Origin of the sequence: Brevibacillus invocatus, assembly GCF_003710915.1 — a bacterium.
Taxonomy (GTDB): Bacteria; Bacillota; Bacilli; order Brevibacillales; family Brevibacillaceae; genus Brevibacillus; species Brevibacillus invocatus.
Window position 1 is genome coordinate 1 of record NZ_RHHR01000026.1, and the last position, 55,787, is coordinate 55,787.

Sequence of the window (55,787 nt, forward strand, 5' to 3'; positions counted from 1 at the left end):
TTCACTCTCTTTCCGTTGTCCGGATCAACTGGAAATTGTCTGAAGAAGAGCTTCTAACAATGATTATACGAGGAGAGTTGACATGATGGAGCTTTCACTCGTTCTTTCATTTTTGGCTGTCTCAATCCTGCTCACCCTCGCTCCCGGACCTGATATCCTGTTCGTTATCGCGCAAAGCATGTCCAATGGGCGAAAAGCTGGGATCATGACCGCTCTTGGGCTGGCTAACGGCGTAATCGTGCATACATTGGCCGCTGCGCTTGGCATTACAGCTGTCCTCTACAATTCCGCTTTTGCTTTCCAGCTCATGAAGTACGCCGGTGCAATCTACCTGCTGTATTTGGCATACCAGGCAGTTCGCGAGGGGGGAAGTCCAATGACGTCCGCTGAACCCGTCAGGCAATCCAGCTTGAAGCTGTATCGAACAGGCGTGCTCATGAACATTTTGAACCCTAAGGTTTCTTTGTTCTTTCTCGCCTTCCTGCCTCAGTTCATCACTCCTGGGTCTGGTCATGAACCAGCCCAAATGATGATTCTTGGCGTCATTTTCATGCTTCAGGCTTTACTCGTGTTTTCGATTGTCGCTGTCTTTGCCGGACTATTCGGCCAAAAACTGTTCGGTCTCCCACAGATCGGGAAGTATGTGAACTATGGAAAAGCCCTCTTGTATGCGGCGATCGGCATTCGCCTCGCCCTGGCAGAAAAATAATCCGCTTACCAGCCCCAAATTGCCCTTACTCAGGTAATATGTCCAGACCGCTCCTGCCGTGCTGAATATGATAAACCATGCACAGTGGGAGGTGTCATCAGTGAAATCGGCCAAGTCTAAAAAACGAAATCGCTATTCTCGCCCAAATCACTCTTCTTCACACAACGTACGCGGGAAAAGAGCAAGGAAGCTAGACCATCCTCGCTGGCTTCGCGTCAATGTTCGGGCTCCTAAAGTACTTGTGACTGCCCCAGCGCCTGAGCTTACAGTCACGCCCTCCACACCCAACGTTCAAGTGGAGGCACCTACTGTAAATATCCAGGCACCGAAGCCTTTGATTATTCCAGCACCCATCGTCAATGTCGAGGTCGAAGCGGAAGAATCCGCTGAGGAAGCAGGCGTTAAAGGTCTTCGCAGGGAATTGGTCAAATGCATGAAGCAGCAACAGACCATTGAGCTCCTGCTCTCCGCCGACTTTGGCGTGCACAGTCGCCGGTATCGAGTGGGAAAGCTGATCCGGGTCGATGAAGGAATCGTTGAGCTGAAAACCCTTTCTGCTCTCGACCACATCGGCAGCTCCGTTCTGATTCCACTTCATCGAATCGTCGCTATCATTCCCAACTTGCCAGACCAGGCTTCTTCCGCAGATCCTTAAAGCACTGAAAACGAAGGATCGACAATCCAAATCGAGTTAGCTCATTTGCGTCTTTATTACCCTACAAGCTCACTTGCACCTTCTTTTTATGTATCGGAATCGGTTGCCCACCTGCTCACTGTTTGTCAGCAGAATGTGGGCTTTTCGATTCCCTTTTTTTATCGAAACCCTCTTCCTTCCCAGACTTCGCGAACTTCTCGCGCCACACGATTCCACGTAAAGCGCTCTTCTGCCAACATCCGGCCTGCACTTCCCATTTTGCGTTGCAGATCCCGGCTGGAAAGGAGCTTTTGCAATTGCTCTGAGAAAGCTAAAGGGTTCTCTGGTTGCTCAACCAGTAGACCGTTTCCTCCGATAATGACCTCGGCGTTTCCTCCTCGCTTGGTCGTCACAAAGGGGAGACCTGCTGCCATTGCTTCGTAGTGTACACGTGCCAATGGCTCCTCCCATTGGGACGGACAAACAAAGATATCCCCTGCCCAAAACCATTGATGAATCTGTTCAGCCGAAACAAAACCAGTGGTAATGACCGGAATAGGTGAACGACCAGCCAAAGAACGTACATACGCTACATAATCGCTGACCTTATCTTCGCTGTACCAGGAGCCACCGACCAGGACCAGTGCTATATTGGAGTGGCGTTTGCTTAAATCATTCATGGCTCGGACGAGGATATCTGCACCTTTTTTAGGAGTCAGCCGACCTACAAACAAGATGACTTGTTTGCCATTCAATTGGTGCTGACTTCTCAGCTCTTGGCGAACTTGACGCGCCTGTGACGATTTTTCCCAGGGGACAAAGGTTCCCAGATCCACTCCCGAATAAATGGTCCGCAGCTTTTCTGTAGCTGCAGGATACAGGGAGGAAATGACTCCCCCTACGTAATCGCTGATGGTAATGATTCGCTCGACAGATTCAATGGCTTTGACTGCCACTTGCGGATCAATTTTGGCCACGTCAAACATGTCATTGTGCATGCTCAAAATGATTCTCGCGTTTGGACAAACATCCCGTATCAACGGTACCAATCGCGGACGATTGAAGACATGAATGATGTCGTATTCACTTGTCTGTAAAAAGCGAACGACCTCTGCTGCATACGTTTCAAAGACGCCCAGTCCGTTTAGCCTTACGTAACGAACCTGTCGGATGATCTCGTCGGTCGCTAGCTCCGGATCTGTCGTACCAATAACGGTTACATTGTGATAGGAACTCAGATCATCCACGATTCCTGATATATAGGTTTGAATGGCACCGCCGCGGACTGGAGGCACGGGCAACTTTTCGGTGCAAATCATGGCTACCTTCATCGTGATTCCCCTTTCCTCATGCGGTTCATCGCAAGCCTTTGTACTTCTTCATACCTTGCTTTGCTTTTGGTTTGCGAGCAGGATTGGTAGTCACGCGGTTTCGTGGAGCAGGCACTTTATTATACCCGTGACGACTCGACGCAGACGTCGTTGCTGCTCTTCTTGGTTTGGTCGTGCTCGTTGATTTTTGTCCTAGACGTGATGCTGTCCGTGCTGATGAAAGCGGCTTCGCTTGTCTTTTCTTGGCAATGGCTCGGCTTGCTTCCGTTCGTTTGGTCTGCAAGGCTCTCACGGTCGTAGTACGTTTTGCTTTTGCAGCGGCACCTGACGATTTGCGTTTTGAACGGACAGTCCCAAGACTCGCTTGGCGCTTCCTTCCGCTAGCTGCTGTTTTTGCTCTCGGGGTTCGAGTGCCTGGATTGGAAAGGTAAGGGAGAAGATTAATAACATTGGATGCAGAGGATGATGTGAGGCTTTTTCTTCTACTGGCGGACGAGCGCACAGCTTCTTTCTCTTCCGCAGCAGGGTTAGAACTGGATTTCTTTTCTACAGGCTTCAGCTCAGCCACTTTATCTTTGACGGCATCCTTCTTCTGCTTGGACTGAGAGGATTCGACCTTTTGCTTCTCTTTTGGCTCAGAGGATTCGGGCTTCTTTTGCTTCTGCTGAGAAGATTCGGTCTTCTTCTCTTCGAACGGAACTGCTACGGTTTCGCGTTTGGGCGCGTTCTCTTTTTTGCTGCTCTTTTGTTTGTCATTGGAGGAAGCAGATACAGCTTCTTTTTCTGTTTGATCTGCACGCTTTTTGGTCTGCAGATTCCACTGTTTTTGCTCCCAGATAAACGTGGAGGAAGCTTGTGAGGGGATTTTTTCGGGGGATTGTGCGACAGCTGCCTGCTCGTAGGAGCCAGCTGCGTATTTCGATTTGTCTTTGCTCAGTTCCGCTAACGCTTGCCACTTCGTCTGATCCGTCGCTACCACACGTTGGAGGATCGCTCCAGCCTCCGTATTCAAAAACGTAACAGGATCAAAGAACATTTCTTTCAGATGTTTGTAAAACTCGTTGGGCATGGCCATATCGATCAGCAAAACGTCAAACGATTCTGCATCCAGGGGATTCGCTTTGTGATACGCCTCAATCATTCCGCGCATCCAACCGACATCCCATACGCCCATATCGTCCATCGTGCTAGTAATCAGCTTTCTCAAATCGCGGAATGGCAGATCGTAGGACACCCCGTCAAGGTCAATAACCCAAAGACCTCCTGGTCCATTTTGTCCGTTGGACCATCCGTAGTCCTGGTGTACAAGGCCCCAGTGAGGTTCCCCCATCGCAGCCATTTTGGAATATGCTGATTGCTGCAGTCGTGTGATCGCTTCCTGTGCCTGACGTTCGTATTCATCGACGACAGACAGGATCTCTGGGCTCGCCGCTGTTTCGCTGTACGCGGATGCCATTTCCCGCATCCAGCCTATTTTTTTGGCGATTTTCTGATAGTAATTAGGCCAACGATACAGGCGGGATGAGTTTTTCGCTCCTAATGGAGGCAAGTAGCCTTTGGTGTGCCTGTGAAATTCCCCTAACCCGTAGCACAGTTCCTGTGCGCCTACCAGATCAACCTTCGTCGCAGGCTGTAAATTGATCCAGTCCGTGACGATCCAGAGCTTTCCGCCCATCTCAACAAACAGCTTCCCGTCCTTTGCCGGTATCAGCGCCGGAACTCTAGCACCTTGCTTGACAACATATTCCTGTAAACCCACACTGAACAGGCTTCTCTCTGGACTTCGATGCAACAACTTCAGACTTCTCGGTCCTTTATTGGTCTCAATCCGCCAAATGGCTCCACCTTTGTCTGGTTTGGAGGTAATCAACGTTCGACTGCTGACAGACATATCGTACATTTTGATAACAGCCTCAGCTATCGTGTCTATTTCCGGCGGAACATGCATATCCCAATTTAGGGCGGCTTCGGCTGCTCCTGTTCCCTGTCTGTGAATGTCCCACGGCTTGATCAGGTACTCTTCCATTGCCTTCCTCCCGTCGTCCAATTATGGTGCGTTGATGGTCCTTTCCTATTACTATTCGATCATTTTTCATCACGAAACGGACAAATAGCCATAGGAATTAGCCAGTTCTATCATCAAAAAACCATGCCCGTAGCTTGTTCCAGGATGGGCGACGCGCAAAGAGACAAGCTCGAAGAAATGGACCTTTGATCCTGCATAAATAAAAAAAGATGCGCTGTCAGACGCATCTTTTTTGTTAAATGGATGATTAGGCTTCATCGTCACCGTATTCTTCATCTTCATCCTCATCTTCTTCGTCTTCATCATCGGAGTCGTCTTCTTCGTCAGCTTCGTATTCTTCTGAATTGTCTTCGTCATCAGATCCGTCAGAGTCTTCGTCATCGTCTTCATCGTCTTCATCGTCTTCTTCGTCGTCATTATCTTCAAGTACGGGTCTTGCGTCGCCTGTGAAAATCCATTTTTTCTTTCTGCCGTCTTCGTACTCTACTTTTACTTCTAATTCTTCAATGTCATCGTCATCTTCAATGATTTGTCTCAATTGTCTCAGCCAATCGTTTCCCATGACCACACCTCCGGTACTGAATAGTATCGTGTTACCAGTCAGCGGATCACCGTTGACTTTAGTACTATATGTTGGTTCTTTGTCACTTGTATGAGCAGTTGTCCTGTCTCCAAGTTTTTTTTTTGCACATTTTCGATTTCTGTGCTCATTTACAGGCTTTAGCCCGCCTTATGGCTACGGTACATATTTGGAAACGAACTGGACAAACTTTTCATGGACGAACATGATTCGTGCAACGAATGGAGAAAGGACGTGAGTAGTTCGCTATGGAAAAGGAGCTGGCGAAAATGGCTCTCGTTTTAGATCGGGAGGAGCGTCAATGAACAAACGGATTGCTTGCTTGATTTTCAGCCTCTTTCTGCTGTGTATGCTGCCCCTTCAATCAACGGTAGCCTACCAGGATCAGCCTTATCATTTCGGATTTAAGAAAAGCAAGAATGGTAGGCTTCCATCGATTAACGAAGAGGGGTTTAAATCCATTGTTGATCGACATGGCGCTGTTTTTCTAGGCGATACTTCACAGAAAGAATTGTACTTGACCTTTGACAATGGCTATGAGAACGGATTCACACCGGCTATTTTAGATACCCTGCTATCCAGACATGTGCCCGCTATTTTTTTCGTCACTGGCCACTACGTAAAGGACAAGCCTGAGCTGTTGAAAAGAATGGTTGCGGAAGGTCATCTGATCGGCAATCACTCGTGGAGCCATCCCGATATGTCCACGATCTCGAATGAAAAAATCAAGGATGAACTGGCCAAGGTAAAGGATGCCGTAACAGAGGTAACCGGGCAAAAGGAAATGAAGTACTTGCGTCCACCTCGGGGGATATTCAGTGATCGAACACTAGGGATCTCGAAGGAATTGGGGTACACCAACGTATTTTGGTCGATTGCCTACAAGGATTGGGATGTCAAGCAGCAGCGCGGGTGGAAGTACGCCTATGACCAGATCATATCCCAGCTTCATCCGGGAGCGGTCATTTTGCTGCACTCGATCTCCAAGGATAACACGGAAGCATTGGGTGCTTTTATCGATGAAGCACACAGACAGGGCTACGTTTTTAAAAGCCTGGACCAGCTGCCTGGTTCAGCTCCCACCCCTGCGCCCCTTTCTCCATCTACACCACAGCGCTGAGTCCCAAACGCTCATGACCGTTGTTCACAGAAAAGCTCCCGTTCCTGCACGAATATGCGAGGAACGGGAGCCCTTTTATCTTCCGGAAAAACCCTTGGACAGGATTTCCGTGCTTATTTTCTTATTCTCGATCCAACAGAGACGCTCCAGCGATCCCTGGGTGGGTCATTTCGAAAGGATCCAGAATCAAATCCAGCTCCTCTTCTGTCAGAACATTGTGCTGCAGGCACAGCTCGCGAACCGACTTGCCTGTGAGGATGGCTTCTCTGGCGATACGTGCCGCTGTCTCATAACCCAGATGTGGGTTGACTGCGGTAATGACACCCACACTTTTCTCCACGTATTCCTTCATGCGCTCGCGATTGGCTTCGATTCCTGCTAGACAGTATTCTGTGAACGCGCGGAAAGCATTGTCCATGATGCTGATCGATTGCAGCAGATTGAAGACGAGCACTGGCTCCATCACATTGAGCTCCAGTTGACCCGCTTCAGACGCCAGGCAGATGGTATGGTCGTTTCCGATGACTTGGAAAGCCACTTGGTTGATGACCTCTGCCATGACCGGATTGACTTTCCCCGGCATGATCGATGATCCAGGCTGGCGGGCTGGCAAAGAGATTTCTCCTAGTCCTGCGCGCGGTCCGGATGCCATCAGACGCAAGTCATTGGCAATTTTGGACATATTCATCATGCATACTTTCAATGCCGCAGACACTTCTGTATAAGCATCTGTATTTTGGGTGGCATCGACGAGATGTTCGGCTCCTTCCAAGGGGAAGCCGCTGATTTCCGTCAGCTTTTCTACGACTGTCGTAATATATCGCGGATCTGCATTCAGCCCAGTGCCTACTGCTGTCGCCCCCATGTTGACTTCGTACAGATGCTGGCGAGATTGCTTGATCCGTTTGATATCGCGATCCAGTACCCGGCGATACGCTTCGAACTCCTGGCCCAGACGAATCGGTACCGCATCTTGCAAATGCGTACGACCCATTTTGATGACGTCATCAAACTCCTGTGCCTTTTGTCCGAATGCATCGTGCATCGTCTGCATGGTCACAAGTAACTTTTCCAAAAGACTTAGTGTTGCCAGGTGAATCGCTGTCGGAAATGCATCGTTGGTGGATTGAGACATGTTCACATGCGTATTCGGGCTCAGGTGGAAGTAATCCCCCTTCTTCTCTCCCAAAAGCTCCAATCCACGATTGGCAATCACTTCATTGGCATTCATATTGATGGAGGTTCCCGCTCCCCCTTGGATCGGATCTACGATGAACTGGTCATGCCACTTTCCATCCATGATCTCCTCGGCAGCGGTCACGATCGCATTACCGAGACGTGGGTTGAGTCGAGATACTTCCATGTTGGCAATCGCCGCTGCTTTTTTTACCATAGCCATGGCAATAATCAGCGATGAATGAAGGCGGTAGCCGGTAATTGGGAAATTCTCTGTTGCCCGCATGGTTTGCACACCGTAGTAAGCGTTTACAGGAATCTCTTTTTCACCAAGAAAATCCTTTTCAATTCGAAACGATTGTTGTTCCATCCTTGTTCGCCATCTTTCCTAGTAATAGTGGGTTACGTCCCCCTCATTCTACCATAGATTTTCAGAAAAGGGCTGTCTCTTTGAAACACAGCTATCTTTTTCGCCGTCTTATTGGGTAGAATGGCTAATAATCAATGAAAAAATGGAATCGAGGGATACCATGAAGAAACTTTTTCTCATCTTGTTGACCGCAGCACTCCTGCATGGCTGTAGCAGTACGCCAGAAGCGGTCGATCAGCCTGCTCCCGAACAGCCCCCAGCCTCAAGTGAACCACCTGCGCAACAGCCAAATCAGCCGCAAACACCTGCTCCCGAACAGGAGCCTCCAAAGGAAGAGCAGCCTGCTGCTGAGAAAACGTACGGAAACGATATTTTTCAAAAAGTAACAGTGGCTAAAACCGGAGAGGATACCTTCGAGATCAAGGGGCAAGCCAGAGTATTTGAAGCTGTGTTTCAATATGTGGTAGAAGACGGGCACAATGAATTGACCGAGGGCACTGTAAATACCTCTGCTGGAGCGCCGGAGTGGGGCGACTTCACCCATACGGTAAAGGTAAAAAAGGCGGAGCCGAATTCTACACTGATGCTTATTCTGTTTGAGGTTAGTGCAAAGGACGGAAGCAGACAGCATGAACTGATCATTCCTTTGCCGGAAAAATAATGGTCTCCTGCAAGATCATCGGAGAAGGCTACCCACTCGTCTTTCTCCACGCATTGGGAACGGATCACCGCTCCATGCAAGCATGGGCCGAACCTCATTTTGCACATACTCTGGGCTATCAGCGGATTTATATCGACTTGCCCGCCCATGGTCACAGCCCGGTGGAAGACTGGGTGCGAACATCGGACGATCTCTTGTCCATGCTGCTTGACAAAACTTGACTCGCTGCTGGCCCATCGCTGCTTTGCCTTGGTGGCAATATCGTTTGGTGGATACGCACCTCATTTTGCACATACTCTGGGCTATCAGCGGATTTATATCGACTTGCCCGCCCATGGTCACAGCCCGGTGGAAGACTGGGTGCGAACATCGGACGATCTCTTGTCCATGCTGCTTGACAAAACTTGACTCGCTGCTGGCCCATCGCTGCTTTGCCTTGGTGGCAATATCGTTTGGTGGATACGCACCTTGCCTTCTCGTATCATCCTGGAGCGAGATGAAGACGCGATATGCGGCTATCAGGATCATCTGGCACTGCTCAAAGCTTTTACCCATGCGACCTGCTCCATTCTCGACCAAGCTGGACACATGCTGGAGATCGAGCAGCCAGCGCTGTACAGAGCCTGTTTGCCAACTGGCTGGAGCGTGTGAAGTGCTTTCAGACAAGGGACGGGGTTGCTTCTGCTGAATAATCGAAGAAAAAAGAGTACCCCCTGACTCACTTGCTTAAGTCAGGGGGTCTTTGGATTGACTCACTGAGCCTGTCCTTTTTTCTTGGCCATCTTGTTGGCGACCAGCGTGATCAGGAAGGAGCATAACAGCCCACTCGCCATCGCGAGGATAAATCCGACCATGTTATTGGAAAGAAGTGGTGCCATGATCGAAGGCACATAGGCTGTTCCTCTGACGTCAAACAAACCAACCAGCATACCAGCTACACCTGAAGAGATCACAGCTCCTGCGAACACCAGCTTATTAGAGAACATGAATGGATATGCTGCTTCGACGAAGGTACCAAAGCCCATATTGATCAAAAAACCAGGCGTCGCCAACGTAGCTTCGCTTTTTTCGCGTGGCGCTACGATATTCGCCAGTGTAATTCCCGCAGATACCATGACGAGTCCGACCATGTCCACTGCACCCAGGAAGCTGTTCCCTGTTTTCTCCATCTCCAAAAGCACAATCGGCAAAATCGCGGCATGATACACACCGCCAATGATCGCTGGCCAGATGAGAAGTCCTGCAATCAAACCCGCCAGGATCGGGCTGTAAGCCACCGCTCCTTCAATCAGAACTTTTACCCACTCCCCTGCCTGCAAGGCAATCGGCGCCAACAAATAATAGACGATCAATCCTGATACTAGCCCAGAGATACCGCCGGCAATAATATTGACAGTCGTGGTCGGAAACCGCCACTCGATACATTTTCTAAACAGCAGATTCACCAAAAGACCTGCGCCTATACCGCCAAGCATACCGCCAATAATTCCTCCATCGATAGACAAGACGCCTGCCAGCACCCCTGCCACGACGGATACCTCTTCCATGTCAGACACTTGTTTCGCCGCTACCGCCGCAATCACGACGGGCAGTGCCTTGATCAAGACGTCAAACACTTCACTCAGCATGGACAAACCGGGTATCTTACTGAGGGCAAGGATCAATGCCAGCGCGATAAAGCCCGGCAGCGAAGCCATCATGATTCCTCGAATTTGGACTCGCTTCCACGGGCTAGCCGAGATACCCGACGCTTGCTTCGAATCCCCGATCATCGGTCTGTACGCGATTCCCCAGTGCTTGCTGAATACGGTGAGAAAACTGATCGCTCTCGTCCGGTTTGTCGTTCCTGTCGTTCCGGAAGTCAGAATGACCAAAGCGCCCTTTGACGCGATCTGTGCCATCGACGTACCGCCTGTACCAGCGATCGGTACCTGCTGATCGACTGCTGCGCGAACGACCTGCTGATTGGCACCGTCTGGCGCTGCACTCATCACGATCAAGCCATCGACGTTTCCTGCCCGTATCTGGCTTGCGATCTCTTCGTCCAGGCTGGCTGCATACCGGTTGCACGCCTCCAGCGGTCCCTCGAACACTGAGACCACTTGACTGACTTTTTCATTCCATACATACACCGCAGCATCTGTCGAGTCGCCGGCTGAATCCATCGAGCTTTTAGCCGCAATGAACTGGACCGCTGCCAGCTCGATTCCTGCTGACTCGATCTGTGTGATGATTTCACCCAAGAGCTTTTCAGGATCTTTTCCTCCCAGATTATATAAATTGCCCCCGCTGCTTCCTACGACTGCTATCCGCTTTGTCACATGCAAGATCTCCCAACGTTTTGTTTTGTTTTGTTAAAGCGTTACTTTGTTAATTAGGTATAGTTTTACTTTAGTAAAGGATGACACATAATTCAAGAGATTCTCTGTATTTATTTGATGAGATTGAACAGATTGACATGAATATAGAAATCTTCAGATAATATGGTATAATTTGTCTTGTGATTTTACATACCGATGTATCAAGGTGGGGTGAAAAGCGTGGTAAACGAATATGGGATTGGCTGGGGAACGCTTGCATTGATCAACGCTGGACTTGCTCAGGGAAAAAACCGCAGTGGATTTAACTGGTTTCTCATCTCCTTGCTGCTTGGACCACTCGCTACCTTCCTGCTCCTTCTGATGGATAAGCTGCCTCACGAATAAGAAAACCACTCTCGAGGCAGTAAAAAACCCCCTCTCTGTTGAAGAAAGGGGATCATCCATGATTTATTTATTTTTCTTCATTATTCTGACTATCTTTGTAGCAATCTATACACAGACCTTCATTATTCTCGATCTCATATTCGGTCAAGCGAGCTTGACATGTTTTGCACATCTTCTCTGTCAGTACCAAGTTCACTGTCCTATCTCCTTTCCGAGGAAATCTATCTGTATACCTTTATTATAACCATTTACTTATATAAAACTCGGATTTTGTGTTAAAATTTTGTGAATTCTTACAAAAATATTTTTCAGGAGCTTCTGTATGTCACCTTCCTTATTTGCTTACACGATTGACGAGGATCCCTTCCACTTGTTTTCCGCCTCTCATTTGGTCGTGCTGCTGCTTTTTGTTGTGCTCACGGCCGCTCTTTTTGTATATCGGAAAAAATGCCGTTCCTCTGCACGTTCCAGGCACACACTGCGCTATACGCCTGTCTGTTCATGACATGGGTGGAAGGATATCGCCCAACGCTTCGCTCAGTCTGGAAAACGATGGGCTTTCTCAATGTGCTCCTACTCGTGGCTTTGCTGGTCAATCACTTTACAGGCGGGAACTACCTGTTCGTCTCACACAAGCCGGAGAACCCTAGCCTGATTGATTACCTGGGCGAGTATCCGTGGTACATCCTCTCCCTGGAAGTCGTCGCTTTGGCGGTCTTTCTCCTGCTTTATTGGCCTTTTGCATGGGGCAAAAAAGCAATATCCTCATCCTCACAAGAGATGTCTTCATGAAGGCAGTGCACAATTCCGTACCCAATCCTCCACGCAAGCCAAGAATCGCTGTGCGGCTGGAGACAGGTTGGCCATCGAGGGGGCACCAATTCCGATCGTTCGATAGTGGGCTCCCTCCAAAGGAATGACACAAATATTCGCAGGCAGTCGAAACAAGATCATTTCCGGGAGAATGCTGATTCCGAGGCCATTTTGCACCATCGCAATAATCGCATGATCGTCTCCCAGCTCGTATTTGATTTTTGGCTGCAGCTTGTATTCCTTTAAAATGCGCTGGATATCATTGTCACAGCCAATGGTCGGCATGATAAATGTTTCTTCTACCAGCTCGCTTACCTGTACGATTTCTCTCGCGGCAAGCGGATGATCAGAAGGCACCAGCAAGAGCATGCGATCTTTTTTGAGAGGCAGCAGATCGAAGGATGTTGCAGTAGGCATGGAGACAAAACCGAGATCTACTTTTCCCGCTGAAACCCACTCTTCAATATCGTCGTAGTATCCCTCGAACAGCTTGATTTCTATGTTCGGATAGGCGTCCTGGAATTGCTTCAAGATCCCCGGTAGCCATTGCGTCGAGACACTGGTGAATGTACCGAGATTTACGGTTCCCGACTCAATGCCTTTTATTGCGTCCACTTCCTGTTTCATTTGTTCATTGACCCGCAGAATCTCGCGCATATAGCCATACAGTCGCTCCCCATTGCTTGTCAGGCTGATTCCAGACCTCCCACGGATCATGAGTGTCAGGCCAAATTCCTGTTCCAGACTGGCTATGGCATGACTGACAGCCGACTGTGTTAACCCGAGAAGCTCCCCTGCTTTGGTCAAGCTGCCTGTTTCCATCACCGACGTGAAAACTTCGTACTTATTGAGACTCATGCATACCCCTCTTTTTCATGAAAACAATTTGTGCAAACCATAATAAACATTCATTTTTCTTATTCAAGCGATACCCTTATACTGAAAACGTATCAAGAGATAAAGTGTCCCAGCTTCAATCTGCGGGGATAAGGGAGCACGAGAATGAAACCTCAATTAAAAGCTGATCTGGCTATGCTTTTGGTAACCCTTTTTTGGGGTTCCTCCTATCTGTTCATGCAGATGGGGCTTACAGATCTGCAAACCTTCAATTTTATTGCTCTGCGCTTTTTGCTCGCCTTTGTCTTGGCTGGTCTTTTCTTTCGTCGGCGCATCCTGCGTACTCATCGGAAGACCCTCGGCAAAACGTTTGTTCTAGGCACCCTATTGTTTGGCGTTTTTGTTACGATTACGACTGGTTTGAAGACAACCACTGCATCCCAGGCAGGTTTTCTCGTCAGTCTGACTGTCATCTTCGTACCGTTCTTATCCATGCTGCTGCGCCAGATTCCGCCGCCACGTGTTTTTCTTGGAGCGTTTCTCGCACTGATCGGTATTGGTTTGCTCACATTGAACAGCCAGCTTGAAATCAGCCGTGGGGATTTGTTATGCATTCTCGGCGCTGTGTTTTATGCCATTCACATCATCGTTACTGGCAGATGGGCAAATCAATCCGATCCGCTCCAGCTCGGTGTTTACCAGCTCGGTTTCACTGGCCTGCTTGGGCTGCTCTTTTCACTAGCTTTGGAAACGCCGCGGCTCCCCGTAACCCCTGAGGCATGGTTTGCGGTTCTGATGCTGGGCATCTTCTGCTCGGCCGTCGGATTCGTGGTGCAGACGGTAGCCCAGCAGTACACGACTCCGACGCACACTGCCCTGATCTTTTCAATGGAACCCGTACTCGCTGTCGCAATCGCGTTTTTGGTCACGGGTGAAATGCTTTCGTTGCGCGGGTATGTGGGTGCAGCCCTGGTATTGTTCAGCATCCTGATCGCCGAAATGGATCTGGGTAAATGGCTGCGACGCAAATCCTCAAAAAAGCTGGCAGTAACTGAAAAAAACGTGCAGGCATGAGGTCTTCCTCGCCTGCAAGTTCATTTTTTCTGGCTTAACGCGTGTAGCAAACCTTTCCGCCGATGACGGTCATGACAATTTTCGTCGAGAGCAGTTCATCCGGGTCCATCGCAAACAAATCGTTCGAATAAACAGTCATATCGGCAAACTTGCCTCGACTCAAGGTGCCCTTCAGATGATCTTCATGGGTAACTTTTGCTCCACCGGTCGTGAATAGCGAGATCGCTTCCTGCATGGTCAGCTTCTCCTCCGGCATGTAGCCACCATGCGTTTCCCCTGGTGCTTTGCGGGTGACCGCTGCATGAATCCCCAGCAAAGGATCGATTGGCTCCACCGGGGTATCCGATCCGCCCGCGCAAATAATCCCTTTCCGGATCATCGTTTTCCAGATATACGAATATTTGATCCGTTCTTCACCCACGCGATCGATCACCCACGGAAAGTCTCCCGCCAAAAAGCGCGGCTGGATGTCCGCGATTCGGTTGGGATGCTGCAAGCGCTCCAGCAGATCTGGCCGGACAATCTGCGTATGAATGAGTCGATCCCGATAGGCTGCCGGCGCGAATTGGTCCAAACTGTCCAAGACCATCTCTAGTGCCTTGTCGCCGATGGTATGGACCGCAATCGGCATGCTGAGGGCTCGCGCCTGCCGAACCAGCTCTGTCAATTCTTCTTGCTCGTGCACTGGATAGCCGCTGGTGGTCGGATCGTCCGCATAGGGAGCCGACAAATAGGCAGTGCGCCGTCCCAGTGCTCCATCCGCAAAGATCTTCACAGCTCCTATCTGCACATGGCTGTTGCCATAGCCTGCATACATCTGCTGTTCGCGCAGCTCATGCATGTGAGGATAGTAAACGAGCAGGTTGCAACGAAGCGCCAGCTCTTCCTGATTGATCAGCTCATCGTAGAGACGGTAGGTTTGAGCCAATCCACCCAATTCGCGCAAATCTTCGGTGTGCGCACCTGTCAGGCCATGCTGGAGCGCATACTGAATGGAGTTGCGCAGGCTCGTCTTCAGCTGATCGTAGCTTGGTTTGGGAATATGCGGCTTGACCAGATTGGAAGCCGTCTCCAGCAGCATCCCCGTCGGACGTCCTGTGTCCGGATCGCAGACGACCACGCCCCCTGCCGGAACTGCCATTTCCGGATGATAGCCAATCCTTTCCAGCGCTTTACTGTTGACCAGATTTGCATGCCCGCATATGCGAGAGAGCATGATCGGACAATGCGGAGCGACCCGGTCCAGCTCTTCGATGGTAGGAATTCCTCCACCATTTACGAACAGATTTTCGTCCCACCCAAATCCTTCCATCCATTCCTCGGGGCCCGTTTCTTCAGCTCTTTGCTTAATGAGCATCAACATTTCATCCTTGGAGGTCGCCTTGCTCAAATTGAGCTGCATAAAAGTCAAGCCTTGCCAGCCCAAGTGCAAATGGCTGTCAATCAAACCAGGAGTTGCTGTATGTCCCTGTAGGTCAATTACTTGAGCCCCTGTTCCCCACTGTGAGAGCATGTCCGCGCCACTGCCCAAGTCATGAACGAGTCCATCCCGGACGACGAGGGCCTGGACGAACAAATGCTGCGGATCGCCCGTGTAAATCCTTCCGTTCGTAAATATCGTGGTTGTCATTGCATATGCCTCCTAGTTTAGCCTTACTCAAAACAGCTTTCGTTTTACTACTTTCTTAATTGTTCATGGGTTGCTTTTATCCTTCTTTATTCCTGAATTCAACTCCAATTTAAAAAACACTTGTTCGCATTTGGAAATCATCGGTATAATACGAGTTATGTTGCGAAAAACCAACAAGTTTTGGGAGACAAGGAGAAAACCATTGAGACGTAAGAAAAAGAAAAAAAATTCGCCTATCCTACTCTTTCTTGCCATCGTCGTCGCTGTTTGCACCTATCTGTTTGGGGAGCTAGAGACTGGTACGCCGGTCAGCACACCGACCGAAGCGGATCTCGTCCTGGAATTTCCGAGCCAGCGCTTCCCTGAGACTGCGGCACATATTCAAGCAGCTGTGGAGAATGGTCACTCCTCCATCTGCACGATTGACCGCAAAGGTGCCGATCAAAATCGGGATGAGTCCCTGCTAGGCATTCCTACCAAACGCGGCTTCGATCGGGACGAATGGCCGATGGCGATGTGTGCGGAAGGCGGCAAGGGTGCAGATATCGCCTACATATCCCCATCTGATAATCGCGGAGCGGGATCTTGGGTCTCCAATCAGCTGGAGAACTACCCGGACGGGACGCGTGTGCAATTTGTGGTGAAATGAACGTAAAACCCGCTCGGCCGTGAATGCGCCATGCGGGTTTGCTTTTGAGGAAGCAGTGGAGACTCTCCCAGCTGGATTACACCAAAAAAGATCCCCTATAAGCACTGAGCGCTTGATCCAGCTCCTTGATATGCTTTTCGTTCAAATCCGTTCGGCTCATTTTTTTCACCTTTGCCTCTGATGCCCTTGGCAAATGTCCATACATGGCGTTTTGGATATGCCTAATACCAATATGACCGTTTCGCGTGAGATAATCTACTCTTATGGACTTCCCGCTGTTCACAAAAATTTTATACCACAAATGATCCGGCAGTTCATTTTTATGCTTGTCCAGAAAAACCCCTTGGATCACGCCATTCTCTTCTTTCATATCACGAGGTATCGCTTGTTTTGAGTTTGACTGCGCAACCATCCGTTGCAGGGCCTGATTGCCAATCGACTGCTGCAGGACGCGAATGGAGGACGAACGCATGTTAGCAGGGGTTTGCAATTGTACCAGATGGCCTGCTGTGTTTGGCGACTCTTTACTTTCTGTCACTGACTGCTTGGAAGGATGCATCGTTTCACCTCTTCGACCACGATTCTCACGTTCGAAGTATCATCTGCGGATGGATCTTGTTTGTCGAATTACGTCTATTTTTTATAAAATCGACAGCAAAAAACCTTCCCCACCGAAATACTTCCGGCAGGAAAGGTCGTGTGATTCCTTGTTTGATCTTTTTTCTACGATGTGGCTACTTTTGCTTCTCGCGTATTCACGATATGGTGGCCAAGCGGCAAGCCCCGTTGCTGCAAATCGTCGGCAGTCAGAATATGGAGCGTCTCACTTTTGCACGGCATTGGCATCAAACCACCCAGTGGACTCATCACCCGCCCGTTGGTATCTGTCTCGATGACCACGTATAAACCTTTACTCTCCAGCTGCTGCAGAAATTCACTCCAGCACTTGGAAGTAATCTGTTCTACGTGCTTGGTGAAAATCACACCCATTTCTTGTGCTAACATGTACAATCTCCTTTGTTGTATGCATCGAACTTCTCATCAAATGAAGTTCTAACGATACAAAGAATACAGGGAATCAGGATTTCTGGCAAAATCCACAATACGCTGGAAAATGCGAAATTAAGCTGTTTTCCACCGCTTTTTGCTTCCGTCGTGACGTTTCTTTCTCAGACATATCACTTTCGCTTTGTCACGCTGTTTTTTGATGTTTGCTTTTTTCACACATGCGAAATTGTCACATTTGACGCCTTTTGATAAAAACGTCTTAGGTAAGGGAGGATTTTTCCATTTATGCGCGAATGTATGTTCTTATCCTGACAAGAAAGAGGCGATTTGATGTGACTAATTTGTTTCAACGAATTGACACGGTTTTTGTCCCAACCAAGGATATTGAGAAAGCTGCCCACTGGTATGTGGATGTTCTGGGTGGTGTTCTCGGTTGGAAGAGTGAACAGGGAGAATACCAGTGCGTCAAATTCGGGGATACTTCCATCACACTGTTCCTCACAGAAGATCCCCTTTATTTTCAGCCTCGCCGTTGCGCTTTTAACTTCTATGTCTCGCGTGCCAGTGAAGCTTACGATTACCTGAAAAGCCGTGACGTTCAGGTCGAGGAAATCAAGGAGTATGGAGCCACGTACTTCGCCTTCTACGATGTGGATGGTAACTGTCTGGAAGTATGCGAATACTAGGAGATGTTCCAGCAAGGAAAGAGGGATGCCCTTTAACGGACATCCCTTTCTGCTTGCAGCAGGGCGGCAAACGAAAGCCATTGCGTACCTGTATCCACCCTCAGCTTCATTCGCTGCTGTACCTGATCGATGTGCATGACGTAGCCGGACAATCTGCTTGGTTCTTTTCCGTTATAGTAGGTGAGCACGAGAGCAGTCCCTGTCTGAAAAGCCTGCCAGACCTGCTCGCTTAGCTCTGCCAGCTGATCGGAATCCAGCTCGGGTGGAACGTAGCGACGCTCCTGTTCCTTGATGCGTGCGTACATTTCCCGATGCTCAGGGAGTACAAACCGGCTGGATACAAACAGATTATCCTTTTTCGATACGCGTGTTTCCCTCATGTTGTCCCCTCTCCTTGCTGATAGCCTGTCATCCAAAGCCCGATCAGCTCCTGGCATTCCGCCCGCAGGATTTCAATGGAATAGATCGCTTCGCGTAAATAGCCACGCTGGCGATACTGAACGACGTAGGTATGCCCCTGCTTTTGGGTGCTGACCACGTAACATCCCCGCTGACGCAAGAGCCGGCGAATCGCATGGTGCTGACGCTCTGACCAACGGGACAGCTCCTGAAAAAATCCATCGTACGACAGTTTCAGGGAGACGCGGTGCACCGAGGTCATATCCGCCATGACGACGCGAAACAAAAGGCCAAAAAGGATATAGCGCCGGACGAGATCCATCTCTGGCTCTGGCTGCTCTTTTCCTGACTGCTCGGGGCGGGTCATTTGTAGTGCCCTCCAATCTTGCGGGCGCGCTCCTTCGCCTGACCAGCCCCGAGCAGGGACGCTGCTCGCAGGATGGCATCCTGACCGTACTTCGAGCGAATGTCATCCATCGCATGAGCCAGCGAACGCCGTCTTTGATTGTCCGTGAACAGATTGAGCTGGAGCACATTGTCCGGCACCAGCTGCTCCAGATTGACTCCGACACTGCGCACAGGCGTCCCCTGCCAGTGGCGGTCAAACAGACAGCAGACCGCCTCAAACAGCGTTGTCGCATCGTTGGTCTGCTCCTCCAGCTTCAACTGACGGCCAAAACCGTTGGCCGCGTCCAAATCAGCGCCGCGACAGCCTACCGAGACGACCGATCCCATCAATTCCTTGCTGCGCGCCCGCCGACACACCTCCTCACACAGCTCCAGAAGCACCACCTTGATCTGTGCCGCTGTGTGATAATCGCGTGGCAGCGTCATGTGATGACCAATTCCTTTTTGCGTATCGTAGGTGTTAAGCGATACAGGCGAATCATCCATGCCATGTGCGGTGCGCCACAGCACCTCGCCGTTGACTCCCCAGCGACGTGTCAGGACGGCGGGAGACATCCCCGCCAGCTGTCCGATCTCGTACACTCCCATCCGATGAAAATGCCGCTTCATCCGCGAACCGACCCCGAACAGCTTCTCAATCGGCAGCTTCCACAGCGTCTCGGCCAGCTCCTCCTTCTTTAGCCAGAACACCCCCGCCTCCTGTTTTTTGGCAAAATTGTCACATGCCATCTTCGCCAAGACCTTGTTCTCTCCGATTCCCACCCGGCAGTTGATCCCGGTCTCCAACCAGACGCGCTGGCGAATTTGCGCCGCCATCTGGTACACATCTCCAAACAGATGAACACTTCCCGTCACATCGAGAAACTGCTCGTCGATGGAATACGGCTCCACTTTGTCGGTAAAGGACTCGAAGATCTGCGTGATTTGCATGGAAATACGGATATAGGTTTCCATGCGCGGCCGAACGACGACGAGGTGCCGGCATTTTTGCTGTGCCTGCCACAGCGCTTCCGCCGTGACCACGCCATACGTTTTGGCGATCGGGCAGGCAGCCAGCACTACTCCGCTGCGCCGTTCAGGGTCCCCAGCCACCACAATCGGCTGGTCCCGCAGCTGCGGATTGGCTGCTTTCTCGATACTGGCGTAGAAGCTTTGCATGTCGATGAGAAAGACGATTCGCTTATTGCCCGACTTGGTCATCATAGACCATCTCCTGTACAAGAACGTTTGTTCGTATTATGCTTTTGTTCTTAGTATAGCAAACAAACGTTCGCTTTTATACTCTTTTTTCGCCTAATAAGCTTGGTAATTTTTTGCTGTGAAAATAAACAGCCAGTCAGCAGGTACGATCACGTACACGTGCAGACTGGCTAGAAAAGCCGTTCTATGGAGCTGGAGTGGGAGGTGATGCCAAATCACGAGAGCTGTACAGATACAGCCAATTGCCATCCTTGCTCGCCCCGATCAAAAACGAGCTTGCCGGCAATCCCGTACTCAGCACACGTTCCTGCTTGCGGTCGGCGTCAAACATATAAAGCGACTGTGTGTCCACCTGCCCTTCGCTGCTATCCTCATATTTGGTGTAGACAAACTGATGGCTCCCCGGGATCCACAGTCCATCTCCCAGGAACTCCAAGACTGCCTCGGAGCCTTTAAAAATACCGGCATTGGGATACATCTGATACATTCCGTCATCGGTTTGCGTATAGCCAGACCAAGCATCTGCTGGCACCGGCGGATTCCAGTCGCTGACGGTTCCCGTCTTCCAGTCGTAGCGGTACCGCAATTCAATCAGCTCTTGCTCATTCTTGCGCATAAAGAAAGTAGCCTGCCGCCCGTCATCGGCAAAAGAAATGGTCAAGATACTTCCGTCCATCTCGCTGGTCGGTATCGTACCGCGAATGACTCCTGGCAGACGTCGTTCTTCTATTCCTGCTTCCAGATCATAGACGATCAGATCGAGATCCTTTTTTTGCTCAGCACCCCCGACAGCCATCAGCAGACGTGTGCGATCCAAACTAAAGCTGGCACCATGCACATAGCCGTCCACCCTCACCCCAGTGGCAAACTCACTTTCCGGCACGGTGACACCATCGTCTGGTTTTGCGTAGAAAAAGCCGCGACGATCGGCGATAAAATTCCCTTCCCCCCTGTAGTGTTTAGCCAAGTCCACCGGGTATCGGGTGATCGTATCGGTGTTGCTGTCATACACCGAGAACAGCTTGGGATAGATGGCATCACATTCGCAATAACGCTGATTGCGGCTCAACAAGAAAAATCGCGCTTCCGCATCCAGCATTTCCGTCACATAGTAGGTAGTGAAGTCCGTCAGCTTTTCCCGTTCTTTGCCGTCTGCCGCTACCTTCCACACCTGTCCAGGCCGCAATGCAACCGCATAAAAATCAGGCGAATCCTCAGGCAGTGAAGTACCTTTCACCGTTGTTGCCCCTGCTACATGCAGGCGATACTCCATCCAGTCACTGACGGACGTCTTCTCTGCAGGCAAAGAGACCAGCACATGCAGCTGCTGATCATGAACCCAGTGAAATTGCAGGGCAGGCTCCAAATAGTCCAAGCCTTCCCTGATCAGCTCCGGCTTGATGTGATTCCGTATGGCCTTTTCCACACTGGCTCGTTCCATCGGCTCACGGAAAAAAAGCGTGTAAGCCTGCGCATCGATTCCGACGATCGTCCGAATCGGCGAGTGCAGACTCGGCTCTCCGTTGAGCTGAATCACGACGTTCTGCTGCATCGTGGAATACGCATACGGCAGCTCCTCCACCTTCCACTCCTCCTCATCCGACGGCGGGGTCGAAACAGCAGGAATGGACTCCACTGACGAAGCTGACTCAGAGGCTGCAGCAGGCGGTCTGGAATCGCCAAAGCCGCAGCCCGCTATCAATACAGAAGTGAGGCACAACAACGTGCCCGTTCTGAAAAAACGTAATGAGAACAAGCAAAATCCCCCTTTGATATCTTCTATCTCTCTTCCCTTATTGACGCAATCTTCCTTGAATTTGTTACAAGAAAAGGAAAAAAGAAAAAGCCCTCCCGACCTTTATGGGAGGACTTCTCCACACATTCCTAGTCAAATACAATTCCGTCCAGCACACCTTCACGCTTGAGATAATCACGCAGCCAGCCGTAGCGTTCTTCTCGCCAAAAGGAGCGCTCTGCGACCAATCTGGCAGCCTCCTGCCTGGCTACCTCCAGCGCCTTGTAGTCGCTCAAAAGATCCGCCACCTTGAATTCAGGCAAGCCACTCTGTTTCGTACCGAAAAAGTCCCCCGGCCCGCGCAGCTCCAGATCGCGTTGGGAAAGCTCGAAGCCGTCTGTCGTTTCACACATGACGTGCATGCGCTCTTTTCCGATCTCGGATTTGGGATCGGCGATCAGCACGCAGTAGGACTGCTCCGAACCGCGCCCGACACGTCCGCGAAGCTGATGCAGCTGGGCAAGGCCAAAGCGTTCCGCATCGTAGATGACCATGTAGGTGGCGTTGGGTACATTGACCCCGACCTCGACCACGGTTGTAGACACCAGCACCGCATGTTCTCCAGCCAAAAAAGCCTGCATGACCGCATCCTTTTCCTTGGCCGGCAAGCGACCGTGCATCAACCCCACACCAAACTCTGGGAACACCTGGGAGAGCTGCGCATGCACGTCGATCGCGTTTTGCACGTCCAGCTTTTCCGATTCTTCGATCAATGGACAGATGACATACGCCTGTCTGCCACGGCGAAGCTCTGAGCGCATCTCTTCCAGCACAGCGGGAAACTGGTCGTGCTTTTTCCAGGTCGTCTCGATCGGCTTGCGTCCCGCTGGCATCTGATCGATCGTGGAGACGTCCATATCGCCAAAAGCGGTGATAGCCAGCGTCCGCGGAATCGGTGTCGCGGTCATAAACAGCACGTCTGGTGACAGCCCTTTGTTGCGCAAAATACGTCGCTGCTCTACCCCGAATCGATGCTGTTCATCTGTGATCACCAGACCCAGCTTGGAGAAGAAGACATCTTCCTGGATCAAGGCATGCGTACCTACCACGACATCGATCAGCCCCATCTGCAGCGAGCCAATGACCTCACGCCGTCTTTTGGCAGTCAGCGAACCAGAGAGGAGCGCCACCTCGATCCCATAAGGAGCCAAAAGACTGGTCAACGATTGCAAATGCTGCTCGGCGAGGATCTCGGTCGGCACCATCAGCGCCCCCTGGTATCCTGCCTTCACAGCAGCGATCAAGGCGATAGCCGCAACTACGGTTTTACCCGAGCCCACATCCCCTTGCAACAAGCGATTCATCGCATGGGGAGCACGCATGTCGTCGAGGATTTCCTTGACCACGCGCTTCTGTGCATCCGTCAGTGGAAAGGGCAAGCCCGTAATGAACTGCCGTACCTCGTCCATCGGGATCGCCAGTGCCATGCCTTCCGTCTGCTGTCGGTTGATGCGCCGCAGCGTCTGCATTTTAAGTTGAAATAAAAAAAGCTCCTCAAACATGATGCGACGCCGAGCCTGTCGGCCGTCCTCTGCATGCTCGGGAAAATGGATGGCGTGAAAGGCTTCTACACGTGGCATCAATCGATAACGCTCCACAAGCTCGGAAGGCATAATCTCCGGAATTTCGCGACCATACTGACGCAATGCCTGCTGGATCAGCTTGCGCAACAAGGTATGCGTAACATCTCCGCGCAGGGGGTAGACCGGAGCCAATTCGCCTCGCTTGGCTGCCCGCTCCGAATCCACCTCTGTCATCTCGCTCACCGTGATCTGCAGCTTGTGCTTGTCCCATTTTCCCGTCAAGAGAACTTCTTTTCCGGGCGACAATCGGGTTTTCACGAAGGTCTGGTTGAACCAGACTGCCGTCACCACGACCCGATCCATCACGACCTTGACAGAAATGCGTGACTTGCCTTTACCATAAAAACGAACAGAGGGTTCGCCGTACACTGTACCAGCAAGCGTCACCCTCTCCCCGTCCTTGATTTCCGTTACATCGCGAACGCGGTAATCTTCATAGCGGGAAGGAAAGTACTCCAGAAGGTCGCCAATACTCTCGATCCCCATCCCCGCCAACGATTTCGCCCGTTCTTCCCCCACCCCGTGCAAGAGGGAAACGGACTTCTCATATACCCCGCTCACGGTGTATCCAACCGAACGCCAAAGATCTTGGCTTCAATTTGTCTGCCCGTCTGGGTCGCAGCAAGTCCCCCCTGCGCGGTTTCCTTCAAGGCAGTCGGCATGGCGCAGCCAATCCGGTACATCGCTTCGATCACTTCGTCTGTGGGAACAACGCTCTTGATCCCGGCCAGAGCCATGTCAGCCGCAACAGTCGCGATCGCAGCACCCATCGCATTTCGCTTCACACAAGGTACTTCCACCAGGCCCGCTACAGGGTCACAGACCAGACCCAGCATGTTTTTCAAGGCAATCGCAACCGCTTGTGCCGATTGCTCAGGCGTACCACCTGCCATCTCCACAATCGCAGCCGCTGCCATCGCGGTCGCAGAGCCTACCTCTGCCTGACAGCCGCCTGCCGCTCCCGAGATAAAAGCATTGTTGGCGATGCAATACCCGATAGCACCTGCCGTAAACAAGTAGTTCACCATTTCTTCTCTGGTCGGCTGGAGCTTTTCCGTGACAGCGAACAACGTACCGGGTACAATCCCGCAGGCCCCCGCAGTCGGTGTCGCGACGATCGTCCCCATCGCTGCGTTCACTTCATTGACGGCGACAGACATCGAGACGGCGCCCAGCAGCGTCGTACCCGAGAGAAAAGGCTTGTTCTTCATGTATTCCTGCAGCTTCTTGGCATCTCCGCCCGTCAATCCGCTATGGGAGCGGATATCTTCTGTCAATCCGCGCTGGACCGCCTTTTCCATCACGTCCAGATTGCTGTACATCTGCTGCATGATCTCATCCCGACTGCGCTGAGACACTTCCATCTCTGCTTCGATCATCACCTGGGATATTTTCTTCCCCTGGGATTCAGCCAACTCCACCAGTTCAGCCACATTGCGAAACATGCTGTTGATTCACTCCTCTATTTCACCTGGTTGCCACAGCTAATCAGCCAGAGCAAGCAGGGAAACATCAAATATATAAGGAATCTTGCGGATTTCCTCCATGACCTGTCGCGAGACGACGGCATCTGTCTCTACAGCCATCAGCGCTCGCGATCCGCGGTCGTGCCTGGAAACCTCCATCAGACCTACGTTGATTCGATGCTGCGTCAACACTTTGGCAACCGCTGCAATCATTCCGAAACGATCCTCATGCAAGACCAGCAGCGTCGGGCTGTCAAAGCCCAGCTGGCAAGTAAATCCATTGATTTCAAGCACTTCAATCTTGCCTCCGCCAATCGATACCCCGACGATCTCGATCGTCTCCTTCTCATCAGAGAGCCTGACTCTCGCCGTATTCGGATGCTCCGTCAAAACATTCGAGGTCTTCAGGATGACTTCCATACCTTCATTTTGTGCAATGTTCAACGAATCCTTCAATCTTAAATCCGAAGTCTCAAAATCTAAAATTCCTGCAATTGTCGCTACGTCCGAGCCATGCCCTTGATAGGTTTTTGCAAAAGATCCGTAGAACGTCACCTGAGCGAGTGCCGGCTTTCTGCCGAACAGCCTGCGTGCCACCCTGCCGATCCGTGCAGCTCCTGCCGTATGGGAGCTCGAAGGCCCTACCATGATCGGGCCGATAATATCAAATACGCTTTTGTATTTCAACCGCTTCTCCTCCTGATATCACAAGGGGTACAACGTTCTTGTTTTATTGTATCCTACAGCATATGAAAGCGCTACATATGTTTGGGGTGTTCAGCGGACAGATGTAAGCCAAACCAAAAGCCCCCCTGCGAACGAGGGAGGCTCTCCGATATCTTCCGTGCCTACTCTTTGACCATCATGATGCCCAAGAGGCCTGGACCCGTATGTGTACCGATTACAGGACCGATTTCTAAGACATACGATTCATTGACCTGGAACTCCTGTTTGATGCGCTCCAACAGTTCAGTCGCTTGCTCAGGGACACAGCCATGCAAGACCGCCATCTTTACAGGCTGCCCTTGGGCGTATTCCTGCAAGGTTTCAAGCACACGGTTGAGCGCTTTTTTGGTTCCCCGCACCTTGTCAAAGGCCGAGACGTAACCGGCAGGGTCCAGCATCAAGATCGGCTTGATATTGAGCAGTGATCCGATCACAGCAGATGCCCGTCCAATCCGGCCGCCTTTTTGCAGGAACTCCAATGTATCCACGATGAAGTAGACCTGCACCTCATCCAGATAACGATCGATCATGTCCAGGATTTGCTGCTTATTCTTTCCTGCCTCAGCAGCCTTGGCAGCCTCGACACAGATCATGCCATGCACGAATGCGGCTTTGCGAGAGTCGATCACCGTAATGTCGACTTCATCTTCCATCATCGTCTTGGCAATCATCGCCGATTGATATGTGCCCGAAAGTGCCGCAGACAGGGTGATCACAATGATCTGTACATCTTTCCCATGCTGATCGATGATGCCCTTGTACGCTTCGGCAAAATCGATAGGAGAAGGCTGTGAAGTGGTAGGCAGAGCATCACTTTGCTTCAGCTTATCAAAAAACTCGGTGGAAGAAATCGTGACGCCATCGAGGAAGGTCTCTGATCCGAACATCACCTTCAACGGGACACTCACAATCCCCAACGATTGTCGTACAGATGCTTCAATATCAGAAGCACTGTCGGTAAGAATCACAATGGACATACGCGCATCTCCTCACACGATTACTCTACGGAATAGATAAAGGGATAAAGCGGTTGACCTCCAAAGAGTATCTCGACTTCCACCTCTGGATACACATCCGTCAAAGCGGTCTCCAGTGCTGCCGATTGCTCCTTTGTCGCATCCGCACCCAGGAAGATCGTGACGATCTCTGTGTCTTCGTCGACCATCCCCAGCAAGAGTGTCGTGGCGCTCTCCATCAGATCAGCTCCTGCGGTAACGATCTCCTTTTCTGCGATGCCGATGAAATCGCCCTCTTTAATTTCCACATCACCCATCCGCGTATCGCGTACCGCGTGGGTCACCATACCTGTCTTCACATGCGCAATCGCTTTGCTCATCGCTGCTTCATTGGCGCTCGGCTCTGCACTTGCATTGAACGAAACGAGTGCAGCCATCCCCTGCGGAATGCTCTTGCTCGGAATGACCGAGACTGGCACTTCTGAAAGCTCGGCAGCCTGCTGGGCAGCCATGATGATGTTGCTGTTATTCGGCAGAATGATGATATTCTCAGCGTTCAGATCCCCAATCGCCTTCATGAAATCTTCCGTGCTCGGGTTCATCGTCTGGCCGCCTTCGACCACGACATGGACGCCCATGCTGCGATAGATTTCCGCGATTCCGTCTCCAGCTGCTACCGCGATCAAGCCATAAGGAAGCGCTCCCAACCGCTCAGGTGCGTTACCTTGAGTCTGGTCCTTGCGCTCTTCTGCTTTCAATATATTAGCGTGCTGCTCACGCATGTTCTCGATTTTGATGCGATGCAGGCTGCCGTACTGCTGGGCATACTGCATGACATTACCCGGATGCTCGGCATGAATATGTACCTTTACCACCTCGTCGTCTGAGACAACGAGCAGTGAATCCCCCATCTTGTCCAGTTGATTGCGGAACAAGCTTTCAGAGAACGGCTTCTTGTTCGGCTCTGTGCTATTGGAGAGCCATACCATGAATTCGGTGCAATAACCAAACTTGATATCTTCTGTTTTCATGTGGATTTGCGCATTGTGATGCTCCTGCACCAGTTGATCCAGATTCACCTGATCTACGGGCTTTGACGGTGATTTCTTGGCTTCGTCCACCGTCTCTCCACGCAGCGCGCGCAAAAATCCCTCGTATATGTATAAAAGGCCTTGTCCACCAGAATCGACCACGCCTACCTCTTTCAAAACAGGCAGCATTTCTGGTGTGCGCAATAATGTTTCCTGCGCTTGATCGTATGTTTTCTCCATGACGTGAAGGACGTCATCCGAAGTGCGGGCGACGCGAACAGCCATGTCCGCAGCTTCCCGTGCGACCGTCAGAATAGTCCCTTCCACCGGCTTCATCACCGCCTGGTAGGCAGAATCTACTCCTGATTTGAGCGCATCTGCAAACTGGCGTGCGTTGATCTCCTCTTTCCCGCTAACCGATTTGCTGAAACCACGGAACAGCTGGGACAGGATCACGCCTGAGTTCCCTCTAGCCCCCATCAGCAGACCTTTAGCCAAGGCAGCAGCTGCTTCCGAGATGTTGGAGGACTCTTTGCGAGAAAGCTCCTCTACTCCAGACGTAAGCGTCAAATTCATATTAGTCCCCGTATCGCCATCCGGTACGGGGAACACATTCAATCCATCTACCACTTTGACGTTTCCGGACAGAAGACTTGCTCCCAAATAGACCATCCGGCTAAACTGCACGCCATCTAGACGCGTATGTACCACTGATGTTCCTCCTTACGTATCTCTGTCTGTACGAACCCCTTGTACGAAAATATTGACGGCAGAGACATCAATTCCAACTGTTTGCTCCAAGGTATAACGAACGCGGCGCTGCACATTGCCCGCTACCTCAGAAATTTTCACGCCATAGCTGACGATAATATGCATGTCCAAGATTACTTCGCCATTCTGGTTGTGAACAACGACACCCTTGCTCAGGTTATCCTTTTTCAAAAGCTCAGCGATTCCATCCTTCAACGCTTTTCGGGAAGCCATTCCGACTAGACCAAAAACCTCCATGGCGGCGCCCCCCGCAATTCGTGCGATAACATCTTCCGTAACGTCGATCTTACCCAGAGGGGTGGTTAATTCCACTGTCATGCAAGGACTCCTCCTTTGTTCAACGGCATTGCCGTCATAGGTTTCGCGTAATCATGCTTTCTCCAATTCTACACTAACATATAGGAGAAATGAAGCGTTTTTGTCGATTGCTAGTAGATCTAGTAGGAGTAAAGGGCAAATCCTCATGTCAAGTATTGCAATTGACAGCACTCCTATGCTAATATAGTCGAGTATTTGTATTTCCCATCGAAGGAAATCCCGTTTAGATGCAACAAGGGAGGTGGATCGTAATGGCACGTCGCTGCTTTGTAACTGGTAAATCTGCTAAAGCTGGAAACGCTCGCTCCCACTCCATGCGCGCAACTCGCCGCACCTGGGGTGTTAACGTACAAAAAGTGCGCATTCTTGTAAATGGAAAACCGAAGCGCGTTTATGTAAGTACCCGAGCGCTGAAATCCGGACTCGTAACTCGCGTATAGTGATTTCTCCTACGCGAAAAAAAGCACCCTTGAGGTGCTTTTTTGCATTTCTCCCGACGCTTTCATCCTTGAGGAGGCCCGTGCCACGCCGTCATTTTTTCTTGTTGAATGCCTCTATGACGGCGCGAATCATGCCACCCAGGAACTTCGGCAACTTGATGGTGTAGAACCGCATGTTACCCCTCCTCACCGAAATTACTTCCCACGATACAGATACAAGCCCGCCCCCATGAGTGCCAGCGATAACAGGCTATACCAAACCCACGGAGGTGCCATGTACAGGAAAATGGTGATCCCTCCGACAGCCAATGCAACCCCGAGAACACGTCGCAAGGCGCCCCCCTGTCGCAGGCGAAAGGAGCGCAATCCCATTTCTTGACGCACCTCCTTCAGGTGTTCTCCCAAACGTGCATATTACATCATATTCCGCTGTCGGATAAACATGTATCCTGCTACACGAAAATGTAAAAACGAATGCAGATCTCAGATGAACTCCGAAAAGAAAAAAATCAGGCAACATGATAGCTGCCTGAATACAATATGCAAAGCCTATGATGAATATGCAGGTCCTCTCTATGGGCCGAGATTAAGCCAGTCGGTTGCGAGCAGGCTGCAGCAGCTGAGGCGCTGTGCCGAGCACGATCGACAGAACAATGCCCGAAATCACCATTTCAGGGAGCAGGTACGTGATATTGTACACGAACGAGTACCAGGCGACATTCATCCCCTCAGGCGCAAACTCGCCAAACCAGACGATACCGGAAGTGAAATGGCAAGCAAAGCGTACCAGCACACCTGCCAAAAGAGCGCCCCAGATCGCGACATTGCGCTTTGGCTTGCTCGTGAAATGAGAGATCCGCACGATCCCGACAAACCCCAAAGCCGCAAAGGCAACCGGGTAATCCAGCAAAAGCTGAATCGGGTGAACCACATAACCACCCAAAAAGAGCTGCAATAATCCGACAATCAAACCAGTTAAAATACCAGGAATTATTCCACGACGAACCGCAAGAAGAGCAATCGGCACCATGACCAGAGATACGGATCCTCCTTGGGGCATGGTAAAGACTTTAATTTCACTAAAAACCAGAGCTAGCGCCGCCATCATTGCCATCTCCAGCAATGTAAGCAGTCGATTCCGATCCACAAACCTTCACCCCTTCTCATGTTGATCAAACGAAATAACTGAGTAAAGCCATACACATTCTGGTCTTACTGACCTGATTCTAGCCCAAGTGCCTGTGCGTGTCAAAATGAAAAGTCGCGCTCCACTCGGGAACACGACTTTTGTTCATCGCACCTTTTCCAAAAACTGTTTCGCCCGCTCGCTCGTAGGACGCATAAAGAATTCGGCAGGCGACGCTTCCTCGACCAGACGTCCGGCATCGATGAACAGAATACGATCCGCCACCTCTTCGGCAAATCGCATTTCGTGGGTTACGATTGCCATCGTCATACCGGTGTGGGCCAAGCCCTTCATCACTTCGAGCACCTCTTTGACCATCTCAGGATCGAGTGCGGAGGTCGGTTCATCGAACAGCATGATATCCGGTTCCATGACCAGTGAACGCGCTATGGCCACACGCTGCTTCTGACCGCCTGACAGACGTGATGGATAGGCGTCCGCTTTATCAGCCAAGCCTACACGCTCCAGCAGCTCCTTTGCCTTTTTTTCCGCCTCTGACTTGGACAATCCTTTCACCTTTATAGGAGCGTATGTCAAATTGTTCAGGACTGTCATGTGCGGGAACAAGTGAAAATGCTGAAACACCATGCCGATCTGTTGGCGGATCTTCATAACGTTTGCTTTTGGATCGGTAATTTCCTGTCCATTGATGAAAATGGAGCCACTGGTCGGCTCCTCCATCAGATTGATACAGCGCAAAAGCGTAGATTTGCCTGATCCGGACGGTCCGATAATCGCCACCACTTCGCCTTTGCCGATTTGGGTAGAGATGCCTTTTAGCACCTGCAGCTGTCCGAATGACTTGGTTATCTGATCGACCTTAATCACTTCTTCTCATCCTCCGTTCCACGCCCCTGGCTACCCAAGTCAGGATCATTACCATCACGTAATAGATCATCCCTGCGATGAGAAAAGGCTCGAAGTATCGATAGGTCGTCCCTACGACTACGTTGGAGTTCTTCAAGATATCAGCCAGACCGATTGTAGAGACGAGCGCCGATTCCTTGAGCAAGGCGATTGTTTCGTTCACCAGCGCCGGCAGGATATGTTTAACTCCCTGCGGCAAAATGATATCGAACATCATCCTCCGATAGGGCACGCCGAGCGCTTTTGCCGCCTCCCACTGTCCCTTGTCGACCGCCATAATCCCGCCGCGAATCGTCTCGGAAATATACGCCCCGGAATTCAGAGTAAACGTGATTATAGCTGCTTCAAATGCGGAGATAATGTAGCCCGTCAACTGCGGTGTCGCAAAGTATACAAAGGAAAGCTGCAAAATTAACGGCGTTCCGCGAAACACGGAGGTGTACGCCACAGCAAACCAGTTAAGCGGCCCCAGCTTGGAGATTTTGATCAGGGCAAGAATGGAGCCCCAGATAAAACCCAGTACAACCGAAATCAATGTTACAAGTAACGTGACCTTTATCCCTTCGAAAATAAAAGGGATATAGGGCACGATTTGAGCAAAATCCAAATCCATGCCCTTACCCACCCCTTACGACCGTATTATCATTTTATTGGCCATCACCAAACCACTTGTTGATCAGCTTGTCCATCTCACCGTTTTCTTTCATTTTTTTGAGGACTTGGTTAAAATCTTCTACCAATGGGGAGCCTTTCGGGAATGCAACAGCCGTTCCGTTGGATTCCTCGCTTTGAATCGTAGTAAATTGAAGAGCTTCGTTTTTCGCAACAAAACCTTTTGCTACGTGGTCTTCGATGATCGCAGCGTCCACGCGTCCCGTCTTCACTTCTTCCACAATCTCTCCGATTCGGTTCAAAGAAGTGATTTGCAGACCCTCTACCGTTTTGGCCAAATCTTTAGCGGCCGTCTCTTGAATAGAGCCCAACTGTACGGCTACTTTTTTGCCCGCCAGCTGTTCAGGCTTCGTAATCTGGCTATCCTTTTTGGCAACGAGCGTGTTCTTCGCCTCATGATAGATCTCCGAGAAATCCACATTCTTCAAGCGATCCGGATTGGGGGTCATTCCAGCCATCACAAAATCTGCTCGCTTGGATTGCAAAGACGGAACCAGTCCATCAAAATTCATGTCGTTGACTTGAATTTCATAGCCCAGCTCTTGTCCGATATATTTGGCAATGTCGATATCAAAACCGACAATTTCATCCTTACCGCTGCTCAAATCGTGATATTCATATGGCTGGTAGTCTGCAGAGGTAGCCATGATGAGCGTCTTTTTCTCACCGCTCGGCTGTGTGCCTTCCTGACCTGCCTGTGGCTGTTCTGCCGGTTGTCCAGTACCGGATGGACTGCCTGCTGTACCGCAGCCCGCGATGACCACTGCTGCCAACAAGGAAGAAACGGCTAGAGAAAAAATGGATCTTTTGTTTTTCATGATGAAACCTCCGTGTAGTGTTTTTAAAAAAATTTAATCAACAATTTATATTTATACAACAAAATGATATCTATAATCAATGCTTAAATGAGGAAACTCCTGTTGTTCCTCCGATAGTATGCCCTATTTTTACAGCTTTCCGCCCAGATCCATGATTTTTTAAGCCCTACAACTGGGCAAAAGGATGCAAATACCATTTTCTTAATATTGTTATTCATTTCCATCGTGTATATAATGAAAATGCAAAACTTGACTCCGTCGACAAATCGGCGGAGTCTTGTCTTGTCGTATCAAATGAGAGAGGGAGCGAACAGGCAATGGAAACAGAAACTTTACAACCGATCGAGATGAATCCGGTCGGATTTTGGCGTCGACTTGGGGCCAATCTTTTAGATGGACTTATTATTGGTGTACCGCTAGCACTTCTTTCTTACCTGATCTCCCCAGCCGACGAGAATGACTGGTTTACAAACGCACTCTCTGCCGTTTATTCCCTTCTTCTTCCGGTTCTGTGGTTTGGATATACAGTCGGGAAGAAACTCCTGGGCATTCGGATTGTCAAAATGGACGGCAGTCAAGTCGGGATCGGAACCATGCTGCTTCGCGTGTTCGTAGGCATGTACCTGGTCTACGGCATTACCTTGGGAATAGGAGCCATCGTCAGTGCCATCATGGTAGCTGCACGTGAAGACAAGCGCTCGATTCATGACTTGATCGCAGGTACGTACGTGACTTCCAACAAACCACCTCAGGGATAAGCAAAGCCCCCGATAAACGCAAAAAGGATGTCCAACAGTCAACATTGATTGAAGGACATCCTTTTTTCATAGCTCTATTCTATTTAGCCGCGAATCGCTGCGATCGCTTGAGCGCGGTCAGGTTGATTGAAAACAGCATTTCCTGCCACGAGAACGGTCGCTCCGGCTTCGATACACTGACTGCCGGTATCCTTGTTGACCCCACCGTCAATCTCGATCTCCACATGTCCAAGCCCTCTCTCATCGAGCATGCGTCGCAGCTCTCTGATTTTCGGTACCACGGACGAAATGAAGGATTGGCCGCCAAAGCCTGGGTTGACCGTCATCAAAAGCACCATGTCCAGATCAGGTAGCAGCGACTCAATCGTCACGAGTGGGGTCGCGGGATTCAGGACGACTCCTGCCTTGACGCCTTGTTCCTTGATCAGGTAAATCGTGCGATGCAGATGCCGGCATGCTTCCTGATGGACCGTGATCCAGTCCGCTCCGCTTTTGGCGAATTGCGGAATGTAGCGGTCCGGCTCCTCGATCATCAAATGCACATCGAGAGGCAGCTTCGTAACAGGGCGAATAGCATCCACAATCAAGGGACCAATCGTAATGTTAGGTACAAAATGTCCGTCCATGACATCTACGTGAATCCAGTCTGCCCCTCCCCGTTCGACATCCTGAATTTCTTCACCCAATCGCGCAAAGTTTGCTGACAGGATAGAAGGTGCGATTTTTACCATGGTTTGTTCCTCCGTTGATATTCTTTCAGCTCATCTCTAAATTGCTTGTAGTGTTCATATCTCTCCATGCTGGCTTCTCCTGCTTCCAATGCAGCCTGCACCGCGCATGACGGCTCGCTGATATGAAAGCATCCACGGAATTTGCAGTCTGGACTCAAGGAAGCAAAGTCACGAAAGGAATCAGCCAAATCCTGCTCACTCATGTCCATGAACTCAAGGGAGCTAAAGCCAGGCGTATCCGCAACATACCCTCCGCCTTCCAGTGGAATCAGCTCCACATGGCGTGTCGTATGCTTTCCTCGTCCCAGCTTTTCGCTTACTTCCCCTGTTTGCAGACTGATGCCTGGAAAAAGCAGATTGATCAGCGAAGATTTCCCTACGCCCGACTGGCCCGCAAAAACAGAGATGCGATCGCGCAGCAGCTCTTTTACTTCGGCAATACCGCGCTGGTCTACCTTTGAGGTAGGAATGACCGTGTAGCCAATAGCCTCGTATTTTTTTACAATCTCAGCAATCTCCTCTTCCTCTGCTTGATCCGCTTTGGACAAGACAATGACGGAATCGATTCCTGCACGTTCGGTATGGACGAGAAACTTGTCCAGTAACAAGGAGCTAAACATCGGCTTGTACATGGAAAAAACAAGCACGGCCTGATCGACATTGGAAATGGGTGGGCGCACCAGCTCACTGGTTCGCTCGCCCACTTCCATCACATATCCCTCTTCGTCATTGATCACGTCGTACCTGACCCAGTCACCGACGAGGGGTGTAATCTTTGCTCCCTTTTTCTTGAAAAGTCCGCGAGCACGGCAGCTGTATACACGATCCCCGTCTGCTACGTAGTAGAAACCGCTAAGCGCTTTTACAATCCGTCCTTCTGGCATTTATTACCTCCACATAACTATGGCAAGCTGCTGTACGATATCGGAATCGTCTGGTATTCCATGTATTGGTTGTTTGCACCCTTGATGAACACTCGGATCACGGCATCCTTTTGTGGGGAAAGCACGATCGGAACAATAAACTCCTTGCTCTCGACGATCACTTCTTGCTGGATGCCTTGCTTGTCACCACGCGCATCGGAGACTTCAATCTTGAGATCTACCGACTCTCCTGGTACGACTTCCACATAAACCGGTGCATTGGCGAGCTTGGCGTCGAGCGGGAACTGGCCATTACTGACAGTGAGCGGCACAGCCACACCCTTTTGCACCTGCATGCCGGGATCGTAAGGATGCGTAGAAAGTACGATGCCTTCCCTCTGCTCCGTGTAGGATGGCTCCTTGGTGATCGCTCCGACTGCCAGACCTTTTTTCAATAGCTCAACCTGAGCTTCTTCGGTGGTCTTGCCTCGCACTTCCGGCATGGAGACAAACGATTTGCCTTTGCTGACTTTCACCGTAACGGTATCCTTGCTAGGGTACACCTTCTCGTTGAAGCGAGGCGACTGATCAATGACAACGCCTGCCTCTGCCTCGTCGTCTTCTTGTTCTACAAACGTGATGTTCTCCGCTTTGAATCCAAGCTGCTTCAATTGATCTTCTGCAGTCGAACGCGGCAACGTAATAAGATTAGGCATGTCGACGGCTCGTTGACCCTTGCTCACATAGATCGTCACAGTTGCTTTTTCCTTGAGCCTCATCGGTGGTGCGGGGTCTTGCCTAATGACGATATCCTGCTCAATCGTATCGCTCGCTTCCTCGATCACATTGGCAACCAGCTTGGCATCTTCGATCTTTTGCTTCGCCAGTGTCACATGCGTACCTTCCACAGGCGGAACAGCTACTTCAGGAACAGATGGGAAAAGATTTAAGAGTAAGTTAAATCCGAAAAACGCCAATACGAAAAATAAACCGATGCCTCCGACCCACATGAGCGCTTTTACCCACCATTTTTTCGGTGTTTTTTGCTCTTCATCATCATCGTTTTGCTCATAGCGGCTTCGCTGCCCTGTCCCAGTCCGACCCTTTCCTTGCTTCTCGAGCATGTCCGGTGTAATGATCGGAACCACGCGTGTCTCTTCGTCGTCCACTGGAAAGATCAGTTTTTCCTCGTGCAATCGCTCTGGAAACAGGCAGGTCTCCAAATCTTCCAGCATTTCTCGTGCTGATGCATATCGCAGGAAGGGATCTTTGACCAATGCCTTCAAGATGACGTTTTCCACACTTTGCGGAATACCCGGATTGAGCTGACGCGGCTCTGGAAGCGGCTCCTGCAAATGCTTGAGCGCTACCGAAATCGGCGAGTCACCCGAGAAAGGAAGTTCTCCAGTAACCATCTCATAAAGGACGATCCCCAGAGAGTAAATATCCGATTTCTCTCCGGTAATGCCGCCTCTGGCTTGCTCTGGCGAGAAGTAATGCACCGAGCCGAGCATGGCATTTGTATGGGTAATAGTCGTGGATGTGACGGCCCTGGCGATTCCGAAGTCCGTAACCTTCACACGTCCATTTTTTCCAATCAAGATATTATGCGGTTTAATGTCTCGGTGTATGATTTGATTCTGATGTGCATGGTCCAGCGCATCGCAGATCTGTGCAGCGATCCGCACAGCTTCCTCTACTGGCAGTGCTCCACGCGAGACGATCATTTCTTTTAAAGTCGAGCCTTCCACGTACTCCATGACCATGTAGTGCGTGTCGTTCTCCTGACCTACATCATACACTCCTACGAGATTGGGGTGAGACAAACTGGCAACTGCCTGCGCTTCCCGTCTGAATCGGTTCACAAAGTCTTCGTCAGTCCCGTATTGGGAACGCAGCACTTTGACAGCTACCTGTCTATTCAAAATTAAGTCTCTAGCCTTGTAAACAATCGCCATGCCACCCCCGCCAACGCGGGCTTCCAACTGATACCGTCCACCCAGTCGTAGACCTTCCATCTCTCTCACCCCTCTTTCTGACTAACATCGGGCATGTTGCGGACAGCAACCAGTGTAATATTGTCTTCTCCACCAGCAGCCAATGCCTCATCTACCAGGCCCTCTACCCGAGCCTGCAGTGATACCTCTTTATGTAGCCATTCTTCCATTCTTCTATGATTTACCTTGTTACTCAAACCGTCAGAGCAGATCAGGACAACATCCTCGAAGGACCAATCAAACTGACCTAGATCGATCCGTACGTCTGGCTCCGTCCCTAGGGAGCGCATGATGACATTGCGGTGAGGATGGACGGATGCTTCTTCTTCGGTAATCTGACCGCTCTTGACCAATTCGTTGACCAACGAATGATCTTCCGTTTTCATAAAAAGATTTCCTTCTTTGAAATGATACAATCTACTGTCACCGATATGGGCAGTAATCACGCTGGTGGGGCCCATCAATGCGGCTACGACGGTCGTCCCCATTCCGTTACATTCTGGGTGCTCGATTGCATACTCGTACACTTCTTTGTTTGCGTGAAGAACGGCATTCATCAATTGCTCCCGGGCATCCTCGTCTTCGAGAATGCCGTCCAGAGATTTAAGTTCTTTTACTATTCGCTCAACAGCAAGTCGGCTAGCAATATCGCCAGCCTGATGACCGCCCATACCATCTGCTACAACTGCCAGGACGCGTCCGTTCAGGTCTTCCACGCAGGCAAAGTAATCCTCGTTTACCTGACGGACGCGGCCAACATGAGATTTCGTCGCAATTTCCATGGTTCATATCACCCCACGGTTTCTTTAGCGTGTTGTGCCCTCAGCTGACCACATGCGGCAGCAATATCACTACCGTGCTCACGTCTGATGGTCACGTTGATTCCCTTATCTTCTAAAATCCGTTTAAACTGAAAAATCTCATTGCGCGGTGTGCGCACATAGTCGCGCTCCGGAACGTAGTTGACCGGAATGAGATTGACGTGGCACAGCATATCTCCGATCAGGCTAGCCAGTTCTTCTGCATGCTCAGGCTGATCGTTTTTTCCACCGAAAAGACCGTACTCAAAGCTGATTCTTCTGCCCGTCTTGTTAATGTAATGACGACAAGCCTCCATCAGCTTTTCCAGAGGAAACCCACGGTTGATCGGCATCAGCTGCGTTCTCAGCTCGGTGTTTGGAGCATGCAGCGAGATAGCCAGGTTCACTTGCCCGCCACGATCCGCAAACTCGTAGATTTTCGGCACGATTCCGCTGGTCGAAACGGTAATGTGGCGCGCTCCGATGTTCAAACCGCGATTATCATTAATCACCGACAGGAAAGCCATCAGACTTTCAAAATTCTCAAAGGGCTCGCCAATTCCCATCACAACAACGTGGCTTACACGCTCATCATCGGCGTCCAGCTTGCGTTGTGCCATCAACACCTGCGACACGATCTCGCCGGCGTCCAGATTTCGCTTCAGCCCGCCCAACGTAGAGGCGCAGAAGGTGCATCCGATGCGACAGCCTACCTGTGTGGTCACACAAACGCTGTTGCCGTAGTTGTGACGCATAATCACAGTCTCAATTGCATGGCCATCCACCAGTTGGAACAAAAACTTAATCGTTCCATCCTGTGATTCCTGATGCGTGATTTCTTTCAGCGGATCCATCCGAAATGCGTCTGTCAGCTTTTGGCGCAAGTCCTTGGACAAATTGCTCATCTCGTCAAACGAGGAGACTCTCTTCACATACAGCCAGTCGAAAATTTGTTGTGCACGAAACGCTTTATCACCAGCTTCTACCAACCAGTCCTTCAGCTCGGACTGGGTCAAGCTGTAAATGAGTGGCTTGGCACTCGTATATGTTGTTAATGGCATTGCTGTTCGCACATCCTTAAAAAAAGCTTATAATGTTGCCCTCTTAAAAAACTCATTTGATCATTCTATCATTGTACCCTGCCTGACGCTTGGCTTCAAACGGTTTTCCCAACCAATGCGCAAATGCAGTCCTTTTTCCTAGTGTAAACCAAACCATGCCTGCGCAAACAAAGGCAAAAGGAGCAGCGCGCTTATCAGGTAGCGCGCCACCCCTTTGTGGTTTACTTCTTCCGTCTCAAACGGGCGATAAAGAAACCATCACTGTCAAAATGATGAGGCAAAATCTGCAGACATGCCCCTGTCTCGTCAAGCTTTTCTCGGACCACTAGCGGCAAATCGTCACCCAGCGTATCGTCCAAGACAAACTCGGGATGCTCAGCAACAAAGCGTTGAACAATCTCCTGATTCTCTGCTGGTTCGATCGTACACGTACTGTAAACCAGCAGACCATCAGGAGCGAGCATCGAAGACATCTGCACCAACAGCTGGTATTGCAATTGGGCGATCGCTTTTACGTCGTCAGCGGTCTTGTTCCACTTCAGGTCTGGCTTGCGGCGAATGACACCAAAACCGGTGCATGGTGCGTCCAGCAAGATACGGTCAAATTGACCCAGCCCTTTTTGCGACAGATACAGCGCATCGCTGACGATTGGTTCAATGATATCCAGCCCAAGACGCTTCGCTGCATGGACGATCAACTCACGTTTATGCGGATGAACATCGTTTGCCACGATTTCCCCGCGGTTTTCCATGCGCTCGGCCAAATGCGTAGTCTTGCCTCCTGGCGCAGCACACGCATCGAGCACACGCATCCCTGGCTTTGGAGAAACTGCAGACGCTACCAGCATCGAGCTTTCATCCTGCACCGTGCAATACCCTTTTTTAAACCAGCTTGTGCCAGCTGCATTTCCCCCCGCCAGCAAGATGCCATCTGGACTAAGCGGTGAAGGCTGTACGACATGACCCTCTTCTTTCAAACTGGCAATCAGCTGTTCGCGGGTGGTTTTGAGACGATTGACGCGGACCGAGCTGTGAGGAGCACGATTGTTCGCTTCACAGATCTCACGGGTCGTCTCCTCTCCATACTCCTTCAGCCATTGACGCACCAGCCATTGGGGGTGCGAGTAGGCGACAGCCAATTGCTCCACAGCATCCCCTTTTGGTTGGCGCTCCCACACATCGGGATTGCGCAGCACATTTCGCAGGACTCCATTGACCATCGAGGATATCCCTTGATGACCTCTCCGCTTGGCGATTTCAACTGCCTCGTGTACCGCAGCGCGCTCAGGAATCCGATCCAAATAATGAATCTGATAGAGACTGAGACGCAGAAGATTGCGCACCCAGCTTTGTATTTTTTTGCCCCCTACAAAGTGGGACAGGACAAAATCAAGTGTTAATTTATGCTGAATCGTTCCATAGACCAGCTCTGTCACCAGACCCGCATCAGCAGCGCTCAGATCTGCTTTGTCCAATACGTGTCTCAGTTCCAGATTGCTGTAAGACTTCTGTTCTTCTACCCTGTTCAATACGTCCAGAGCAAGGTCACGAGCTCCTTTTTTTGCCACGGGCTACTCTCCTACTTTCGTGCCGATTTCTATGCTGTTGCCCGCACCGCGTAAAAAGTCGAGAGCGCTCATTCGTTTTTTGCCCTCAGGCTGCAGTTCGGTGATTTTCACAGCACCACTACCGCAGGCAATGATCAATCCATCCTCGTCTCGCGCCAGGATTGTTCCTGGCTGACGATCCACCGCTGCATCCACTACCTTTTCCACCCACCAGATTTTCCATACCTTGCCTTGGTATTTCGTAAAGGCAACTGGCCACGGATTCAACCCACGTACTTGGTTGTAGATCTGTTCGGCTGAGCGGGCCCAGTCAATCTGCTCGTCCGTCCGCTTGATATTGGGAGCAATCGTAGCCGCGTCATGGTCCTGAACTTCTGCTGTCAATTCCCCAGCCAAAAGAGCAGGAATGGTTTCGATCAACAAGGCAGAACCGGCTGCTGCCAGCTTGTCGTGAAGGGTTCCCACTGTATCCCGCTCCTCGATCGGAACGACAACCTTGGAGAGCATATCGCCTGCATCCAGCGCCTCTACCATGTACATGATCGTAACGCCAGACTCCTTTTCCCCTTCGACGATGCATTTGTGAATCGGCGCTCCTCCCCTGTATTTGGGGAGCAAGGAAGCGTGCACGTTAATGCAGCCGAATTTAGGAGCTTCCAGCAGTTTTTTAGGCAATATCTGACCGTAGGCAGCTGTCACGATCAGATCCGGAGACAGGGAGAGCACTTCGACCAAGGCTTCCTCCGTCTTGATCTTCTCCGGCTGCAGCACTTGCAGTCCATGACGTAAAGCCGCCTCTTTTACAGGCGGCGGCGTCAATACTTGTTTTCGTCCTACCGGGCGATCAGGCTGCGTGACCACACCAATAACGTTAAAGCCTGCTTTTATCAGGGCATCCAGACTGGATACGGCGAAGTCAGGCGTTCCCATAAACAGGATACGTACATCTCTCAAATCGATTTATTCCCCTTCCTCGTCCGGGTTCACTTGGTACACCTTGTCTGCCACATCGATGAACAGAACACCGTTCAAATGATCGATTTCATGCTGTGCGCAACGGGACAGAAGCTCTTCCGCTTCGAGTTCCACCTGATTGCCAAAACGATCCTGTCCGCGCAGCTTGATCCACTGGTGACGGCGAACGTCTCCACGCAGTCCCGGGATGCTCAAGCAGCCCTCCGGATAGTCAAACTGTTCTCCTTCGTGCTCCACGATTTCCGGATTGACCATCTCGATCAGTCCGTCTCCGCAGTCCATGACGATGACGCGCTTGGAAATACCTACTTGCGGTGCAGCCAGTCCTACGCCATTGGCGTCGTACATGGTGTCTGCCATATCGTCCAGCAATTTGTGCAGATTTGCGTTAAATTTGGTCACCACGATCGCTTTTTCCCGAAGGATTGGATCTGGATGTTTTACGATAGAACGAATGGCCATGTGTTTTTTATCCTCCCTAAAGCAATACGTACGGATCGACATCGATGGTCATCAGTACCTTCTGCTGTTTGTTCCACTCTTCGAATGCTGCAGTCGCTTGGGTAAGCAATTCCGTCACATTCGGTTCATCCCGATATTTTAGCATGATCTGAAAACGAAATCTATCCTTCACTCGGGCGATCGGCGAGGCGACAGGGCCTAGCAGGATCGTCGTAGACGCCACTCTTTGCCGCAAAAAATCTCCCAACACATGCGCCCCGCGGATCACGACAGGGACATCTTCATGACTGAACGTGATCAGTACGAGTCGATAGTAAGGGGGATATCCGGTACGTCGGCGCTGCAGCATCTCATCCTGATAAAACGCTGGATAATCGTGCCTGGTCGCATGAATGATGCTGTAATGCTCTGGCGTATACGTCTGGATCACGACATCCCCTTCAAGCTCATGGCGCCCTGCTCGACCGCCTACCTGCGTCAACAGCTGAAAGGTTTTCTCGGCTGCCCGAAAATCAGGAAGATGCAAGGATGTATCTGCCGCAATAATGCCAGCCAGTGTCACTCGCGGGAAGTCCAGGCCCTTGGCGATCATCTGCGTCCCCAACAAGACATCACCTTGACCCTGACGGAATTTGCTAAGCAATTCCTCATGCGAGCCTTTCCTCGATGTCGTGTCCACGTCCATGCGAATGACGCGAATGCCGGGAAACAGCTTGGCCAGCTCTGCCTCCACTTTTTGTGTTCCCGTACCAAAAAAACGGATATGCTCGCTCTGACACTCCGGACAATGGGCAGGCTGGGCGATGGTATAGCCGCAATAGTGACAGCGTGCCGTATGATTGCTCTTGTGGTACGTAAGCGAAATATCGCAATGAATGCAGTTCAATGTATAGCCGCAAGATCGGCACATGACAAAGGTGGAGAAGCCGCGTCTGTTGAGAAAGATCACCATTTGCTCCTGCTTTTTCAGGCGATCCGCAATCATCTCATGCAAAAGCCGACTAAACATGGAGCGATTCTCCGCGTGCAGCTCCTCGCGCATATCAACGACATGGACTTGAGGCATGGGACGATGGCCGACACGGTCGGGCATTTCCAGCAGCGTGTACCTGCCCCTTGTTGCGAGTGCATATGTCTCTAGTGCAGGTGTGGCGCTTCCCATCAACAGGACGGCACCGTTTTCCTTGGCTCGCCACAAGGCGACCTCCCGTGCATGGTAGCGCGGTGTCTCCTCCTGCTTGTAGGAGCTCTCGTGCTCTTCGTCGATGACGATTAGCCCTACATTCTGAAAGGGAGCGAAGATCGCAGAACGGGCACCTACTACGACCTTGACCTGCTTGCGGATGATCTTGCGCCATTCATCATACCGCTCTCCTTGGGACAGGGCACTGTGCAGCACCGCTACATCCGCACCAAAACGCTCCTTGAAGCGTTCTACCATCTGCGGTGTCAAAGAGATTTCCGGTACGAGAAAAATGGCTTCCCGCCCCTTTGCGAGGGTATGCTCAATCGCCTCCAGATACACCTCCGTCTTTCCGCTACCGGTCACGCCGTGCAGCAGGAATGAGGCATAGCTGGACTCTTGAATCGAGCGAATGATGGGAGCCAGCACTTCCTGCTGCCGAAGAGTGAATGCCGGCTTTTTCCGCTCCACAAAACGCCGATTGGCATAGGGGTCTCGATACACCTCGACCTGCTCGATCGCTACCCAGCCTTTTGCTTCCATGCTTTTTAAAGCCGAGCGATTGACGCCAAACTCGTCACGCATCGTCTGGATGGAAAAGCTGTCCGCGGGATGCTGCAAAAACAGCTCCAGCACGCGGCGCATTTGATCTGCACGAGCGGACAGGGAACCTAGCACCTCCATCATTTGCTCGGGACTGAGCAAGCATTTTACAAAGCTTTGCTGCTTCTTGGTGATCCGATCCTTCACCTGGTACTCTGTCGTGATCAGCCCGCTGTGAATCCAGCCGGGTATGAGCATGTATTCGTCAGGAAACTGTTTCTCCACTTCGGCAAGAGGCAATTGTCGCTTGCGCAGCAGTTCCCAGAGCAATCCAGAATTAGCGCAAATCCGCTCGTCCAGCTGGTCACTGGCAGTCAGCCACTTCTGTGCCTTGCCCTTGAGGACAGCAGGGAGCATCGCTTGCACAGCCGTTACCCAGGGACAAAGATACTGCCCGGACATCCATTCACTCATTTTCAGCAATTCCGCTGTCAATGGTGGTGTATCGTCCATGACCTGCTCCACGTCTTTGAGGCGATCTTCGTCCACACCGTGCTCCGTGTTCTCCGAGATTCCAACCACATACCCCTGAAGCTTGCGCGGTCCAAAAGGCACGACTACACGGCTCCCGACCTGAATCAAGGGACTAAGCCAGGCAGGTACACGGTAATCAAAGGGGCGATTCGTCCGGCTGACTGGCACATCCACAATAATATGGGCAATCATGACAAATCACGAAGCGAACCCTGTCCGCTCAACAACCCGATGGCGTCAAATAGCTTGTCCGCCACTGCCCTTTTGCTCATCTGAGCCAACTCTACCTGTTCGCCAGACCGGGACATCAGCGTGACGATGTTCGTATCGCTCCCCATTCCGGCTCCTTCGGTCAAGACGTTGTTGGCTACAATCATGTCCAGGTTTTTGCGTTCCAGCTTGGACTTCGCATTTTCGAGGAGATCTTGCGTCTCTGCTGCGAATCCGACTAAGAACTGATTGGCTTTCCGTTCACCGATGGTCTTCAAAATATCAGGAGCTTTGTCCAATTCCAGCACAAGCTCGCCGTCGCCTTTTTTCATTTTATGGTCGTATACCGTGCGCGGTCTGTAGTCGGATACAGCAGCTGACTTGATCACAATATCGCTATCCGGCAGCGCTTCCATGACGGCATCGAACATCTCCTGTACTGACTCTACGGCTACAAAATCGACACCGACAGGACGAGGCAACGATGTCGGTCCGCTGATCAGTACGACGTCTGCTCCACGGTCACGCGCTGCTTCTGCAATGGCATACCCCATTTTGCCAGAAGCGTGGTTCGTAATATAACGCACCGGATCGATTTTTTCTCGGGTCGGACCAGCCGTCACAAGTACTTTTTTCCCTATTAAATCCTTTTTCGTACAGCTTTCGCTCTCATGCTCTGCAAAAAATGCAGCTACAGCCTGCACGATTTCTTCTGGCTCAGCCAAGCGCCCTTTTCCTACCCAGCCACAGGCAAGCAGTCCTTCTCCCGGTTCCACAAAACGATAACCGTACTCAGCCAGCTTCTCCATGTTGGCCCGCACGGCGGGATGGTCGTACATATTTACGTTCATCGCTGGCGCTACCATGACAGGTGCCTTTGTAGCAAGAATCGTCGTCGTCAGCATGTCATCGGCCAACCCGTGGGCCATCTTGCCAATCAGATTGGCAGTCGCAGGCGCCACCAGAACCAGATCAGCACGGTCTGCAAGCTCAATATGGCTGATCACGTGCGGATCGGGCTCATCAAAAATGTCATGGTGAACGGGCTGGTGAGAAAGTGTCTGAAACGTCACCGGCTGGACAAACCTCGCTGCATTTTGCGTCAGGATGACATGGACAGTGGCTCCTGCCTGGGTAAGCTTGCTGGTAAGTGCAGCCGCCTTGTAAGCAGCGATCCCCCCTGATACACCGAGCACGATTCGTTTTCCCTTAAGCGAATGCATCCTCAATTCTCCCCCCAAACCTCTTACCGAGGCTTTTTCACAGTTTAGCTCCATCCGAAAAAAACAACCTGCTGGAGGTTGTTTTTCGTAGTCCGTTCCTATTTACGCGCTTCTACGTACTCGTATACGAGCTCGTCTGTAATCATCTCTTCCAAAGCCATGCCTACATGCTTTTTCGATTTTGGCTTCACTACTTGCATCGGGCTGTTCTCCCGAAGCTGGCGAGCCCGCTTGGAAGCCACCGTCACCAAAATGTACTTGCTGTCCGCCTTTGCGGTCAGTTCATCAATCGATGGATACAACATCTTTACCGTACCTCCTTGAGCCATTTGCGATATTTGTGAACCTGACGATCTTTTTTCAAATGCTCTGCTGTAATGATCGATCGAATCCGATCACACGCCCATTCGATCTCGTCATTGACGACCACGTAATCGTAGTGATCCATCAGCTCGATTTCCTCACGCGCTACTTCCATGCGCTTGCGAATGGTTTCTTCTGACTCCGTGCCTCTTCCCACGATCCGGCTTTCCAGTTCTTCGAGGTCTGGAGGCGCCAGGAAAAGAAACGTCCCTTGAGGGAATTTTTCTTTTACCTGCAGAGCACCCTGGACTTCAATCTCCAGAATCACATCGCGCCCTGCTTCCAGCATGGAATCGACGAATGCACGAGGTGTTCCGTAGTAGTTCCCTACGTACTCTGCCCATTCGAGCAGTTCATCCTGCTCAATCATACGGCGAAATTCTTCTTTTGACTTAAAAAAATAATTAACTCCCTCAACTTCTCCCGGACGCGGGTTGCGAGTCGTAGCAGATACCGAGTATACCAGATTGGGCATACATTCGCGAAGGGCTTTGCACACCGTACCTTTTCCTACTCCAGCAGGTCCGGAGAGAACCAAGAGGAGACCGCGGTCTACCATGTCCATGATTCAACTCCTAGTTATTCATCCGATTCATCATCTTTCGTCGTCAAACGCTGTGCTACTGTCTCTGGCTGCACAGCTGACAAGATGACGTGATCGCTGTCTGTAATGATCACTGCACGCGTCCTTCTGCCGTAAGTGGCGTCTACCAGCATATTGCGGTCACGCGCTTCCTGAATGATCCGTTTGATTGGAGCTGATTCGGGACTTACAATGGAGATGATGCGATTGGCGTTCACAATGTTGCCGAATCCGATATTAATTAGCTTGATTGCCATGCGGCCCAGCCCATCCTTTCATCCTACTCGATGTTCTGAACTTGCTCTCTCATTTTTTCCAGCTCAGTCTTGATTTCGACGGCCAAATGCTGAATATGTAAATGATTTGCCTTCGATGCGATCGTGTTTGCTTCCCGATTCATTTCCTGCAGGAGAAAATCAAGCTTGCGCCCAATCGCCTCTTCCTGTTCGAGCTGCTCCGCAAACTGGAGGCAGTGACTCTGCAGTCGAATCACTTCTTCACTGATGTCGCTTTTCTCAGCGAAAAAAGCCAATTCCTGTGCCATTCTTTGTGGTTCCCATTCAAACGATACCTGACTCAACATCTCAGCGATGCGCTGTTGGAGACGATTGCGGTATTCTTCACTCACCTGAGGAACATGCTCACGAATTTCATCGATCCATGTGCGGATCTGCGAAAGACGATTTGTCAGGTCCTTCTCAAGAAGATTCCCCTCCGCGATTTTCATGGAGGACAAGTCCTGTGCTGCAGATTCGACCAGAGCAAGAATCCATTCGCTTATATCTTCGCCCTCTTTTTCGTTTGAATCCTCGGTATGTATGACTCCTGGCAAAAGCAATAAGTCCTTCGCGGTCAAAGGTGTGTTCAGTGAAAAACGCTCGTTCATTTCACGTGAGATCAGGACGAACTGTTCTGCAACACTCCAGTCCACAGTAAGAGAAGAAGATGCCGTACTGCGCTCTTCCTCCACCGAGATGTTCACCTCTGCCCGGCCTCGCCTCACACTTTGTGCCACCAGCTTGCGCACGGGATCCTCCAGCATGCTCCAAGCTCTGGGCAAGCGAACAAGGATGTCAGAAAACCGATGATTGACGGCTCGTATTTCCACCGTCAAACGCAATGAGCCTTTTCCTTCCTCTTTCCGTCCATACCCTGTCATGCTTCGAATCATTTAATCACTTCCCAGAAAAGAAACCCTCTGGCTGAGGCTCTCTTTAAGGATGAGTCACCGCGATGGGACAACATGTCTATATCCCTATCGGCCAAAAATCGTTAATTAATTATAGGAGACAACTATTTGCAGTGTCAACTAAAGCGGGGCAGAGAACAAGATTCCTCCCACTCCCCTGTTTTATGCTACACTGTGATGGCATCATTCTTATTTTCTAATGAGGTGAGTTTTTATGGCATTCGACGGTGTAGTCACTCGTGCTTTGGCACAGGAGTTACATAGATTGGTGGGAGGACGCATCTCCAAGATCCATCAGCCCCACCACAGCGATATCATCATGCAAATTCGCGCACAAGGCGAGAACGTAAAGCTTCTTTTATCCGCCAACCCTACTTATCCGCGCATCCACCAGACCACGGAGGAGTTTACCAATCCATTGGAAGCCCCGATGTTTTGCATGCTGCTGCGCAAGCATTGCGAGGGAGGCGTGATCGAGTCCATCCAGCAGGTAGGGATGGAACGCATCATTCATATCGATGTCCGTACCCGCGACGAACTGGGCGATACAGCGGTTCGCAGAGTCATTATGGAGGTGATGGGGAAACACAGCAATATCATCCTGGTAGATCCTGCGACTGGAATGATTCTGGACAGTGCCATGCACGTTACAGCAGCGATCAGCCAGTACAGACAAGTGGTTCCAGGACGTCCCTATGTTTCTCCTCCAAGCCAGGACAAGCGTGATTTGCTCAGCGTCTCCAAGGCAGAGTTCATCTCTTTGCTGGATTGGAATGGCGGACGACTGGACAAACAAATCGTGGATTCCTACACAGGGGTAAGCCCGCTTTTGGCCAAGGAGATCCTGTACAGGGCTGGTTTGGCTACACAAGAAACCGTGTGGGAGGCCTTTGCTGAAATCAGGCAGGAAATCCTTTTGCATCAATATTCTCCAACGGTGGTCACGACCAAGGACAAGTCGTATTTTCACGTCGTGGAACTCACCCACTTGCCGGCCGAGACAGTCACTCCTTTCCCTAACGTCCATCAGTGCCTCCAGGCATTTTACGAAGGAAAAGCCTTGAGAGATACCGTGAAGCAGCGCGCGCACGATCTGATTCGTTTTGTGACAACGGAAAGGAACAAAAACGAAAAGAAGATCGAAAAGCTGCTGCAGACTTTGGAGGAAGCCAAGGATGCGGAACAATTCCGACTGTACGGCGAGATGATTACAGCCAATATGCATCAGATCAAACGCGGCGATAAGGAACTGGTCACCGTGAACTGGTATGATGAGGCCGGCCCAACACTGACTATCCCACTCGACCCGTTGAAAACCCCTTCCGAAAACCTGCAAGCCTACTACAAACGCTACAACAAGGCGAAAAACAGCATACAGGTTGTGAATGAACAGATCGAACAAGCGAAAACCGAAATCCTTTACCTCGATGGCTTGCTCGGTCAGCTGGAGCACGCTAGTTTGACCGAAGCGGAGGAAATTCGCGAAGAGCTAGTCGAGCAGGGTTATGTACGGGACCGAAAAAAACGCGGGATGCGCAAGAAAAAAGATACGCGGCCAGAGCTGGAAAAATACGTGTCAACAGATGGCACCGAGATTCTCGTCGGAAAGAACAACAAGCAAAATGAGTATTTGACCAACAAGCTCGCCTCTCCTCACGAGACGTGGCTGCACACGAAGGATATCCCTGGCTCGCACGTCGTGATTCGGGCTCGTCAGTTTTCTGACCGGACGTTGCTGGAGGCAGCCAATCTGGCGGCTTATTTCAGTCGCGCTCAACAAGGAAGTCAGGTCCCTGTCGACTATACGCTGGTCAAGCATGTAAAAAAACCGAATGGTTCGAAACCAGGATTTTGTATCTATGAGCAGCAGCGCACCTTGTACGTCACACCTGACGAAGCACTGATTCGACAATTAAAAACGAACACCCCGACTACGCATAGCTAGGTTGGCAACGTTCATACTAAGGGTATGAAAGGAGGGGTTCGTTCTTTGAACATCATCATCAAGCTCCTGATAAACGGCGTCATCGGGATTCCAGGTCTCTGGTGGTCAGGAACGTCACTCACGTTTGCCTTCGTCGCCAGTATCATCGTCAGTCTGATCGCCTATGCGATCGGTGATTTGTTGATCCTGCCGAATACGAACAATACATTTGCAACCACTGCGGATTTTCTTCTTGTGTTTGCTTTGTTTTGGGCTTCCTGCGCCCTCTTTAACCAGACGTATCACTTGTCGGGCATACTCGTAACTACTTTTGCCATTGGTGTGGTCGAATATTTTTACCACAGCTATTTACAGCATAAGGGCGTTCATCACACCAAGCATCCAGGTTGATTCAATGAAGGGAGGATCGAAATGAACGTCATTGGCATTATTCAGACTGACCTAAACGAGTTTAGTGTGCTTTTCGACCAGCAGCAGGGTGACCACAATGGTCAACAACAGCAGCAGCAAGGCAGCAGCAATTCCCAACAACAACAGCAATCCCAAGACAACAATGAAGAAAATGACTCCATGTTCCTCGGTTTTCTCGACGAGCCTTCAAACGGTCATAACAGCAAAAGCTCCTCGCAAAGCGGTGGGCAGCAAAATGGCCAGCAACAGAATGGTCCACAAGAAATGACCGTCCGTATTAAAGGAATTCCCGAAGGCCAAAAAGCCAACTTCCTGCAAATGTATCAAATCCTCCAAGATGCGCAGGACACCCAGTCTTTGAACCAGTCTCTGACGATTGTCCAGCAAGGAGATGAACAGGGTCAGCAGGGAAGAAGCAAAGGGAATAAGAACGAATCCAGTCAATCTTCCAACCCCATGCAATAAATAAAACACAAACACGTATTGCCTCATCCTTTTACACGTCAGCCTTAAAACAAAAAAACCACCTGGAATATTTTTCCGGGTGGTTTTGGTTTTGCATTCGTTACCCGCTCTGCCGTTGACCTCATGTTTCTAAAACCTGCGCTCACACAGGTGGGTGACACCTTTCGCACTTCTGCCTTCCCATGCATCCCAGCAGGAGGTGGGCCTGGCATCCGTCACGAATTTTCGTCTCCCGAATAACACGTATAAGGTTAGAAACATTTACGGCCTTACGTACATCGCAGGATGTTGTTATCCTTACTCTACCACAGAACCCGTGATGGCTCAACGGATAATCTTTCCAATTATCCGCGTTTCATCCGGGCACGAACCAAAGCAGCGAATTCAGGATGCTTCAACAAAGCAGGCTGCTGCTCCTTCTCCCAAGCCAAGGCGTACTGCAGGTCATGATCCAGGCTATGGTTCATCCCGGACTTGGTCACAGCAAAAGCCTGCTTGGGCAATCTGCGAAGCTGGGTGATTAATTGCTCCACTTCCTGGTCGAGCTGTTCGACATGCACAGCCTTGTAAATCAGTCCGATCTGCGCGGCTTCGCTTCCCGAAAGCCTGTCGCCCAGCAACGCAAGCCGTTTTGCCTGTGCCATTCCGACTAGGCGAGGCAGGAGATAGGTTCCTCCAAAATCCGTTGTCAATCCGATCTGAACAAAAGGCTCCTGCAGCCGTGCATCTTCAGTTGCGATGACAAAATCCGCATGCAAAGCCAGATTCAGTCCTGCCCCCACCGCGACTCCTTCTATCACTGCAATTACGGGCTTCGGCATGTGATGCAGGGCAGTCAGAAATTCATTGATCACTGTCAGCGCATCATTTGCTTGGCTTTCTTCCCCCATTGAACCCAGAACGCTCAAGTCAGCACCTGAACAAAAATGTCCCCCTGCTCCCCGAAGCAGGACGATTTCCACGGACTCGTCCTTCGCTGCTTCGCCAATTGCACCCTGCAACAGCCTGAACATCTCGATTGTCATCGCATTCAATACTTGTGGACGATTCAAAGTAATTGTGAAGACACCTTCCTCGTACGTAGTCCAGATTGGCTTCGTTTGCAGCTCTTCCATCTTCTTAGCTCCTCTCTATTGACTTCACAGGAATGACGCCTTGCCCCTCCAGACGTCGGATATCGCCTGCTGTCATCTTGCATTTTTTCTTCAACAGCTCATGCGTATGGTCGATATACCAAGAATGATCGCGTGTGGTATGCGGTTCCGTTTTGCGATCCAGGTACGGCAAAGAATAGGCAATTTCCCTGGTTTGGGCATACCCGTTCTCCGCCCAGTTCTCCTGTTCCTCCACAGCTGTCAGGCAACAGTCGACCTCCATTCCGAATTCGCCCCACTCTGCTTGGGTTCGAGACAAAAACAAGGAACACAGTTCTTCATACAAGTCGTGATGTTGATTGATCGTAGCCGTGTGCAAGCTCTCCCAGTCAGCTCGTCCAACCGCTCGGCAGAAGTTGCGCCAGAACTTTTCTTCGCGCGCAGCAAGGGCCACAAATTGACCGTCTGCCGTCTCGTAAACGCGATAGGCTACATAGTCCTTCGACCAAGCTCCCGTTCGCTGATCGACTCCACTTTGCTTGGAAAGCAGGGCATGCAGGCCTGTCCAGGTGGTTAGCAGATCGGCAGATGCGATATCCAGGTAGGCACCTCTTCCGGTACGCGCACGATGAACGAGAGCTGCGCAGATTTGTTCACTCGCGTATACACCAACCGCGTAATCCGCGAGAGGGATATCCGTCACAACCGGTCTTCCCTCGTCATCACGAACAGCGGATAAAAAACCGCTGACAGCCTGAATGTTCAAATCATGTCCACTCGACTGAGACAATTCCCCACTCTGTCCGTAGTTCGTGACAGAGCAGTAGATGACAGCTGGATGCGCAGCCCATACACTGTCGTAATCGAGTCCCAAATGGCGCAAAACGCCTGGCCGGTAGCTTTCAACCACGACATCAGCCTGTCTGGCCAGAGCAAACGCGAGCGCCTTCCCCTCCGCCGTCCGCAAATTAAGCGAAACGCTTTTATGATTGCGATGAGAACGCAAGGTAAACGCTCCCGGTTCCCTGGCAAAACCAGTTGCAGAATGCGATAAAAGGGCGTGATCCAGCGGATACGGAAGGATTTCGATCACCTCCGCCCCCAGATCAGCGAGTCTCATGGTACAGATGGGTCCGGGAAGATGGCGCGAAAAATCGACCACAGTAATGCCCGTCAACATGCCGTTACCACCCCTTTTTGGCGTATGCACACACGCAAAAGAATTCTGTAAGGGCCCTCTTTAATCCTTCAATTGGGGGAAAATTACCTTTTTTCAGAATTAGAAAACTTGGCTACGCCAACCTTTTGGCGGAGCCTTAGTTGCACTTATACTATCTTCCGCTAATCTTTTTAGCGCTTTAGCGCACTTAAACTTTCCGATAGTACAAGAAAGCCGCCTCCTGCTGGAGACGACTCATTTGGGAGCAATGTTCCTATTTAATAAATCGAAAGGTAATCGGATAACGATAGATTTTTCCTTCATTCACCTTCATCACAGCCATGATCAGACAGATCACCCAAAACACAAACAGCGCAATCATGAGAAAAGCACCAATCAACACGAGCATTAATAATGTGGCAATAGCTGCAAAAATCGTCACAGTCAGATTAAAGTTAAGCGCTTCTTTCCCGTGAATGTCCACAAACTCGCTACCCTCTCTTTTGACCAGCCAAACGATGAGTGGACCAATGACGTTGCCTAGTGGAATGAAGCAGCCGACCAATGCGGACAGGTGGGCCACCAAGGCCCATGTTCTTTCATCTTTACTCGAAGGAAGATGCTCACTCATGGTATAACCCTCCATATACGGTTTTATTCATCCAATAAGATCAATGAGTGCGACAAAAATAAATCGTTGTTGCACATATACGATTTTTAAAAGTGGTTTATTCACATGATCGGAAAAAAAGGCGAAAAAGCGCCTGGAGCGGCGCCTTCTCTACACCTTAATATTTGCTGTCGTAACCACCGTGACTAGAAGAGGAGCCGCCGTGACCGAATCCACAGCCGCAGCCGTGGCCGTGACCATGACCATGGCTTCTGCTACATTCGGTTTTGTAATATGGTTTGTAATAGCAGTGTTTTTTGTAGTACTTCTTCTTGCAGCATTTTTTGTAGTAGCATTTTTTACAGCTAGACTTTCTGCATCCGCAACCCATGAACCTCACCCCCTCCTGATCGATACATCTACAAGGTATGTAGGTGAGTGGTCATCCGCATGGTACATGAGTCTAGTCCTTTGGAAAATCAGCCTTTGTCACGGTCTATTGTGTAACGATCTTGCGCAATTTGGTGATGCCGTGATAGTCCGGAACCTCTTGATATTCCTTCACCTTGGGCAGGGTCAATAAATGGGGTCGCGTCATATAGCCAGGCTTGGAAATATAGACGACATCGCAACTGGAAATCAGTTCAAACACATCCGGATGGTTGGCCTCGATGATGCGCAGCTCCAGGTGCGTGATTCCCGCGTTGTGCAAGTCTTGGATCATTCCTTCCGCTCCCCTGATCGTGGCACAGATGAGGCCCACTTTCGTATGGCGTGGATACGCCTCCATAGCCGGAATGACCGTCGTCGGGTCAGGAATAAAATCGAGACTGACTACAGGCGGAGCTTCTCGGGGCAAGCTTTGTCTCATCTTTATACTCACGGATGGATGCGTGACAATGGCTTTGTACTCCTGCAAAAAGCTCGGATCACGCTCCAATCGCTCCGAAAAATCCTCAAAGGTTCTTCCTTCCACCATCGCACTGGGAAGATGGTACTGAACGAGTCGCAAATACTCGGCCAATTCCAGTTCGGTGAAACGCAAGAATAGCACAGGAAATTGATTCACTTCCTGCATAACCGCTGAAAGCACACGCGAAAATTCATCCAGGGAATAGCCCATCGCTTTTATCTTATGAAGGGTTTCCTTTGCCAACAAAGCCAAATGTGCTGGATTGCGGTTCAAGAGCGGGTCATTGACGACATTGCTGACAATCGTTCCCCGGCCTTGTCGGGAATCTACCATACCTTCTTGCTGCAATCGAAGATAAACACTGCGCACGGTATTGTAATTAATCTTGAGCTGCGCTGCCAATTCTCTCACCGTAGGCAGCTGTTCGTGCGGTGGTAAATCACCGCTACGAATAGAGGCTGCGATCTGCTGGTACAATTGCTCGTGATAGGATACGTTAGAGTCTTTCTGCAAAGTAAGACGTAACACAGATGCACCCCACTTCCATTTATTGATATTACTGTATATGAATTCGGAATAAATCGTCAATAGATCGCACAGCATGAAGCGATCAGCTAGGGATATACTAAGCCCGGCAAGAAATACCGCAAGAAGGAAGGTGACTTCATGGGCGAGCAAAGTCGTTTTCGCGAGGGTGACAAATCTCCTAAAAACGGCGTTTACATGGAGATTGGTGAAACAGGCGCCAGCGTACAGGATCCAATGATCATCGAACTGGGTCGAGGTGAAAAATTTCCTGCCACCCGCAACAAAAACAGAGTCTGGACACAGAAATAATGAACGGAAAGAACCAACCTCCTATGCGGGTTGGTTCTTCTCGCTCAAGTGAATAGGTGCAGAGGATCAATCATTCTCCTCTTCGCCATCCTCATCGTCGTCTTTCACATAAATGATCGTAACACCAAGGCTCTCCAGCAGCTGAAGCACTTCCCTGTTCAAATCCCGATCGAGCAAAAGACCAAGGCTCTCCGCCAATTCCAACTCCTCCAGATCGCCCTTCTCAGCATCCACGATCAGCTCCATGACCTCGGTCATATCCTGTTCTTTTAATATAGCCATCATTTCGTCTCTCGTCATCGTATCTCGCACCTCGTTTTCAGCTGTCTATCCATTATAATAGTATATAAGTGAACCGTTGAAAACCAAGCAGTGAGGTGATTTCGATGTATCCTCAACCGTATCTGGACTATCTTGTTTTGTTCCATGCGGAGCGTGATTATTTTGAATGCCATGAAATTCTGGAAGAATATTGGAAAAGCGCACCACCAGCAGAGCGCAAACTCATCTGGGTGGGCTTGATTCAAATCGCAGTTGGCCTTTATCACCAGCGACGCGGCAATCAGGCCGGCGCATTGAAAATGATCGGCAATGCGGTTAAGCTGGTACGGCAGCATCAGTCGGAACTACAGGAGCTTGGTTTGGATGCTCCTGCACTAATCGCT

At 50.6% G+C, this 55,787-nt stretch carries 63 protein-coding genes and 1 other RNA gene (1 of these 64 running past the window's edge); 18 read left to right on the top strand and 46 right to left on the bottom strand.

From position 1 onward, the window contains the following. Positions 1-85 precede the first annotated feature (85 nt). Both EDM52_RS13710 and EDM52_RS13715 read left to right on the top strand, forming a co-directional pair. The gene (locus EDM52_RS13710; RefSeq protein ID WP_122909658.1) at positions 86-709 is read left to right on the top strand and encodes a LysE family translocator; all 624 of its coding nucleotides are present in this window, start codon (positions 86-88) and stop codon (positions 707-709) included. 100 nt (positions 710-809) lie between these two features. Beyond that, the gene (locus tag EDM52_RS13715) at positions 810-1,364 is read left to right on the top strand and encodes a hypothetical protein (protein ID WP_122909549.1); all 555 of its coding nucleotides are present in this window, start codon (positions 810-812) and stop codon (positions 1,362-1,364) included. A 158-nt stretch (positions 1,365-1,522) separates the two neighbouring features. On the opposite strand, the gene EDM52_RS13720 is transcribed toward EDM52_RS13715, so the two are convergent. From EDM52_RS13720 to EDM52_RS24710, 4 genes are all read right to left on the bottom strand, one after another. Next, positions 1,523-2,674 (bottom strand): glycosyltransferase family 4 protein, encoded by a 1,152-nt coding sequence (locus EDM52_RS13720; RefSeq protein WP_122909550.1) that lies wholly within the window; start codon positions 2,672-2,674, stop codon positions 1,523-1,525. A 25-nt stretch (positions 2,675-2,699) separates the two neighbouring features. Then, a complete protein-coding gene (locus EDM52_RS13725; protein ID WP_122909551.1) occupies positions 2,700-4,700 on the bottom strand; it encodes a CotS family spore coat protein in 2,001 nt (666 codons plus the stop codon). Positions 4,701-4,769: 69 nt separating this feature from the next. Next, on the bottom strand, positions 4,770-4,976 hold the full coding sequence (locus EDM52_RS13730; RefSeq protein ID WP_148038758.1) for a hypothetical protein: 207 nt from the start codon (positions 4,974-4,976) through the stop codon (positions 4,770-4,772). After that, positions 4,948-5,262: a DNA primase gene (locus tag EDM52_RS24710; protein WP_183185085.1), complete on the bottom strand. Its 315-nt coding sequence runs from the start codon at positions 5,260-5,262 to the stop codon at positions 4,948-4,950. The genes EDM52_RS13730 and EDM52_RS24710 overlap by 29 nt, the downstream gene beginning before the upstream one ends. A 319-nt stretch (positions 5,263-5,581) precedes the next feature. On the opposite strand from EDM52_RS24710, the gene pdaA reads away from it, so the two are divergent. After that, entirely contained in the window at positions 5,582-6,400 is an 819-nt protein-coding gene (pdaA, locus tag EDM52_RS13740; RefSeq protein WP_122909553.1) for a delta-lactam-biosynthetic de-N-acetylase, read from the top strand. A gap of 121 nt (positions 6,401-6,521) precedes the next feature. On the opposite strand, the gene aspA is transcribed toward pdaA, so the two are convergent. Further along, positions 6,522-7,946, bottom strand: a complete 1,425-nt coding sequence (gene aspA / locus EDM52_RS13745) for an aspartate ammonia-lyase (RefSeq protein WP_122909554.1) — start codon at positions 7,944-7,946, stop codon at positions 6,522-6,524. A 160-nt stretch (positions 7,947-8,106) separates the two neighbouring features. Here aspA and EDM52_RS13750 point away from each other — a divergent pair, with 160 nt between their 5' ends. The 3 genes from EDM52_RS13750 to EDM52_RS13760 all read left to right on the top strand — a co-directional run bounded on the left by EDM52_RS13750 (position 8,107) and on the right by EDM52_RS13760 (position 9,258). Beyond that, positions 8,107-8,607: a Gmad2 immunoglobulin-like domain-containing protein gene (locus tag EDM52_RS13750; protein WP_122909555.1), complete on the top strand. Its 501-nt coding sequence runs from the start codon at positions 8,107-8,109 to the stop codon at positions 8,605-8,607. Further along, positions 8,607-8,828 (top strand): alpha/beta fold hydrolase, encoded by a 222-nt coding sequence (locus EDM52_RS13755; RefSeq protein WP_183185087.1) that lies wholly within the window; start codon positions 8,607-8,609, stop codon positions 8,826-8,828. Before EDM52_RS13750 ends, EDM52_RS13755 begins: the two co-directional genes overlap by 1 nt. A gap of 247 nt (positions 8,829-9,075) precedes the next feature. Continuing rightward, the gene (locus EDM52_RS13760; RefSeq protein WP_122909556.1) at positions 9,076-9,258 is read left to right on the top strand and encodes a hypothetical protein; all 183 of its coding nucleotides are present in this window, start codon (positions 9,076-9,078) and stop codon (positions 9,256-9,258) included. Positions 9,259-9,359: 101 nt separating this feature from the next. On the opposite strand, the gene EDM52_RS13765 is transcribed toward EDM52_RS13760, so the two are convergent. Further along, positions 9,360-10,928: a PTS sugar transporter gene (locus EDM52_RS13765; protein ID WP_122909557.1), complete on the bottom strand. Its 1,569-nt coding sequence runs from the start codon at positions 10,926-10,928 to the stop codon at positions 9,360-9,362. 195 nt (positions 10,929-11,123) lie between these two features. On the opposite strand from EDM52_RS13765, the gene EDM52_RS24715 reads away from it, so the two are divergent. Beyond that, complete coding sequence (locus EDM52_RS24715; RefSeq protein ID WP_415783026.1) at positions 11,124-11,312, top strand: hypothetical protein; 189 nt, start codon at positions 11,124-11,126, stop codon at positions 11,310-11,312. Positions 11,313-11,759: 447 nt separating this feature from the next. After that, positions 11,760-12,104, top strand: a complete 345-nt coding sequence (locus tag EDM52_RS13770; protein ID WP_122909558.1) for a TMEM164-related integral membrane acyltransferase — start codon at positions 11,760-11,762, stop codon at positions 12,102-12,104. On the opposite strand, the gene EDM52_RS13775 is transcribed toward EDM52_RS13770, so the two are convergent. Beyond that, positions 12,099-12,983, bottom strand: coding sequence for a LysR family transcriptional regulator (locus EDM52_RS13775; RefSeq protein ID WP_122909559.1), 885 nt, complete (start codon positions 12,981-12,983; stop codon positions 12,099-12,101). The genes EDM52_RS13770 and EDM52_RS13775 overlap by 6 nt on opposite strands. A 144-nt stretch (positions 12,984-13,127) precedes the next feature. Here EDM52_RS13775 and EDM52_RS13780 point away from each other — a divergent pair, with 144 nt between their 5' ends. Further along, complete coding sequence (locus tag EDM52_RS13780; protein ID WP_122909560.1) at positions 13,128-14,036, top strand: DMT family transporter; 909 nt, start codon at positions 13,128-13,130, stop codon at positions 14,034-14,036. A gap of 34 nt (positions 14,037-14,070) precedes the next feature. Here EDM52_RS13780 and EDM52_RS13785 read toward each other — a convergent pair whose 3' ends face one another. Further along, entirely contained in the window at positions 14,071-15,666 is a 1,596-nt protein-coding gene (locus tag EDM52_RS13785) for an amidohydrolase (protein WP_122909561.1), read from the bottom strand. Positions 15,667-15,943: 277 nt separating this feature from the next. On the opposite strand from EDM52_RS13785, the gene EDM52_RS13790 reads away from it, so the two are divergent. Next, complete coding sequence (locus EDM52_RS13790) at positions 15,944-16,315, top strand: NucA/NucB deoxyribonuclease domain-containing protein (protein WP_245996927.1); 372 nt, start codon at positions 15,944-15,946, stop codon at positions 16,313-16,315. A 76-nt stretch (positions 16,316-16,391) separates the two neighbouring features. Here the strand turns inward: EDM52_RS13790 and EDM52_RS13795 are convergent, their stop codons facing one another. Both EDM52_RS13795 and EDM52_RS13800 read right to left on the bottom strand, forming a co-directional pair. After that, the gene (locus tag EDM52_RS13795) at positions 16,392-16,874 is read right to left on the bottom strand and encodes a hypothetical protein (protein WP_122909563.1); all 483 of its coding nucleotides are present in this window, start codon (positions 16,872-16,874) and stop codon (positions 16,392-16,394) included. 164 nt (positions 16,875-17,038) lie between these two features. Beyond that, the gene (locus tag EDM52_RS13800) at positions 17,039-17,320 is read right to left on the bottom strand and encodes a hypothetical protein (RefSeq protein ID WP_122909564.1); all 282 of its coding nucleotides are present in this window, start codon (positions 17,318-17,320) and stop codon (positions 17,039-17,041) included. A gap of 335 nt (positions 17,321-17,655) precedes the next feature. Between EDM52_RS13800 and EDM52_RS13805 the strand changes: the two genes are divergently transcribed. Further along, positions 17,656-18,009: a VOC family protein gene (locus EDM52_RS13805; RefSeq protein ID WP_122909659.1), complete on the top strand. Its 354-nt coding sequence runs from the start codon at positions 17,656-17,658 to the stop codon at positions 18,007-18,009. Positions 18,010-18,041: 32 nt separating this feature from the next. Here the strand turns inward: EDM52_RS13805 and EDM52_RS13810 are convergent, their stop codons facing one another. The 10 genes from EDM52_RS13810 to EDM52_RS13855 form a co-directional block, all read right to left on the bottom strand. Next, positions 18,042-18,389 (bottom strand): YolD-like family protein, encoded by a 348-nt coding sequence (locus EDM52_RS13810; protein WP_122909565.1) that lies wholly within the window; start codon positions 18,387-18,389, stop codon positions 18,042-18,044. After that, positions 18,386-18,775, bottom strand: a complete 390-nt coding sequence (locus EDM52_RS13815) for a YhjD family protein (protein WP_122909566.1) — start codon at positions 18,773-18,775, stop codon at positions 18,386-18,388. Before EDM52_RS13815 ends, EDM52_RS13810 begins: the two co-directional genes overlap by 4 nt. Further along, entirely contained in the window at positions 18,772-20,019 is a 1,248-nt protein-coding gene (locus EDM52_RS13820) for a DNA polymerase IV (RefSeq protein WP_415783027.1), read from the bottom strand. The genes EDM52_RS13815 and EDM52_RS13820 overlap by 4 nt, the downstream gene beginning before the upstream one ends. Before the next feature lie 181 nt (positions 20,020-20,200). Then, positions 20,201-21,772, bottom strand: coding sequence for a hypothetical protein (locus EDM52_RS13825; protein WP_122909567.1), 1,572 nt, complete (start codon positions 21,770-21,772; stop codon positions 20,201-20,203). A 128-nt stretch (positions 21,773-21,900) separates the two neighbouring features. After that, positions 21,901-23,955: an ATP-dependent DNA helicase RecG gene (gene recG / locus EDM52_RS13830; RefSeq protein ID WP_122909568.1), complete on the bottom strand. Its 2,055-nt coding sequence runs from the start codon at positions 23,953-23,955 to the stop codon at positions 21,901-21,903. Beyond that, a complete protein-coding gene (sdaAA, locus tag EDM52_RS13835; protein WP_122909569.1) occupies positions 23,952-24,839 on the bottom strand; it encodes an L-serine ammonia-lyase, iron-sulfur-dependent, subunit alpha in 888 nt (295 codons plus the stop codon). The genes recG and sdaAA overlap by 4 nt, the downstream gene beginning before the upstream one ends. Before the next feature lie 39 nt (positions 24,840-24,878). Then, positions 24,879-25,547, bottom strand: a complete 669-nt coding sequence (gene sdaAB / locus EDM52_RS13840) for an L-serine ammonia-lyase, iron-sulfur-dependent subunit beta (protein ID WP_122909570.1) — start codon at positions 25,545-25,547, stop codon at positions 24,879-24,881. A 161-nt stretch (positions 25,548-25,708) separates the two neighbouring features. Beyond that, positions 25,709-26,563 (bottom strand): DegV family protein, encoded by an 855-nt coding sequence (locus tag EDM52_RS13845; protein ID WP_122909571.1) that lies wholly within the window; start codon positions 26,561-26,563, stop codon positions 25,709-25,711. 20 nt (positions 26,564-26,583) lie between these two features. Continuing rightward, positions 26,584-28,284, bottom strand: coding sequence for a DAK2 domain-containing protein (locus tag EDM52_RS13850; protein ID WP_122909572.1), 1,701 nt, complete (start codon positions 28,282-28,284; stop codon positions 26,584-26,586). A gap of 12 nt (positions 28,285-28,296) precedes the next feature. Next, positions 28,297-28,662: an Asp23/Gls24 family envelope stress response protein gene (locus EDM52_RS13855; protein ID WP_122909573.1), complete on the bottom strand. Its 366-nt coding sequence runs from the start codon at positions 28,660-28,662 to the stop codon at positions 28,297-28,299. Positions 28,663-28,913: 251 nt separating this feature from the next. On the opposite strand from EDM52_RS13855, the gene rpmB reads away from it, so the two are divergent. After that, positions 28,914-29,102: a 50S ribosomal protein L28 gene (rpmB, locus tag EDM52_RS13860; RefSeq protein ID WP_005831020.1), complete on the top strand. Its 189-nt coding sequence runs from the start codon at positions 28,914-28,916 to the stop codon at positions 29,100-29,102. Between the two features lie 91 nt (positions 29,103-29,193). Here the strand turns inward: rpmB and spoVM are convergent, their stop codons facing one another. From spoVM to EDM52_RS13885, 6 genes are all read right to left on the bottom strand, one after another. Then, complete coding sequence (gene spoVM / locus EDM52_RS13865) at positions 29,194-29,277, bottom strand: stage V sporulation protein SpoVM (protein WP_023557299.1); 84 nt, start codon at positions 29,275-29,277, stop codon at positions 29,194-29,196. A gap of 20 nt (positions 29,278-29,297) precedes the next feature. Continuing rightward, positions 29,298-29,474 (bottom strand): hypothetical protein, encoded by a 177-nt coding sequence (locus EDM52_RS24720; protein WP_183185091.1) that lies wholly within the window; start codon positions 29,472-29,474, stop codon positions 29,298-29,300. 214 nt (positions 29,475-29,688) lie between these two features. Continuing rightward, complete coding sequence (gene thiT, locus EDM52_RS13870; protein ID WP_122909574.1) at positions 29,689-30,249, bottom strand: energy-coupled thiamine transporter ThiT; 561 nt, start codon at positions 30,247-30,249, stop codon at positions 29,689-29,691. A 144-nt stretch (positions 30,250-30,393) separates the two neighbouring features. After that, positions 30,394-31,116, bottom strand: coding sequence for an amino acid ABC transporter ATP-binding protein (locus EDM52_RS13875; protein WP_122909575.1), 723 nt, complete (start codon positions 31,114-31,116; stop codon positions 30,394-30,396). Further along, complete coding sequence (locus EDM52_RS13880; RefSeq protein WP_122909576.1) at positions 31,109-31,768, bottom strand: amino acid ABC transporter permease; 660 nt, start codon at positions 31,766-31,768, stop codon at positions 31,109-31,111. Before EDM52_RS13880 ends, EDM52_RS13875 begins: the two co-directional genes overlap by 8 nt. A 34-nt stretch (positions 31,769-31,802) precedes the next feature. Next, on the bottom strand, positions 31,803-32,645 hold the full coding sequence (locus tag EDM52_RS13885; RefSeq protein WP_122909577.1) for a transporter substrate-binding domain-containing protein: 843 nt from the start codon (positions 32,643-32,645) through the stop codon (positions 31,803-31,805). Positions 32,646-32,962: 317 nt separating this feature from the next. Here EDM52_RS13885 and EDM52_RS13890 point away from each other — a divergent pair, with 317 nt between their 5' ends. Further along, the gene (locus EDM52_RS13890) at positions 32,963-33,403 is read left to right on the top strand and encodes an RDD family protein (protein WP_122909578.1); all 441 of its coding nucleotides are present in this window, start codon (positions 32,963-32,965) and stop codon (positions 33,401-33,403) included. An 83-nt stretch (positions 33,404-33,486) separates the two neighbouring features. Here EDM52_RS13890 and rpe read toward each other — a convergent pair whose 3' ends face one another. The 14 genes from rpe to EDM52_RS13960 form a co-directional block, all read right to left on the bottom strand. Next, positions 33,487-34,134 carry a ribulose-phosphate 3-epimerase gene (gene rpe / locus EDM52_RS13895; RefSeq protein WP_122909579.1) on the bottom strand — a complete coding sequence of 216 codons (648 nt, stop codon included), beginning with the start codon at positions 34,132-34,134 and terminating at the stop codon, positions 33,487-33,489. Next, on the bottom strand, positions 34,128-35,018 hold the full coding sequence (rsgA, locus tag EDM52_RS13900) for a ribosome small subunit-dependent GTPase A (protein WP_122909580.1): 891 nt from the start codon (positions 35,016-35,018) through the stop codon (positions 34,128-34,130). The genes rpe and rsgA overlap by 7 nt, the downstream gene beginning before the upstream one ends. Before the next feature lie 17 nt (positions 35,019-35,035). Beyond that, a complete protein-coding gene (gene pknB / locus EDM52_RS13905; protein WP_122909581.1) occupies positions 35,036-37,015 on the bottom strand; it encodes a Stk1 family PASTA domain-containing Ser/Thr kinase in 1,980 nt (659 codons plus the stop codon). Between the two features lie 5 nt (positions 37,016-37,020). After that, positions 37,021-37,776: a Stp1/IreP family PP2C-type Ser/Thr phosphatase gene (locus tag EDM52_RS13910; RefSeq protein WP_122909582.1), complete on the bottom strand. Its 756-nt coding sequence runs from the start codon at positions 37,774-37,776 to the stop codon at positions 37,021-37,023. 8 nt (positions 37,777-37,784) lie between these two features. Continuing rightward, the gene (rlmN, locus tag EDM52_RS13915) at positions 37,785-38,855 is read right to left on the bottom strand and encodes a dual-specificity RNA methyltransferase RlmN (protein ID WP_122909583.1); all 1,071 of its coding nucleotides are present in this window, start codon (positions 38,853-38,855) and stop codon (positions 37,785-37,787) included. Between the two features lie 221 nt (positions 38,856-39,076). Beyond that, positions 39,077-40,423 (bottom strand): 16S rRNA (cytosine(967)-C(5))-methyltransferase RsmB, encoded by a 1,347-nt coding sequence (gene rsmB, locus EDM52_RS13920; protein WP_122909584.1) that lies wholly within the window; start codon positions 40,421-40,423, stop codon positions 39,077-39,079. Between the two features lie 3 nt (positions 40,424-40,426). After that, positions 40,427-41,377 (bottom strand): methionyl-tRNA formyltransferase, encoded by a 951-nt coding sequence (fmt, locus tag EDM52_RS13925; RefSeq protein ID WP_122909585.1) that lies wholly within the window; start codon positions 41,375-41,377, stop codon positions 40,427-40,429. 6 nt (positions 41,378-41,383) lie between these two features. Further along, positions 41,384-41,860, bottom strand: a complete 477-nt coding sequence (gene def, locus EDM52_RS13930; protein WP_122909586.1) for a peptide deformylase — start codon at positions 41,858-41,860, stop codon at positions 41,384-41,386. 16 nt (positions 41,861-41,876) lie between these two features. Further along, positions 41,877-44,312 (bottom strand): primosomal protein N', encoded by a 2,436-nt coding sequence (gene priA / locus EDM52_RS13935; RefSeq protein ID WP_122909587.1) that lies wholly within the window; start codon positions 44,310-44,312, stop codon positions 41,877-41,879. After that, the gene (gene coaBC / locus EDM52_RS13940) at positions 44,309-45,553 is read right to left on the bottom strand and encodes a bifunctional phosphopantothenoylcysteine decarboxylase/phosphopantothenate--cysteine ligase CoaBC (RefSeq protein ID WP_122909588.1); all 1,245 of its coding nucleotides are present in this window, start codon (positions 45,551-45,553) and stop codon (positions 44,309-44,311) included. The genes priA and coaBC overlap by 4 nt, the downstream gene beginning before the upstream one ends. A 98-nt stretch (positions 45,554-45,651) precedes the next feature. Continuing rightward, complete coding sequence (gene rpoZ / locus EDM52_RS13945; protein WP_122909589.1) at positions 45,652-45,858, bottom strand: DNA-directed RNA polymerase subunit omega; 207 nt, start codon at positions 45,856-45,858, stop codon at positions 45,652-45,654. 2 nt (positions 45,859-45,860) lie between these two features. Then, the gene (gmk, locus tag EDM52_RS13950; protein WP_122909590.1) at positions 45,861-46,481 is read right to left on the bottom strand and encodes a guanylate kinase; all 621 of its coding nucleotides are present in this window, start codon (positions 46,479-46,481) and stop codon (positions 45,861-45,863) included. A gap of 14 nt (positions 46,482-46,495) precedes the next feature. Next, a complete protein-coding gene (remA, locus tag EDM52_RS13955; protein ID WP_015891999.1) occupies positions 46,496-46,756 on the bottom strand; it encodes an extracellular matrix/biofilm regulator RemA in 261 nt (86 codons plus the stop codon). A gap of 23 nt (positions 46,757-46,779) precedes the next feature. Then, positions 46,780-47,670 (bottom strand): YicC/YloC family endoribonuclease, encoded by an 891-nt coding sequence (locus EDM52_RS13960; protein ID WP_122909591.1) that lies wholly within the window; start codon positions 47,668-47,670, stop codon positions 46,780-46,782. 232 nt (positions 47,671-47,902) lie between these two features. Between EDM52_RS13960 and EDM52_RS13965 the strand changes: the two genes are divergently transcribed. Genes EDM52_RS13965 through EDM52_RS13975 form a run of 3 tightly spaced genes read left to right on the top strand, consistent with a single transcriptional unit; the run spans position 47,903 to position 50,509 of the window. After that, positions 47,903-49,633 (top strand): Rqc2 family fibronectin-binding protein, encoded by a 1,731-nt coding sequence (locus EDM52_RS13965; RefSeq protein ID WP_122909592.1) that lies wholly within the window; start codon positions 47,903-47,905, stop codon positions 49,631-49,633. 45 nt (positions 49,634-49,678) lie between these two features. Next, entirely contained in the window at positions 49,679-50,023 is a 345-nt protein-coding gene (locus EDM52_RS13970; RefSeq protein WP_122909593.1) for a DUF2512 family protein, read from the top strand. 21 nt (positions 50,024-50,044) lie between these two features. Further along, on the top strand, positions 50,045-50,509 hold the full coding sequence (locus EDM52_RS13975) for a hypothetical protein (RefSeq protein ID WP_122909594.1): 465 nt from the start codon (positions 50,045-50,047) through the stop codon (positions 50,507-50,509). Positions 50,510-50,606: 97 nt separating this feature from the next. Here EDM52_RS13975 and ssrS read toward each other — a convergent pair. The 5 genes from ssrS to EDM52_RS14000 form a co-directional block, all read right to left on the bottom strand. After that, positions 50,607-50,799: non-coding RNA, 6S RNA (ssrS, locus tag EDM52_RS13980), on the bottom strand. 54 nt (positions 50,800-50,853) lie between these two features. Further along, complete coding sequence (locus EDM52_RS13985; RefSeq protein ID WP_122909595.1) at positions 50,854-51,624, bottom strand: enoyl-CoA hydratase/isomerase family protein; 771 nt, start codon at positions 51,622-51,624, stop codon at positions 50,854-50,856. A 4-nt stretch (positions 51,625-51,628) separates the two neighbouring features. Next, entirely contained in the window at positions 51,629-52,783 is a 1,155-nt protein-coding gene (locus EDM52_RS13990) for a CaiB/BaiF CoA transferase family protein (protein ID WP_122909596.1), read from the bottom strand. 253 nt (positions 52,784-53,036) lie between these two features. Then, positions 53,037-53,393: a DUF4870 domain-containing protein gene (locus tag EDM52_RS13995; protein WP_122909597.1), complete on the bottom strand. Its 357-nt coding sequence runs from the start codon at positions 53,391-53,393 to the stop codon at positions 53,037-53,039. Between the two features lie 475 nt (positions 53,394-53,868). Further along, positions 53,869-54,813, bottom strand: coding sequence for a GntR family transcriptional regulator (locus EDM52_RS14000; RefSeq protein WP_122909598.1), 945 nt, complete (start codon positions 54,811-54,813; stop codon positions 53,869-53,871). Positions 54,814-54,951: 138 nt separating this feature from the next. On the opposite strand from EDM52_RS14000, the gene EDM52_RS14005 reads away from it, so the two are divergent. Then, a complete protein-coding gene (locus EDM52_RS14005; RefSeq protein ID WP_122909599.1) occupies positions 54,952-55,122 on the top strand; it encodes a YjzC family protein in 171 nt (56 codons plus the stop codon). A gap of 66 nt (positions 55,123-55,188) precedes the next feature. Here EDM52_RS14005 and EDM52_RS14010 read toward each other — a convergent pair whose 3' ends face one another. Then, on the bottom strand, positions 55,189-55,422 hold the full coding sequence (locus tag EDM52_RS14010; RefSeq protein WP_122909600.1) for a hypothetical protein: 234 nt from the start codon (positions 55,420-55,422) through the stop codon (positions 55,189-55,191). A gap of 86 nt (positions 55,423-55,508) precedes the next feature. On the opposite strand from EDM52_RS14010, the gene EDM52_RS14015 reads away from it, so the two are divergent. Continuing rightward, positions 55,509-55,787, top strand: partial view of a DUF309 domain-containing protein gene (locus EDM52_RS14015; protein ID WP_122909601.1) — the 5' portion only. 258 nt of this gene lie beyond the right edge of the window; the window shows 279 of its 537 coding nt (coding positions 1-279); it begins with the start codon at positions 55,509-55,511; the stop codon falls past the right edge of the window.

What these genes read in the sequence shown, in the direction of transcription:
- coaBC (WP_122909588.1), bottom strand. Translation starts at nt 45,553, where the DNA reads ATGCATTCGCTTAAGGGAAAACGAATCGTGCTCGGTGTATCAGGGGGG.
- EDM52_RS13750 (WP_122909555.1), top strand. Translation starts at nt 8,107, where the DNA reads ATGAAGAAACTTTTTCTCATCTTGTTGACCGCAGCACTCCTGCATGGC.
- EDM52_RS13815 (WP_122909566.1), bottom strand. Translation starts at nt 18,775, where the DNA reads ATGACCCGCCCCGAGCAGTCAGGAAAAGAGCAGCCAGAGCCAGAGATG.
- sdaAA (WP_122909569.1), bottom strand. Translation starts at nt 24,839, where the DNA reads ATGTTTCGCAATGTGGCTGAACTGGTGGAGTTGGCTGAATCCCAGGGG.
- spoVM (WP_023557299.1), bottom strand. Translation starts at nt 29,277, where the DNA reads ATGCGGTTCTACACCATCAAGTTGCCGAAGTTCCTGGGTGGCATGATT.
- EDM52_RS13780 (WP_122909560.1), top strand. Translation starts at nt 13,128, where the DNA reads ATGAAACCTCAATTAAAAGCTGATCTGGCTATGCTTTTGGTAACCCTT.
- rlmN (WP_122909583.1), bottom strand. Translation starts at nt 38,855, where the DNA reads ATGCCATTAACAACATATACGAGTGCCAAGCCACTCATTTACAGCTTG.
- EDM52_RS13755 (WP_183185087.1), top strand. Translation starts at nt 8,607, where the DNA reads ATGGTCTCCTGCAAGATCATCGGAGAAGGCTACCCACTCGTCTTTCTC.
- EDM52_RS13995 (WP_122909597.1), bottom strand. Translation starts at nt 53,393, where the DNA reads ATGAGTGAGCATCTTCCTTCGAGTAAAGATGAAAGAACATGGGCCTTG.
- EDM52_RS24715 (WP_415783026.1), top strand. Translation starts at nt 11,124, where the DNA reads ATGTATCAAGGTGGGGTGAAAAGCGTGGTAAACGAATATGGGATTGGC.
- EDM52_RS13975 (WP_122909594.1), top strand. Translation starts at nt 50,045, where the DNA reads ATGAACGTCATTGGCATTATTCAGACTGACCTAAACGAGTTTAGTGTG.
- aspA (WP_122909554.1), bottom strand. Translation starts at nt 7,946, where the DNA reads ATGGAACAACAATCGTTTCGAATTGAAAAGGATTTTCTTGGTGAAAAA.
- EDM52_RS13880 (WP_122909576.1), bottom strand. Translation starts at nt 31,768, where the DNA reads ATGGATTTGGATTTTGCTCAAATCGTGCCCTATATCCCTTTTATTTTC.
- rpmB (WP_005831020.1), top strand. Translation starts at nt 28,914, where the DNA reads ATGGCACGTCGCTGCTTTGTAACTGGTAAATCTGCTAAAGCTGGAAAC.
- EDM52_RS14005 (WP_122909599.1), top strand. Translation starts at nt 54,952, where the DNA reads ATGGGCGAGCAAAGTCGTTTTCGCGAGGGTGACAAATCTCCTAAAAAC.
- EDM52_RS13725 (WP_122909551.1), bottom strand. Translation starts at nt 4,700, where the DNA reads ATGGAAGAGTACCTGATCAAGCCGTGGGACATTCACAGACAGGGAACA.
- EDM52_RS13810 (WP_122909565.1), bottom strand. Translation starts at nt 18,389, where the DNA reads ATGAGGGAAACACGCGTATCGAAAAAGGATAATCTGTTTGTATCCAGC.
- rpe (WP_122909579.1), bottom strand. Translation starts at nt 34,134, where the DNA reads ATGGTAAAAATCGCACCTTCTATCCTGTCAGCAAACTTTGCGCGATTG.
- rsgA (WP_122909580.1), bottom strand. Translation starts at nt 35,018, where the DNA reads ATGCCAGAAGGACGGATTGTAAAAGCGCTTAGCGGTTTCTACTACGTA.
- EDM52_RS13730 (WP_148038758.1), bottom strand. Translation starts at nt 4,976, where the DNA reads ATGAAGAATACGGTGACGATGAAGCCTAATCATCCATTTAACAAAAAA.
- remA (WP_015891999.1), bottom strand. Translation starts at nt 46,756, where the DNA reads ATGGCAATCAAGCTAATTAATATCGGATTCGGCAACATTGTGAACGCC.
- pdaA (WP_122909553.1), top strand. Translation starts at nt 5,582, where the DNA reads ATGAACAAACGGATTGCTTGCTTGATTTTCAGCCTCTTTCTGCTGTGT.
- EDM52_RS13775 (WP_122909559.1), bottom strand. Translation starts at nt 12,983, where the DNA reads ATGAGTCTCAATAAGTACGAAGTTTTCACGTCGGTGATGGAAACAGGC.
- EDM52_RS13820 (WP_415783027.1), bottom strand. Translation starts at nt 20,019, where the DNA reads ATGATGACCAAGTCGGGCAATAAGCGAATCGTCTTTCTCATCGACATG.
- EDM52_RS13795 (WP_122909563.1), bottom strand. Translation starts at nt 16,874, where the DNA reads ATGCATCCTTCCAAGCAGTCAGTGACAGAAAGTAAAGAGTCGCCAAAC.
- priA (WP_122909587.1), bottom strand. Translation starts at nt 44,312, where the DNA reads ATGATTGCCCATATTATTGTGGATGTGCCAGTCAGCCGGACGAATCGC.
- EDM52_RS24710 (WP_183185085.1), bottom strand. Translation starts at nt 5,262, where the DNA reads ATGGGAAACGATTGGCTGAGACAATTGAGACAAATCATTGAAGATGAC.
- EDM52_RS24720 (WP_183185091.1), bottom strand. Translation starts at nt 29,474, where the DNA reads ATGGGATTGCGCTCCTTTCGCCTGCGACAGGGGGGCGCCTTGCGACGT.
- EDM52_RS13985 (WP_122909595.1), bottom strand. Translation starts at nt 51,624, where the DNA reads ATGGAAGAGCTGCAAACGAAGCCAATCTGGACTACGTACGAGGAAGGT.
- pknB (WP_122909581.1), bottom strand. Translation starts at nt 37,015, where the DNA reads ATGGAAGGTCTACGACTGGGTGGACGGTATCAGTTGGAAGCCCGCGTT.
- EDM52_RS13855 (WP_122909573.1), bottom strand. Translation starts at nt 28,662, where the DNA reads ATGACAGTGGAATTAACCACCCCTCTGGGTAAGATCGACGTTACGGAA.
- EDM52_RS13785 (WP_122909561.1), bottom strand. Translation starts at nt 15,666, where the DNA reads ATGACAACCACGATATTTACGAACGGAAGGATTTACACGGGCGATCCG.
- gmk (WP_122909590.1), bottom strand. Translation starts at nt 46,481, where the DNA reads ATGGACATGGTAGACCGCGGTCTCCTCTTGGTTCTCTCCGGACCTGCT.
- EDM52_RS13720 (WP_122909550.1), bottom strand. Translation starts at nt 2,674, where the DNA reads ATGAAGGTAGCCATGATTTGCACCGAAAAGTTGCCCGTGCCTCCAGTC.
- EDM52_RS13710 (WP_122909658.1), top strand. Translation starts at nt 86, where the DNA reads ATGGAGCTTTCACTCGTTCTTTCATTTTTGGCTGTCTCAATCCTGCTC.
- EDM52_RS13845 (WP_122909571.1), bottom strand. Translation starts at nt 26,563, where the DNA reads ATGTCCATTGTGATTCTTACCGACAGTGCTTCTGATATTGAAGCATCT.
- EDM52_RS14010 (WP_122909600.1), bottom strand. Translation starts at nt 55,422, where the DNA reads ATGACGAGAGACGAAATGATGGCTATATTAAAAGAACAGGATATGACC.
- rpoZ (WP_122909589.1), bottom strand. Translation starts at nt 45,858, where the DNA reads ATGTTGTATCCATCGATTGATGAACTGACCGCAAAGGCGGACAGCAAG.
- EDM52_RS13770 (WP_122909558.1), top strand. Translation starts at nt 11,760, where the DNA reads ATGCCGTTCCTCTGCACGTTCCAGGCACACACTGCGCTATACGCCTGT.
- EDM52_RS13800 (WP_122909564.1), bottom strand. Translation starts at nt 17,320, where the DNA reads ATGTTAGCACAAGAAATGGGTGTGATTTTCACCAAGCACGTAGAACAG.
- def (WP_122909586.1), bottom strand. Translation starts at nt 41,860, where the DNA reads ATGGCCATTCGTTCTATCGTAAAACATCCAGATCCAATCCTTCGGGAA.
- EDM52_RS13965 (WP_122909592.1), top strand. Translation starts at nt 47,903, where the DNA reads ATGGCATTCGACGGTGTAGTCACTCGTGCTTTGGCACAGGAGTTACAT.
- EDM52_RS13910 (WP_122909582.1), bottom strand. Translation starts at nt 37,776, where the DNA reads ATGGAAATTGCGACGAAATCTCATGTTGGCCGCGTCCGTCAGGTAAAC.
- EDM52_RS13990 (WP_122909596.1), bottom strand. Translation starts at nt 52,783, where the DNA reads ATGTTGACGGGCATTACTGTGGTCGATTTTTCGCGCCATCTTCCCGGA.
- EDM52_RS13885 (WP_122909577.1), bottom strand. Translation starts at nt 32,645, where the DNA reads ATGAAAAACAAAAGATCCATTTTTTCTCTAGCCGTTTCTTCCTTGTTG.
- EDM52_RS13960 (WP_122909591.1), bottom strand. Translation starts at nt 47,670, where the DNA reads ATGATTCGAAGCATGACAGGGTATGGACGGAAAGAGGAAGGAAAAGGC.
- EDM52_RS13890 (WP_122909578.1), top strand. Translation starts at nt 32,963, where the DNA reads ATGGAAACAGAAACTTTACAACCGATCGAGATGAATCCGGTCGGATTT.